The sequence below is a fragment of the Geodermatophilus sp. SYSU D00879 genome (assembly GCF_054050375.1).
The window spans coordinates 1-55,081 of sequence record NZ_JBJGZF010000021.1; the positions used below are offsets into that span (position 1 = coordinate 1).

The following is a 55,081-nucleotide window of genomic DNA, read 5'->3' on the forward strand; positions in this document are numbered from 1 at the left end:
GTCGTGGCGACGACGAGTCGCCACGACGCCCGGCCGCAGCGTCCAGGGAGGGAGGCTGACATGAGGAAGCGGTTGCACCGCGAGCGCGGCGCCAGCGTCGTCGAGTTCGCGCTGATCGTGCCCCTGCTGATGATCCTGGTCCTCGGGATCGTCGAGTTCGGCCACGCCTTCCAGGTCCAGGGCACCCTGTCCGCGGCGGCCCGCGAGGGCGCCCGGGTCATGGCGCTGCAGAGCAACCCGGCCGCCGCCCGCGCCGCCGTCCGCGACGCCGCGCCCACCCTCGACCCGGTGATCACCGACGCCCAGATCGCCATCACGCCCGCCGCGTGCCCGATGACCGCGACGACCACGGCCAACGTGCGGGTGACCATCAGCTACCCCATGCCCTTCCTGACCGGCTTCTTCGGCGCCGACGTCGACCTGACCGGGACGGGGGTCATGCGGTGCAACGGCTGACCCGCCCGCTGCGGGCCCGCCTCCGGCGCCGGCTGACCGGCGAGCGCGGCGCGGTGGCCGTGCTGCTGTCCGTCCTGCTCGTCCCGCTGCTCGGCTTCACCGCGATCGCCGTCGACGTCGGCGCGCTCTACGCCGACAAGGCCCGCCTCCAGGTCGCCGCCGACGCCGCCGCCCTCGCCGTGGCCCGCGACTGCGCCCGCGGCGCCTGCGGCGACATGCAGGCCACCGCCCAGGAGCTGGTCGACGCCAACGACGAGGCCGCCGCCGGCGCCGGCGCGGCCACCGCGGCCCCGCCGCTGCTGCAGAGCGGGCCCACCCGCGTGACGGTCACCGGCAGCGCCCCCCGCGAGCACTGGTTCGCCCCGGTCATCGGCCACGACGCGAGTTCCGTCTCGGCGACGGCGACCGTCACCTGGGGCGCGCCCAGCGGCGGGACGGCCATGCTGCCGCTGATCTTCTCCTGGTGCGAGTGGCAGGCCCAGACCGGCGGCGGCGTGCCCTCGGGCACCACGGAACGCACCATCGTGCTGCCCAAGAAGTCCGACACCGGCTGCACCGGCCCCTCGCGCATGTTCGTGCCCGGCGGCTTCGGATGGCTGCAGTCCGACGGCGGCAACACCTGCAAGGCGACCACGCGGATGGGCAACCGCTTCGACTCCGAGCCGGGCAACAACCCGTCGCAGGGCTGCTCGGTCGGTGACGTCGCGGCCCTGGTCGGCCGGACCGTGCTGCTGCCGATCTTCGACGAGTCCGGCGGCACCGGCAGCGGCGCCTGGTACGAGGTCTACGGCTACGCCGCCTTCACGATCACCGGTTACCACTTCGGCGGGCTCTTCGACTCCGGTGCGCCCTGCAAGGGCGAGGAGCGCTGCATCCGCGGCTACTTCACCCGCTTCGTCGACGCCTCCGGCGCCTTCGACACCAGCACCGACGCCCCGGACCTCGGCGCGTCCATCCTCCGACTGATCCGATAGGGGCCCTTCCGTGAGACGCCGACTGCTCGCCGCCGTCGCGGCGCTGGTCCTCGTGGCCGCCGGCACCGTGGTGCTGCTGGCCTACGTGCGCGGCGCCGACGCCCGCGCCCTCGCGGGGGTGCGCACGGTCGAGGTCCTCGTGGTGGACCAGCCGATCCCCGAGGGCACCCCGGCCGAGGAGGTCGCCGACCTGGTCCGCACCGAGGTGCTGCCCGCCAAGGCGGCGGTCGAGGGGCGGGTGACCGACCTCGACCAGCTCACCGGCCAGGTCGCCACCGCGGACCTCGAGCCCGGCGAGCAGCTGCTGGCCGGCCGGTTCGCCGCACCCGGCGACCTGCAGGCGCCCGGCACCGTGCCGGTGCCGGAGGGGCTGTCGGAGGTGAGCGTGGTCCTCGAGCCGCAGCGCGCGGTCGGGGGCCGGCTGGCCGCCGGCGACGAGATCGGCGTCTACATCTCGATGGAGCTGCAGGGCAACATCGACGCCGACCCCGAGGACGAGCAGATCGGCACGACGCACGCCACCCTGCACGGCGTCCTCGTCACCCAGGTCCAGGGCGCCCCGGCGCCCGCCGGCACCGAGGACGGGGACGTGGAGACCGCCTCGGCCACCAGCGTCGCCCCGACGGGGAACCTGATGGTCACGATGGCCCTGCCGGCCCGCGACGCCGAGCGGGTCGTGTTCGGCATGGAGCACGCGACCGTGTGGCTGGCGCTCGAGCGCGAGGGCACCGACACGTCCGGCACTCGCGTCGTCACCCAGGGCAACGTCTACGGCGACCTGCTCGCCGCGCTCGGCGCCGTGGCCGCGGAGGCCACCGAATGAGCCGCGTCGTGCTCGCCGGCGCCGACGACGACCTCCGGTCCCGGGTCGTGGCCGCCGCGGACGGCGACGTCCAGGTCCTGCCGCCCGGCCGGCTGCCCGGCGACCCGGGCCGGCTGTTCGAGCTGCTCACCGACGGCGAGCTGCCCGACGTCCTGCTCGTCGGCCCGCTGGCGCCGCTGCACGAGGTGCTGAGCCTGGCCGCGCGGCTGGACGTGCAGTGCCCCGGCATCAGCGTCGTCCTCGTCGCCGAGCCCACGCCGGACCTGTGGCAGGCGGCGATGCGGGCCGGCATCCGCGACCTGGTGCCACCGCGCGCCGAGCCGGCCGACCTCGCCGCGGCCGTCGAGCGCGCCGGCGCGGCCGCCGCCGACCGGCGGCGGGTGCTGCGCCCGCTGGAGGAGACCGCCCGGTTCACCGGCCGGGTCATCACCGTCGCCTCGCCCAAGGGCGGCGTCGGCAAGACGACGGTGGCGACCAACCTCGCCGTCGGCCTGGCCACCGCGGCGCCGCAGGGCACCGTGCTCGTCGACCTCGACGTGCAGTTCGGCGACGTCGCCTCCGCGCTCGGCCTGGTGCCCGAGTACACGCTGCCCGACGCCGTCCACGGCCCGGCCAGCCAGGACACCATGGTCCTCAAGACCTTCCTCACCCAGCACCCCAGCGGGCTGTTCGCCGTCTGCGGGTCGGAGTCACCGGCCGCCGGGGATACGGTGACCGCCGAGGACGTGAGCCGACTGCTCCACGCCCTGGCCCGCGAGTTCCGCTACGTCGTCGTCGACACCGCACCGGGGCTGTCGGAGCAGACGCTGGCCGCCATCGACGGGGCCACCGACGTGGTCCTGCTGAGCAGCATGGACGTGCCCGGCGTCCGCGGTCTGCGCAAGGAGGTGCAGGTGCTCGGCGAGCTCGGCATGATCCCGGCCGGGCGGCACGTGGTCATGAACATGGCCGACCCGAAGAACGGGCTGTCGCAGCGCGACGTCGAGTCCGCGATCGGCACCGGGGTCGACGTCGTCGTCCCGCGGTCGCCCGCGGTCCCGGCGTCGACCAACCAGGGCGTGCCGATCCTCGCCAGCCACGGCAAGGACCCGGCGGCCAAGGAGCTGCGCCGGCTGGTCTCCCGGTTCGCCGCCACCCCGCTGGTCAAGCCGGGCCGCTACCGCGCCAAGCACCGGGCGGCGTCGTGAACCTCGCCTCCCGCCTCGCCGCCGCCAAGGGCCGGCCGGCCGAGCCGGCGCCCGCGCCGGTCGCGCTGCAGAAGCCGACGCCCGCGGCGACGCCGCCGGTCGTCCCGGCGCCCCGGCCCGTGACCCCGGTCGCCCCGGCGCCCCCGACCGACGCCCTCACCCGGCTCAAGGACCGCGTCGCCAAGGCGCTGTTCGAGCGCATGGGGGCGCGGCTCAACGACCCGTCGCTGTCGGAGGACGCGCTGCGCGGCATCGTCCTCGGCGAGCTGGACACCGTCGTCGACGAGGAGAAGGTGCCGCTCTCGCCCGACGAGCGGGCCCGGCTGACTGCGGAGCTGGCCGACGACGTGCTCGGTTTCGGCCCGCTGCAGAAGCTGCTCGACGACGCGACGGTCACCGAGATCATGTGCAACGGCCCGGAGATGGTCTACGTCGAGCAGGGCGGCAAGCTGGTGCGCAGCGCCGCCCGGTTCACCTCCGAGGAGCACCTGCGCCGGGTGATCGACCGGATCGTCTCCAAGGTGGGACGCCGGATCGACGAGTCCTCGCCCATGGTGGACGCGCGCCTGGCCGACGGCTCGCGGGTCAACGCGATCATCCCGCCGCTGGCCTTCTCCGGGTCGACGCTGACCATCCGCAAGTTCTCGAAGGACCCCTTCGGCGTCGACGACCTCATCGGCTTCGGCACGCTCAGCCCGGAGATGGCCGAGCTGCTGCACGCCTGCGTAGAGGCCCGGCTCAACATCATCGTCTCGGGCGGTACCGGCACCGGGAAGACGACGCTGCTCAACGTGCTGTCGTCGTTCATCCCGGAGGGCGAGCGGATCGTCACCATCGAGGACGCCGTCGAGCTGCAGCTGCAGCAGGAGCACGTCGTCCGCCTGGAGTCGCGCCCGCCCAACATCGAGGGCAGGGGCGCGATCACCATCCGCGACCTGGTCCGCAACAGCCTGCGGATGCGCCCCGACCGCATCGTGGTCGGGGAGTGCCGCGGCGGTGAGTCGCTGGACATGCTGCAGGCGATGAACACCGGCCACGACGGCTCGCTGTCGACGGTGCACGCCAACTCGCCGCGCGACGCCATCGCGCGCCTGGAGACCCTGGTGCTCATGGCGGGCATGGACCTGCCGCTGCGGGCCATCCGCGAGCAGATCGCCTCGGCCGTCGACGTCGTCGTCCAGCTGACCCGGCTGCGGGACGGCACCCGCCGGGTCACCCACGTGACCGAGGTGCAGGGCATGGAGGGGGAGACGGTCACGCTGCAGGACGCGTTCCTGTTCGACTACTCGGCCGGCGTCGACCCCTCGGGCCGGTTCCTCGGCAAGCCGGTCGCGACCGGCGTCCGGCCGCGGTTCACCGACCGCTTCGAGGAGCTCGGGATCCGGGTCTCCCCGGCGGTGTTCGGCACGCCCGAGCCGGTGCACGCGCGGCGGTGGGCCTGATGTCCCCGGCGCTGCTGCTGCTCGGGCTGGTGCTGGTGACCGGCGGGCTGGCCGTCCTGGCCCTCGGCGTGGTGCCCGCCGGCCCGCGCCGGGTGCCGCTGGCCCGGCTGGACCCGTCGGTCGCGCCGCCGCCGACCCTGCTGTCGAAGGTGGCCGCGCAGGCCTCGGGCGGCGTCGAGCAGGTGATCGCGCGGCGCGGCGGGGTCGCGGCCGGGACGGCCGCCCTGGAGCGGGCCGGCATCGCGATGGGCCTGTCCGAGCTGGTGCTGCTCACCGGCCTGGTCACGCTCGTCGTCGGTGCGCTCGGGTGGCTGCTCGGGGGCGTGCTCGCCGGGCTGCTGCTCGCGCTGCTCGCCCCGGTGGGTGCCCACGTGCTGGTCCGGCTGCGGACCGGCCGGCGGCAGGCCCGGTTCGCCGACCAGCTCGACGACGCGCTGCAGCTGATGGCCAGCAGCCTGCGGGCCGGGCACAGCCTGCTGCGCGCGGTGGACGCGGTGGCCGACCAGGCGCCGGCCCCGATCGGCGAGGAGTTCGCCCGGATCGTCAACGAGACGCGGGTGGGCCGGGACCTCGGCGTCGCGCTCGACGAGGTGGCCGCGCGGGTGGACAGCGACGACTTCCGCTGGACCGCCCAGGCCATCGCCATCCACCGGGAGGTCGGCGGCAACCTGGCCGAGGTGCTCGACACGGTCGGCCACACGATCCGCGAGCGCAACGCCATCCGCCGTCAGGTGAAGGCCCTGTCGGCCGAGGGCCGGCTGTCGGCCTGGGTGCTCATGGCCCTGCCGGTCGGCATCGTCGCCTTCCTGACGGTGACCAACCCGGTCTACCTCTCCGCGTTCACCGAGTCCCTGGCCGGCTGGGTCATGATCGCCGTGTCGGCGGGCCTGCTGGTCGTCGGCGGGCTGTGGCTCAAGAAGACCGTGGCGATCCGGTTCTGATGACCACCGTCCCCGCTCCCGTCCTCGCCGCCACGCTGGCCGTGGCCCTCGGCGTGCCCCTGCTCGGCTGGGCGCTGTTCGCGCGTCCGGAGGACGCCGCCGCCCGGTCCCGCGCCAACCTCACCCGCGGGCTCGACGTGGCCGGCGCCGGCCCGCGGACCGCCCGGACCCGCCCGGGACCGCTCGGCCGGCTGGTCTCGGTGCTGACACCGGCGGGCACGGTGGCCCGGCTGGACCGGATGGCCGGCGCGGCCGGGCGGCCGGCGGCCTGGCCCGTCCCCCGGCTGGTCGCCGCCAAGCTGGTGCTGGCCGCGATCGCCGCGGCGCTCGGGCTGCTGGTGGTGAGCAGCCGTCCGGGACCGCTCACCGTGCTCATGGCCCTCGCCACGACGGCCGTCGCCTACGTCGTCCCGGAGCTGCTGCTGTACAGCCGGGGCCAGGAGCGCCAGCAGGCCATCGGGCTGGAGCTGGCCGACACCCTCGACCAGATGACCATCGCGGTGGAGGCCGGTCTCGGCTTCGAGGCCGCGATGGCCCGGGCCGGGCGGAACGGGCGCGGCCCGCTCGCCGAGGAGCTGGTGCGCACGCTGCAGGACATCGGCGTGGGCCAGCCCCGCCGCGAGGCCTACCTCGCCCTGGCCGAGCGCACCGGCGTGGAGGACCTGCGACGGTTCATCCGGGCCGTCGTGCAGGCCGACGTCTACGGCGTCTCGATCGCCGACGTGCTGCGCACGCAGGCGCAGGAGATGCGGCTCAAGCGCCGGCAGCGGGCCGAGGAGAAGGCCATGCAGATCCCGGTCAAGGTCATCTTCCCGCTGATGCTGTGCATCCTGCCGGTCCTGTTCGTCGTGCTGCTGGGCCCGGCCGCCATGGACATCGTCGACGCCTTCAGCTGAGCGCCGCGGCGGCCGCGCACCCGGTGGGGTGCGCGGCCGCCGTCGGATCGGAGGGAGGTCAGCCGGTCGAGCGGGGCTGGGCCGGGTTGGTCGGGTCGCCCTGCGACGGCGGGTTCATCGCCGGGCCGGTCGTGGCCTCGGACACCTTCGAGCCCGCGGAGGCGTGCACCGGGTCGTCGGCCGCCGGGGACGCCGGGTCGCCGCCGGAGGGCTGGGCGCCCTCGTGCAGCGACCGCAGCCGGTTCTCCATGGCGGTGACCACCTGCAGCCGGTCGGCGTGGGCCCGCTCGTAGTCGAGCACGGTCTGCAGGCCGGTGGCGTCCAGCGTGCGGATGCGCGAGATCAGTCCCTCCACCGGCAGGTGGTCGTAGTCGGGCAGCGGCAGCTGGTCGTGCTCGGTCATGCGGGACCGCCTACCCGCGCCTCCCGGATCCGACACGGTGTGTGGCACTCGGGTCGGTGGGTAGGCGGCGAGCGGAGCGCGTCCCGCAGCGGGCGCCGACCCGCCACCGATCAGCACAGAGGAAGTGGTCCCCACCCCATGGACGTGTCCTTCCTGGCACCGGTCTTCCAGGCCGCAGGTCCCTTCGCCACCGTGACCGCCGACGTCACGCACACCACCGAGAACGCCGACACCGAGCTCGACCTCCGCGTCCGCGCGGTCGCCGAGAGGCTCACCGAGCAGGGCGCGCCGGAGGCGGTCGTCGAGGCGGTCCGCGGCCGGCTGCTGGAGGGCAACGACGGCGGCGAGGCGGGCACCATCCGCGGCCGCGCGGTCGTCGTCGCCGCCGACGGCACCGTCGTCTTCGACTCCCAGCTCGCCGACGTGCCGCGCCAGGAGCTCGCCGAGTGGTCGCCGCAGCCGGACCTGCTGCCGGTGCTGCGCGCGCTGCCCGGACGCGTCCCGCACGTCGTCGTCCTCACCGACCGCACCGGCGCCGACCTCACCGTCGCGAGCCTCCCCGGCCACGCCGAGGAGGAGGAGACGGTGAAGGGCGACACCTTCCAGATCCGCAAGTTCCAGGGCGGCGGCTGGGCCCACCACCGGTACCAGCACAACGCCGAGAACAAGTGGGTGCACAACGCCGACGACGTCGCCGAGCACGTCGCCTCGGTCGTCCGGCGCCACCAGCCGCGGTTCGTGCTGCTCGCCGGCGACATGCGCGCCCGCCAGATCCTCACCGACCGGGCCAGCGGGCTGTGGTCGGACCTGATCGTGTCCATCGACGAGGGCGGCCGGGCCGCCGGCGCCGACCGCGAGCCGGTCGAGCGGAAGGCCGCCGAGCTCGTCGCCGAGCACGAGGCGCGGGACGAGGCCGACGCCGTCGAGAAGATCAGCTCCGCCGGCGCCCACGGCCTGGCCGTCACCGGGACGGCGAACGTCGTCGAGGCGCTGCGCAAGGCGCAGGTGGAGACGCTCGTCCTCGCCGACCCCGCCGACGACGAGCAGCTGCTCGTGGGCGCCTCCCCGCTGGAGCTCGGCATCGACCGGGCCGACATGGACGCCCTCGGCGTGCAGGAGGCGCAGTCGGTCCCCGCCGAGCGCGCGCTGCTGGCCGCCGCCGTGGCGAGCACCGCGGGCGTCGTCGTCGTGCCGCGGGCCGCCGTGCCCGGCGACATCCCGGTCGCGGCGATCCTGCGCTACACCGACGACTCCACCCCGACCCCCCAGTGACGGAGGCTGACCCGATGAGCGACCCGCACCAGGAGGGCACCCCGGCCGGCACCAGCCCGGCCGACGTCGACCGCCGCGCCGCGATCGCCGAGACGCTCGGCAAGGAGGTGTGGCCGGCCGACCGCGACGCGCTCGTGGCCCGCGCCGAGGAGTCCAACGCCGAGGACCGCGTGCTCGCCGACCTGCGCCGGCTCCCCGCCGGGCAGACGTTCGAGAACGTCCAGGACGTCGCCCGCGCGCTGGGCATCGGCACCGAGCAGCAGCGCTTCTGAGGAGGTCCGCGTGACCACGAACAAGGAGCCGAGCCCGGAGGCCCTGGCCAACGTCACCGAGCACAACGTCGAGACCCGCGCCGACCTGCTCCCCGAGGAGGCCGGCATGAAGGGCAGCGGCATGGAGGAGGTGGCCGCCGAGGTGATCCTCGCCGAGTCGGAGGAGCGCACCCTGCACCCCGACCCGGACGACGCCCAGGGCGCCCACCGCCAGTCCGCGGAGACGGCGGACCTGCCCTGAGCGAGCGGCACGAGCACCCGGTCCAGCTGCGCTGGTCCGACACCGACGTCTACGGGCACGTCAACCACGCCCGCGTCCTCGGCCTGCTCGAGGACGCCCGGCTGGCCATGGTCGACCCCACGCCGGGCGGGGGGATCATCCTCGCCCGGCTGGAGGTCGACTACCTGCGGCAGGTGCACTACCGGATCGGGGAGCACCTGACGGTGTCGACGTCGATCACCCGGCTGGGCCGCAGCTCCATCGGCATGTGCCAGGAGCTCACCCAGGACGGGGAGGTGGCCCTGCGCGCGGAGATGGTGCTGGTCAACTTCGACTACGCCGCCGACGCCTCGGCGCCGCTGACCGAGGCGCAGCGGGCGCACTGGTCGCGCTGGCTGGTGGAGCCGCGGGGCGCCGCGGGACGCTGACGCCGGCCGCCCTCCGGCGTAGCGTCCCGCCATGGCCGAGACCGCCGCGCCGCCCTTCGCCCGGGACCACGACGGCGGGGAGCGGCTGGTCTTCTGGGGGACGACGATCGTCGTCCGCGCGTCCGCGGACACCACGGCCGGGGCCTTCACCCTGTTCGAGGAGCAGACGCCGATCCTGGACACCTCCCGGCACGTGCACCGGGACACCGACGAGCTGTACTACGTGATCGAGGGCGAGCACGTCTTCGTGTGCGGCGAGCAGGAGTTCACCGTCGGCCCGGGCGGGACGCTGTTCCTCCCGCGCGGCGTCCCGCACTCCCACCGGCGGGTGGTGCCCGGCGAGGGCCGGCTGCTGTGCATGACGTCCCCGGCCGGCTTCGAGGGCTTCTTCCGCACCCTCGCCGAGGCCAGCGCGACCGGCGGCTCGTTCGACGAGGCCTACCGGCGGGCCTCCCGGGAGCACGGCGTCACCTGGCTCGGCCCCGACGACTGACCGCCCCACCCGCGGGTACCTGCGCCGGCATGCCCAAGACGACGAGGAGCGGGGACGCGAAGGCCGACGAGATCCCCAGCACCCTGCAGCGCTCGGACGAGAAGGCGCAGCGCACCTTCGCCAAGGCCCACGACTCCGCCGTCGAGAACTACGACGGCGACGAGCAGCGGGCCAACCGGGTGGCGTGGGCGGCGGTCAAGCACACCCACGAGAAGGTCGGCGACCACTGGGAGCCCAAGGACCACAAGGGGCCCAGCGACCCCCGGGCCGAGGGCGGCGCGGACACCGACCGGGAGACCAGGGGCGGCGTCGACGCCAACGCCACCAAGGAACACCTGATGGACCTCGCGAAGCGGCTCGACGTCCACGGCCGCTCGTCGATGACCAAGGACGAGCTGGTCGACGCGATCAGGAAGGCCAGCGACCGGGCGACGGCCAAGGCCCGCGAGCACTAGCGCGGGGACGGCGACCGGCCCCGCTGCGGGACGCGCACGGGCCTGACCAGGCACGGAGCGTGCCGACGAGCCGCGGGTCCGAGCCGGTCCAGCACGGCCGGGGATGGCGAGCGCCGTTCCTGGCGCGAGGACGAGCACGCTCTGGCGGCCCTGGCCCGACGAGGCCACCACGCCGTCCCGACGAGGTGATCCGATGAAGCGTCGCCTGTTCGTCCCCCTGGCCGCCGGCGCCTGCGTGTTCGCGGTCGCCACTCCGGCTGCGGCGGTGCCCCCTGAGCGCGTGGAGAACGTGACCTTCGACCCGGCCGTGGTCGAACGGGACGACTTCCTGAGCGATGCCTGCGGTTTCGACGTGACCAGCTCCGCCAAGGGACACTTCCGGCTCACCGTGCACCTCGACCGGAACGGGGAGTTCGTGCGGGCCGTCGGCCATCCCAGCTTCACCAACACCCTCACCGGCCCCGGCGGGACCGTCACGACTGCCGACCGGGGCATGGACCGGATCACGGTCGACCCCGACGGCACGCTGACCGTGTTCGGTACCGGCATCCACCTGAAGATCCACGGTGGCGCCCACGCCATCGGACTGTGGGTGCTCGTCATCGACCCCGAGACCGATGAACTCCTGTCGGCCGAGTACCACGGGCGTTTCGACGTGCTGGAGCCGGAGATCGTCGGCGAGCTCTGCACTGCCCTCGGCCCCTGACCGGGGCCGGCCGCCAGGGGCCGCGAGCGAGCCGGCCCCTGGCGGGGGACCGGAACGCCACGGTCGCCTGCGCTCGCCGGGCCGCGGCGCGAAGACCGTCCTTCTCTGCCATCGCGAACGACGCCGCGGCGAACGCTCTCGTCGCGGCCGCCGAGCAGAGCGCCTCGGGCGGGCCGGCACCTGGGACCCCATCTCAGGTGGGGGCGTCCAGGGAACGACGACGGCCGAGTCCCGCCCGTCACCGAGGTGAACCACCTCGGGCACGTGGCCGCCGCGGAGGCCGCCGTGCCGGTACTCGGGCGCGCACGCCGGCCAGGCGGTGACCCCCAGCTCGCCGAGCCGCGCGGCCCGGGCGGTGCCGCGCCCGGGCGAGCTGCTGCTGCGGGCGCGCCGGCGGTTGCCCCGCCGCTGACTCAGGTCGCGGGGACGACCCACAGCTCGCGCTGCGGGGACCCGAGCGGTGCCGGGCCCGCGGACGTGAGGACGACCTCCTCCTCCAGCGCCAGCCGCAGGCACTGGCCGCCCCACTCCGGCACCGTCACCCGGACGGCGAGCTCCAGGGCGAACACGGTGTCCGGGTGCAGCACGCGGTCGCCCTCGCCGGGCACGCCCCGCTGGTCGTCCCACCTGCCGACGACCGGCCCGGCGCCGTGGCCGTGCACGCCCACCGGGTGGGAGTAGACGTCGGCCTCCAGGCCCTCGGCGGCCAGCGCGGCCCGGGCGGCGGCGAGCACCTCGTTGCCGGTCCGCCCCGGCACCAGCGCCGCGGCGGTGAGCTCCTGCGCGCGGCGCCCCGCCGCCCACGCCCGCCGCAGCCCCGCCGGCGGGCCGTCCTCCCCGGGGCGCAGCAGGTAGGCGCTGCGCTGCAGGTCGGTGGCCAGGCCGAGGCTGCTCAGCCCGGCGTCGCAGGTCACCAGGTCGCCGGGCTCCAGGACGGCGTCCTGCGGCACGGCCGGCAGCTCCACCCCGCCGTCGGCGAGCAGCGGCACGCCGGCCCGCTGCACGGTGACCCCGGGGTGGAACCACGGCGGCACGCCCCGGCCGGCCATGCGCTCGTGCACCTCCCACGCCAGGTCCGCCGCCGTGCTGACACCCGGGACGAGCACGTCGGAGGAGAGGACCTCGGCCAGCACCCGGTCGGTGTACCGGGCCAGGGCGTCGAGGGCGGCGACCTCCTCGGGCAGCCGGGTCTCCAGCCAGCCGACGACGAGGTCCTCCGCGGAGACCAGCCGGCCGGCGAGGTCGCCGAGCGCCGCGGTGAGCCGCCGGTGCTCGGCCACCGACAGCCCGTCGGCCAGCGGGCACCCGGCCGACACGTCGACGCCGATCCGCCGCGGCGCGGCCTGGGCGACGATCCGCCGCACCGCGGCCCACTGCGCGTCCTCGTCGTCGCCACCGTCACCGGCGCCGCCGTCGTCGCCGGGGGCCCAGCCGGGCAGGAACTGGCCGACCGGGTAGCGGGAGACCGCGACCGGCGTGACGCCGTCGTCGCTGCGGTGCAGGACCAGGACGACCAGCCGCCGGGCCGACAGCCAGCTGGCCGGCAGCAGGGTGGGCAGCACGGGGTCCTCGCCGCCCTCGCGGCCGACGACCAGCCACAGGTCGATGCCGGCGCGGTCCATCAGGCCGGGCAGGAGGTCGAGCAGCCGCTGGGTCAGCCACCGGTCGCGGACGTCGGCCTGCTCGCGCCGCGGCAACGGCACCGTCCGCGTCGGGTCCGGGACGACCAGCGTCATGGGGACAGGGAAGCAGAGAACCGCCGCCCGCACCCGGTGGAACGGGAGGTCAGGCCCCGGTGGGCGCCGCGCCGGGCCGCGCGGCCCCCGGGACCGTCGGCGGGTCCAGCCGCTCGCCGGGCGGGGTGGGCCGCGGCAGCGGCGGCGCGACGGTGGCCACCCGGTCCCGGCCGGCCTGCTTGGCCCGGTACATGGCCGCGTCGGCCCGGTCGACCAGCCGCCACAGCGCGCCGGTGGCGTCCTCGCCGTCGGCCGGCCGGGTCAGCGCGACGCCGATCGAGGCGGTCACCGCGTGCCCGTGCCGGTCCCGGGTGGCCCGCACCGCGAGCCGGAGCCGCTCGGCCAGGTGCGCGGCCTCGCCGGGGTCGCCGACCAGGCCGAGGACCACCAGCTCCTCCCCGCCGATGCGGGCGAGCACGTCGCTGGGCCGCACGGTGTCGGCCAGCGCCTCGGCGACGGCCAGCAGCACGGTGTCGCCGGCGGCGTGCCCGTGCCGGTCGTTGACCTGCTTGAAGTGGTCGAGGTCGATGACCATCGCGGCGACCCGCAGCCCCTCGCGGCGGGCCTGCCGCCAGATCCGGGAGGCCTCCTCGACCAGGTGCCGGCGGTTGGCCAGCCCGGTGAGCGGGTCGCGGCGGGACTGCGCCTCGGTGGCCGCCAGCAGCCGCCGCTCCCGGCGGCGCAGCAGGTGCACGCCGACCGCCACGAGGTCGAGCATCCCGGCGGAGACGGCCACCTGGACGGCGAGCCCGACCGTGCTCGCGTAGCTGTGCTGCACCGCCACCGCGACGGCGACCGGCGTGACCGCCATGTGCACGCCGAGCATCCACGGCCGCAGGAACCACGCGGCCACCACCGAGGGGAACAGCAGCATCAGCGGCGTCGCGTAGCGCACCGGGTCCTCGATGCACAGCGCGACGACGGCGTAGACGAGGTCGCCGAGCAGCACCAGGCCGAAGGTCTGCCACAGCCCGACGCGGCGGCGCACGATCAGCGGCACCGCGGCGAGCACGCAGGCGGCCATCGTGGCGCCGTAGGTCACGCCCGTGGCGCCCTCGCGGACGACGCCGTCCAGGGCCAGGTTGACCAGGCCCGTGAGGCCGCCGACGACGAGCAGGACGGCGAGCAGCAGCGCGGCGACCCGGTTCTCGGGACCGCCGGGCCCGAGCACGTCGTCCGACGTCGGGGCGTCGCGGTCGGGCGGCCGGACGGAGGTCACCGGCGCAGGATGCCGCACGGGGCGGCGTCGCGGGAGGTCCGCGGCGCGGCGCCCCACCACCCGGGGGACCGGGCGTGCGGCGCAGGGGCGGCGGCGCGGCGCCGTCGCTGGCAGGCTGCCCGCATGTCGCACCCGGATCCCGGCCTCGTCGACGTCCGCCCGCTGGCCGACCACCCGCTCGCCGAGGCCGGCGCGGCCGCGCTGCGCATGGTCGCGCCGGGCGCGGCCACCGCCGGCCGGTTCGGGCTGGTCGAGTACCGGCTGGGCCCCCGGTCGGCGGGCGCGGCGCCGCACTTCCACCAGACGTTCTCCGAGTCCTTCTACGTGCTCTCCGGCGAGCTGACGCTCTACGCCGGCGGGCGCTGGCAGCCGTGCCGGCCCGGCGACTTCGCGCTGGCCCACGAGCGGGGCGTGCACGGCTTCCGCAACGACTCCGACGAGCCGGCGTCCTTCCTCATCCTGTTCACCCCCGGCATCGCGCGGGAGTCGTTCTTCGCCGAGATGGCGGAGATGCGCCGGAGCGGGCTGCGGCCGTCCCCGGAGGAGATGACCGCCTTCTACGCGCGGCACGACCAGGTGATGGTCGAGGAGTGACGACCGCGGCGAGCGTGGCGACCCCGTTCGGGGGCATGACGTGATCGGGTGTCCCCAGCACGTGGGGACCGGCTGACAGGAGGCGCACGTGGCCGAGGGACCGTGGTTCTACTGCCTGAAGCACCACACCGTGGAGACCCGGGACGGCTGCGCCGAGCGGCACCGCCTCGGGCCCTACGCCACGCGCGAGGAGGCCGAGCACGCGCTGCAGTCGGTGGCCGAGCGCAACGAGCGCCTGGACCAGGAGGACCGGGAGTGGGAGGGCCGCTGACCGGCCCCTGCTGACCGCCCCCTGCTGACCGGGCGCTCCCGACCGGCCCGGCATGATCGGGCCCGGTGTGCCGGACCCGCCGGTGCCCGGGAGGAGGCAGCGTGACCACCGCAGCGGAGAGCCGTCCCGTCGAGGAGCTGGTCGTCGGGGTGCTGGGCGGGACCGGCCCGCAGGGGCGCGGGCTCGCCGTCCGGCTGGCCGCCGTGGGGCAGCGGGTGCTGCTCGGGTCCCGGGACGCCGACCGCGCCCGCGAGGTGGCCGCGCAGGTGGCCGAGCGGGCCGCGGCCGCCGGCGGGGGCGAGGTCTCGGTGCAGGGCGGGTCGAACCTCGACGTCGCGGGTGCGGCCGACCTGGTGATCGTCGCCGTCCCCTACGCCGGGCACGCCGACACGCTCGCGGAGCTGGCGCGCCCGCTGGCCGGGAAGGTCGTCGTCGACTGCGTGGTGCCGATGGGCTTCGACGAGCTGGGCGCCTACGTGCTCGACGTCGAGGAGGGCAGCGTGACCCAGCAGGCGGCGGCGCTGCTGCCCGACTCGCACGTCGTCGGCGCGTTCCACCACCTGTCGGCGGTGCTGCTCGAGGACCTGTCGAGGCCCACCCTCGACGGCGACGTCATGGTCGTCGGCGACGTGCGGGCGGCCACCGACCAGGTGCAGGCGCTGGCCGGGCGGCTGCCCGGGATGCGCGGCATCTACGCCGGCCGGCTGCGCAACGCCCGCCAGGTCGAGGCGCTGACCATCAACCTGGTCTCGGTCAACCGCCGGTACAAGGCGCACGCCGGCATCCGCGTCACCGACGTCTGAGCCCGCTCGCCGCCCCGCCAGCGCCAGCAGGCCCGGGACGACGTCGGCCGGGGCGGGCACCGCGGCGATCCCGGCGGCCACCTCGCGGGCGGCCGCGGCCAGGGCGGGGTCGGCGACCAGCCGCTCCGGCAGCGCCGGGGTGATCCCACCCGGCTCGACGGCGAGGCCGGCGCCCCGCGCGGCCACCGGGTCGGCGTTGGTGCGGCGGTCGCCGGCGCCGCGGACCACGAGCTGCGGCACGCCCGCGGCCAGCGCGGTCAGGACCGTGCCCGCGCCGCCGGCCGTGGCCACGACCACCCCGGCGCCGGCGTCGCGCAGGGCCAGGGCGAGCGGGACCAGCGGCAGGACGTGGCCAGTCAGCGGGGAGGCGACGACCAGCACGCGCACGCGGTCAGGCCGGTCCCGCCCGCCGCCGCGCGGAAGTCGTTCCGCCGCGGCCGGCCGGCGGCGAGGATGGGGCCGTGCTGCTCGCGAGCGCGGTGGCGGTCCTGCACGCGGCCGTCGTCCTGTTCATGCTCACCGGCGCGCTGCTCGCGCTCCGGTGGCCGCGGCTGGTGTGGCTGCACGCCCCGGTGGCGCTCGGCGTCCTGGCGGTCAACCTGGCCGGCGCGCCGTGCCCGCTCACCACGCTGGAGCTCGCGCTGCGGGAGCGGGCCGGCGCCGCGCCCTACGCCGACGGCTTCCTGGGCCACGTGCTGTTCGGCCCGCTCGGCCTGGACGTGCGCTCGGCCGGCGTCCAGGTGGGCGTCTACACCGTCGCGCTGGGCCTCAACGCCGTCGGCTACGGGCTGCTCCTGGCGCGGGCCCGGCGCACGGTCGGCGGCCGCCGGGCCTGATCAGTCGAAGGAGTGCTCCGGGCCGGGGAAGACGCCGCTGTGCACCTCGTCGGCGTACTCGCGGGCCGCGCGCAGCAGCTCGGCCCGCAGGTCGGCGTACTTCTTCACGAACTTCGGCACCCGGCCGCCGTTGAGCCCGGCCATGTCCGGCCACACCAGCACCTGGGCGTCGCAGTCGGGCCCGGCGCCGATGCCGATCGTCGGGATGGACAGCTCCTTCGTCACCTGGGCGGCGATCGCGGCGGGCACCATCTCCAGGACGACGGCGAACGCGCCGGCCTCCTGCACGGCGTGCGCGTCGGCCAGCAGCTGCTCGGCGCCCGCGCCCCGGCCCTGCACCCGGAACCCGCCCAGGGCGTGCTCGCTCTGCGGCGTGAAGCCGACGTGCGCCATCACCGGGATGCCGTTCTCGGTGAGCATCCGGATCTGCGGCGCGACCCGCACCCCGCCCTCGAGCTTGACCGCCTGCGCGCCGCCCTCCTTCATCATCCGCACGGAGGTGGCGAACGCCTGCTGTGGCGAGGCCTCGTAGGAGCCGAAGGGCAGGTCGGCCACGATCAGCGCCCGCTTCGTCGAGCGGGTGACCGCCTTGGTCATCAGCAGCAGGTCCTCGACGGTGACCGGCACGGTCGAGGAGTGGCCGAGCACGACGTTGCCGGCCGAGTCGCCGACCAGCATCACCGGGATGCCGGCCTCCTCGAACACCTGCGCGCTGTAGGTGTCGTAGGCGGTGAGCATGGCCCACCGCTCGCCGCGCTCCTTCGCCTGCTGCAGGTGGTGGATCCGCACCCGGGCGGTCGACGTCCCGCCGTAGAGGACCGACTCGCTCATGCCTGGGCTCCTTCGCGGACGCTGGGCAGGCTCTCCCGCCAGCGGTTGGTGATGGGCAGCCGCCGGTCGCGGCCGAACGCCTTGAGGCTGATCTTCGTCCCGGGCGCGGACTGGCGGCGCTTGAACTCCGCGACGTCGACCAGCCGCAGCACCCGCGCCACGACCTCCGGGTCGTGGCCGCGGTCGAGCAGCTCGGCCATCCCGAGGTCGCGGTCGACGTAGTCGGCGATGACGGCGTCGAGCTCCTCGTAGGAGGGCAGCGAGTCGCTGTCCTTCTGGCCGGGCGCCAGCTCCGCCGACGGCGGCTTGTCGATCGAGTTCTGCGGGATCGGCTCGGTCTCGCCGCGGTCGCGGGCGTGCGCGTTGCGCCAGCGGGCCAGCTCCCACACCAGGGTCTTGGGCACGTCCTTGATCGGGGCGAACCCGCCGGCGGCGTCGCCGTAGAGCGTCGAGTAGCCGACGGCGACCTCGCTCTTGTTGCTGGTGGCGAGCAGCAGGTGGCCGTGCTGGTTGGACAGCCCCATGAGCAGCGTGCCGCGGATGCGCGCCTGCAGGTTCTCCGCCGCCGTCCCGGACAGCTCGACCTGTGACTCGAAGGCGTCGACCATCGGCGCGATCGGCACGGTGGAGAAGTGCAGGCCCAGCCGCCGGGCGCTGTCCTCGGCGTCGGCCAGCGAGTGCTCCGTGGACCACCGCGAGGGCAGCGCGACGGCGTGCACCCGGTCGGCGCCGAGCGCGTCCACCGACAGCGCGGCCACCAGCGCCGAGTCGATGCCGCCGGACAGGCCGAAGACCACCGACGGGAAGCCGTTCTTGTCGATGAAGTCGCGCAGGCCCAGCACCAGCGCCCGCCAGACCTCCTCGCAGTCGGAGAGCGGCTCGGCGACGGAGCCGGGCCGCGGCGCGAAGGCCGGCACCGGCTCCTCGGAGAGGACGGTGCGGGTGACCGTCATCGGCCCGACCCGGCCCTCCCGCCGCTCGGGCACCCGGGCCGGGTCGAGGTCGAGGTCGACGCAGAGCAGGTGCTCGACGAACTGCGGCGCGCGGGCGAGCAGCTCGCCGTCGGCGGAGACGGCCAGCGAGTCGCCGTCGAAGACCAGCTCGTCCTGCCCGCCGACCTGGTTGCAGTAGACGATCGGCGCGTTGGCCTCGGCGGCGCGGCGGCGGACCAGGGGCAGCCGCAGGTCGTCCTTGGCGCGCTCGTAGGGGGAGGCGTTGGGGGAGACGACGAGGTCGACGCCGGCCCGCCCGGCCACGCCGCACGGCCCGCCCTCGACCCAGAGGTCCTCGCAGATGGTCAGCGCGACGTCGACGCCGCGGAAGCGCACCACCGCGAGCTCCGAGCCCGGCACGAAGTAGCGGGCCTCGTCGAAGACCCCGTAGTTGGGCAGGTGCCGCTTGGCGTAGCGGGCCACCACCCGCCCGCCGTGCAGCAGCGCGGCGGCGTTGCGGGGCTGGATGCGGCGCGGGTTGGCGTCGCCGGGCCGCTCCTCGTCGAGGGTCTCCTCGTCGCTCGGCGCGGTGTCGATCGAGGCCGGGCCCTCGGTGTGCGCCAGGTACCCGACGACGACGGCGAGCTCGCCCAGTCCCTGCCGGTCCAGCGTGGCGGCGAGGTCGGTGAGCGCCTGCTCGCTGGCGCGGGCGAAGGACTCGCGCAGCACGAGGTCCTCGGCGGGGTAGCCGGTGAGCGTCATCTCCGGGAAGACGACGAGGTGCGCGCCGTCGCCGGCGGCCCTCCGCGCCCACTCGACGACGAGCGCGGCGTTGCCCTCCAGGTCGCCGACGCGGGTGTCGACCTGGGCCATCGCGACTCTCAGCTGCACCGTCACGGTCCCATCCAACAACCGGCCCCCGGGACCGGCCAGACCGGGCACGGGGAGGTGGACTCCGCCCGGGGACCGGCCTAGCGTGACCGCCGTGGCCGAGTGGCTCACCGTCGAGGTGCTCGACGGGGGAGAGCCGGCGTCGACCTGGCGCCGGGCGCACGAGGACGGCCTCGTCGAGGCCGCGGTCACCGGCGGCGCCGTGTACTGGGAGTGGCACGACACCCGCTGGGGCGTGGTGCTGGAGGTCGCCTTCCCCGACGACGAGCGGCTGGAGCGGTTCCGGGCGCTGCCCGCCGTCCGCGCCGCGCTGGACGCCGTCCCCGACCCGGTCGCCGGCCTGCTGGTCTACCGCGGGCGCGGCGGCGGGGCCGGCGTGTCCGTCCCGCGCCGCCCGCGGCCCCGCCCGGCCGCGGGCGCGGCCGCGCTGCCGCAGCCGGGACCGGAGCACGTCGCCCGGCTGGGCGCCGACCCGCCGGCGCGGGACGACGACCCGGACGGCCTCCGTGCGGACCGCGCCGCGCCGTTCCCCGGCTGAGCCTCAGCGACCGTCGGGGGGCACGACCGCGCCGTTCGACGGCCGCGGCGAGGGCACCTCCGCGGGGGCCGGTGGTGGCGCCGCGCGCTCCAGGAAGCGCAGCAGCTCCACCGGGAACGGCAGGACGACGGTGGAGTTCTTCTCCGCGGCCACCTCGACCATCGTCTGGAGCAGGCGCAGCTGCAGCGCGGCCGGTTGCGCGGCCATCACCCCGGCGGCCTGCGCCAGCTTCTGCGAGGCCTGCAGCTCGCCCTCGGCGGTGATCACCCGCGACCGGCGCTCGCGCTCGGCCTCCGCCTGGCGGGACATCGACCGCTTCATCGACTCCGGCAGCGCGACGTCCTTGATGTCGACGCGGTCGATGTGCACGCCCCAGTCGACGGCGGGGGAGTCCAGCATCAGCTCCAGGCCCTGGTTGAGCCGCTCCCGGTTGGAGAGCAGGTCGTCGAGGTCGCTCTTGCCGATGATCGACCGCAGCGACGCCTGGGCGACCTGGGCGATCGCCGCCTGGTAGTTCTGCACGTCGACGACGACCCGCACCGGGTCGAACACCCGGTAGTAGACGACCGCGTCGACCTTGACCGTCACGTTGTCCCGGGTGATGCCCTCCTGGGCGGGGACCGGCAGGGTGACCACCTGCACGTTCACCTTGTGCAGCCGGTCGACGCCGGGCCGGATGAGGGTCAGGCCGGGCGGCCGGGGCTCGCCGAGCAGCCGCCCCAGCCGGAGCACCACCCCGCGCTCGTACTGCGTCACCACCCGCACGCTGCCGGCCGCCAGGACCAGCAGGAGCGCGAGCGCGACCAGGGCGATCACGAGAACGACGTCCATCGCGTCCTCCACCGTCGGCGTCCGGGCGGGGCGCGCGGGTCGCGCCCGTGGCCGGGACCTCCGCCGAGCGGTGCCCTCATTGAACCGCTGCGGCATCGCCCCGGAGCCGGATCCGTTCCGCGGTCCGCCACCACGCTCGAGCCTGTTCCGACAACGTTCGTTGGTCCTAGAATCGGGCCATGACGGACCGGGACGCCGCGGTCTCCGCGGTCGCGGCCCTGGCGGAGCCGACCCGGCGCCGGCTGTACGAGCACGTCGTCCGCGCCGCGCACCCCCTGAGCCGCGACGACGTGGCCGGCGCCGCGGGCGTCCCCCGGCCGACCGCGGCCTTCCACCTGGACCGGCTCGTCGCCGACGGCCTGCTCGACGTCCACTACGAGCGGCGGTCCGGCCGCAGCGGCCCGGGTGCCGGGCGCCCCGCCAAGCTCTACCGGCGGGCGGAGTCCCCGGTGTCGGTGTCCCTCCCGGAGCGGCGCTACGACCTGGCCGGCGACCTGCTCGCCGCGGCGGTGGCCGAGGCGGAGCGGTCGGGGGAGCGGCCGGCCGCGGTGCTGGGCCGGCGGGCGTCCCGTCGCGGCCGGGAGCTGGCCGCGGAGGCCGGGGGCTCCGGTCCGGGCGCCGCGCTGCGCGTGCTCGAGGAGCACGGTTTCGAGCCGCGGGCCGACGGCGGGGAGGTCGCGCTGGCCAACTGCCCGTTCCACGCCCTCGCCCAGCGGCACACCGACCTGGTGTGCGGCATGAACCTGCGGTTGGTCGAGGGGGTCCTGGAGGGCGTCCCGGACGCGGGCCTGGTCGCGTCCCTGCGCCCCGCTCCGGGCGCCTGCTGCGTGCGGCTGGAGTCCGCCGCCCGCGACGCCGGGGGCGATTGACAGGGGTGTGGGGCAGGTCTCTACTTCTAACTGTCGTTGTCTTTAGAAGGAGAGCGCCATGACCCTCCAGACGAGCCGCTCCCGCACCGCGTCTCCCGACGGCGGCCCGCTCGCCGGCGCCGCCACCACCACCGCGGGCGAACGGCCGGTGCCGCTCCGGGTGGTCCGCGAGCGGGGCGCCGTCGACGTGCCGGCGGCCGAGCGGGCGGTGGCCGACCTGCTCGCCGCCCTGGGCCGCGACCCGCGGTCGCCGCACCTGGCCGAGACCCCGCGCCGGGTCGTGGACTCCTTCGCCGAGATGCTGACCGGTCCCCAGTTCGACCTGACGACCTTCCCGAACGACGAGGGGTACGACGAGCTCGTCCTCGCGACCGCGCTGCCCGTCCGCTCGCTGTGCGAGCACCACCTGCTGCCCTTCACCGGGGTGGCCCACGTCGGCTACGTGCCCGGCGACCGGATCCTCGGGCTGTCCAAGCTCGCCCGGGTGCTCGACCTCTTCGCCCGCGACCTGCAGGTGCAGGAGCGGCTGACCCAGCAGGTGGCCGACTGGCTGCAGGAGCACCTGGCCCCCCGCGGCGTCGGGGTGGTCATCGAGGCGGAGCACCTGTGCATGTCGCTGCGGGGCGTGCGGGCGGCGGGCGCGCGCACGACCACCTCGGCGCTGCACGGCGTGCTGCGCGACGACGCCCGGTCCCGTGGGGAGTTCTTCTCCCTCGCGCGGACCGGCAGCCCGGCGTGATCGGTCCGGACCGGATGCGGAGGAGCTGAGGACCATGGAGACGTTCGTCCTGGTCGGTGGCGGCCTGGCCGGTGCCAGGGCGGCCGAGACCCTGCGCGCGGAGGGCTTCGAGGGCCGCGTCGTGCTGGTCGCGGCCGAGCCCGAGGTCCCCTACGAGCGGCCGCCGCTGTCGAAGGGCTACCTGCTCGGCACCGCACCCCGCGAGGCGGCGCAGGTGCTCCCGCCCGGCTGGTACGAGGAGCACGACGTCGACCTGCGGCCCGGCGTGCGCGCCGTCGCGCTCGACCCCGCCGGGCACCGGCTGACCCTGGACACCGGCGAGGAGCTCACCTGGGCGCGGCTGCTGCTGGCCACCGGCGCGCAGGCCCGGCGGCTGCCCGTCCCGGGCGCGGACCTCGACGGGGTCCGGTACCTGCGGACGCTGGCCGACGCCGACCGCCTGACCGCCGACCTGACCGGCGGCGGACGGCAGGTCGTGGTCGTGGGCGCCGGGTGGATCGGGCTGGAGGTGGCGGCTGCCGCCCGCTCCCACGGCAACGCGGTGACCGTCGTCGAGCCGCAGCCCACGCCGCTGCACGCGGTGCTGGGGCAGCGGATGGGGGAGGTCTTCGCCCGCCTGCACCGGCGGCACGGCGTCGACCTGCTCACCGAGACGACCGTGCGCGAGATCCGGGGAGCCGGCGGCCGGGTCACCTCGGTGGTGACCGACCGGGACGTGGGACTGTCCGCGGACCTGGTCGTCGTCGGCATCGGTGTCGTGCCGGACACGCACCTGGCGGCGGCCGCGGGCCTCGAGGTCGACAACGGGGTGGTCACCGACCACGCGCTGCGGGCCTCCGCGCCCGACGTGTTCGCCGCCGGCGACGTCGCGTCGTCGTTCCACCCCTTCTACGGCCGGTACGTCCGCGTGGAGCACTGGGCCAACGCGCTCCACCAGGGCCCGGCCGCCGCGCGGTCGATGCTCGGCCAGGACGTCAGCTACGACCGCGTGCCCTACTTCTTCACCGACCAGTACGACCTCGGGATGGAGTACTCCGGGCTGGGCGCGCCCGGGGACACGGTGGTCTGCCGCGGCGATCCGGAGGACGGGGGGTTCATCGCCTTCTGGACGTCGGACGGTCGCGTCACCGCGGCGATGAACGTGGACGTCTGGGACGTCACCGGGCCCCTCCAGGCGCTGATCCGGAGCCGCCAGCGGGTGCCGGCCGCCGCGCTCACCGACCCGGACGCGCCGCTGGAGTCGCTCGTCGTCGGACCGCCGGCCTAGCCGCCGGCGACACGGGGCGACGGGGGGCGCCCCACCGGTGTGCCCGGCGCCCGGACCGGGCAGGCTGTGCACGGACGACACGGCGACGAAACGAGCGGACCCGATCATGGCCAGCATGGACCGACAGCAGGAGTTCGTCCTGCGCACCCTGGAGGAACGCGACATCCGCTTCGTGCGGCTGTGGTTCACCGACGTCTCGGGCTACCTCAAGGCGGTCGCCGTGGCGCCGGCGGAGATCGAGGCGGCCTTCGCCGAGGGGATCGGCTTCGACGGCTCGGCGATCGAGGGCTTCGCGCGCGTCTACGAGTCGGACATGCTCGCCAAGCCCGACCCGGGCACGTTCCAGGTGATGCCCGCGACCAAGGGCCAGCCCAGCGACACCGCGCGCATGTTCTGCGACATCACGCTGCCCGACGGGTCGCCGTCGTGGGCCGACCCGCGGCACGTGCTGCGCCGGGCGCTGTCGAAGGCCGCCGACATGGGCTTCACCTTCTACACCCACCCCGAGGTCGAGTTCTTCCTGCTCAAGGACCTGCCCACCGACGGGCGGCCGCCGGAGCCGGCCGACACCGGCGGCTACTTCGACCTGTCCACGCACAACGTGGCGCACGACTTCCGCCGCGAGGCGGTCTTCGCGCTCGAGGCGATGGGCATCTCGGTGGAGTTCAGCCACCACGAGGTCGCCCCCGGCCAGCAGGAGATCGACCTGCGCTACGCCGACGCCCTGTCGATGGCCGACAACGTGATGACGCTGCGGCACGTCGTCCGGGAGGTCGCGCTGGCCCAGGGCGTGCACGCGACGTTCATGCCCAAGCCGTTCACCGACCTGGCGGGCTCGGCGATGCACACCCACGTGTCGCTGTTCGAGGGCGACCGCAACGCCTTCCACGACCCGTCGGACCCGATCCGGCTGTCGGCCACCGGGCGCCAGTTCATCGCGGGCCTGCTCACCCACGCCCGCGAGTACACCGCCGTCACCAACCAGACGGTCAACTCCTACCGGCGGCTGCTGGCCGGCACCGAGGCGCCGACGGCGGCCACGTGGGGCCGGGCCAACCGCTCGGCGCTGGTGCGGCTGCCCTCCTACAAGCCCAACAAGGGCCAGTCGGCGCGGATCGAGGTCCGCTCGCCGGACTCCGCGTGCAACCCGTACCTGACCTTCGCGGTGCTGCTGGCCGCCGGGCTGCGCGGCATCGAGAAGGGCTACGAGCTGCCGCCGGAGGCCGAGGACGACGTCTGGTCGCTGACCGACACCGAGCGCCGCGCCGCCGGCTACGAGGACCTGCCGGTCTCCCTCGGCGAGGCGCTCACCGCGATGCAGGGCAGCGAGCTGGTCGCGGAGACCCTCGGCGAGCACGTCTTCGAGTTCTTCCTGCGCAACAAGTGGGAGGAGTTCAACTCCTACCGGCAGAACGTGACGCCCTTCGAGCTCAAGCGCTACCTGCCGGGTCTGTGACCCGCTTGGAACGGCCTCGTCGCAGGGGCCCGTGCCGAGCGGGCGAGGCGCGGGGGGCGACGAGGTCCGTCAACTAACCTCGGCACCGTGCCGGAGACCCCCGCCCGCCTGCTCGTCGTCGTCCCCAGCGACACCGCCCCGCCCGCGCGGCTGGGGGACTGGCTGCGCGCCGCCGGCCTCGAGCTCGAGGAGCGGCACCTCGACGCCGGTGACGAGGTGCCGGCCGACCTGACCGGCTTCGACGGGCTGCTGGTCACCGGCGGCCCGCAGTCGAGCCTCGACGACGACGCCACCAGCGGGCTGGGCCCGGTCCGCGACCTGCTGGCCCGCGCGCTGGCCGCCGACGTCCCGACGCTGGCCGTCTGCCTGGGCGCCCAGCTGCTGGCGCAGGCCGGCGGCGGGCGGGTGCGCGTGGGGATCGAGGGGCCGGAGGTCGGGGCGCTGCTCGTGGCCAAGCGGGACGCCGCGGCCGGGGACCCGGTGTTCGGCCCGCTCCCGCTCTCGCCCGACGTCATCCAGTTCCACCACGACGAGATCAGCGAGCTGCCGGCCGGCGCCACCCTGCTGGCGAGCAGCCCCGTCTACGCGAACCAGGCCTTCCGGGTGGGCCGGCACGTCTACGGGCTGCAGTTCCACGTCGAGACGACGCCGGAGATCGTCCGCGAGTGGGCCGACCGGGACACCGTCGGCGTCGCGGCGAGCCCGTACGACCGCGAGACGCTCTGCCGGCTGACCGACGCCGTGCACCCCGACCTCGAGGAGGTCTGGGCGCCGTTCGCGGCCCGCTTCGCCGACCTCGTGCGCGCGGGCCGCGGCGCCGCGGTCTGAGCCGGTGACCGCATCCCGGGAGGTGCCCCGCCGCGCGGTCGTGCGGCTGGCCCGCTTCGGCTTCGAGGACGGCGAGAAGGCCGCGCTGCTGCTGTCCCACCCGGCCCTGGGGCTGTGGGACCTCGACCGCAACGAGCCCGCCGACCCCGAGGCCGGTTCGGTCGTCTCCGCGCTGGCCCGCGCCGGCGACCCGGACCTCGCCGTCCGCTCGCTGGCCCGGCTGGTGGAGGCCCTGGACGCCGCCGACGAGACCGGCGGGGCGGCCGCCGGCCTGCTCGCCCGGCTGCGCGGCTCGGGCGCGCTGCGCAGCCGGCTGCTGGCGGTGCTCGGCGCCAGCGCGGGCCTGGCCGACCACCTCGCCGCCCACCCCCACGACTGGACCGTCCTCGACTCCGACGGCCGCGGCGCGGTGCGCCCCGCCGCGTACGCCCTGGAGCGGCAGATGCTCGCCGCCGTCGGCGCCGACCCCGACGACCCGCCGTGGGGCGTCCGGCTCGGGAAGGCCGCGCCGGACGCCTCGCCGCAGCGGGTCGCCGCGCTGCGGCTGGCCTACCGGCGGGCGGTGCTGGACCTCGCCGGCCGCGACCTGGGGGAGGGGCTGTCGGCCGAGGACGTCGCCGCCGAGCTCGCCGACGTCGCCGCCGCGGTGCTCACCGCCGGCCTCGCGCTCGCCGTCGCCGAGCAGCCCGAGGGTGCGGCGGCCTGCCGGCTGGCGGTCGTCGCGCTCGGCAAGACCGGCGGGCGGGAGCTCAACTACGTCAGCGACGTCGACGTGGTGTTCGTCGCCGAGCCGGTCGACCCCAGCGGGCGGGCGGGGGACGGTGAGGCGCCGGCCCTGCAGAGCGCCACCCGGGTGGCCGCCGCGCTCATGCGGATCTGCCACGAGGCGGCCTGGGAGGTCGACGCCGCGCTGCGCCCGGAGGGCAAGGCCGGCGCCCTGGTCCGCACCCTGGCCGGCCACACCGCCTACTACCGGCAGTGGGCGAGCACGTGGGAGTTCCAGGCGCTGCTGAAGATGCGCCCGGTGGCCGGCGACCCCGACCTCGGCCGCGGCTACGTCGAGGCGCTGTTCCCGATGGTGTGGGAGGCCGGCGACCGCCCCGGCTTCGTCGCCGAGGTGCAGGCCATGCGGCGGCGGGTGGAGGACAACATCCCGCCGGCCCAGGCCGACCGGGAGATCAAGCTCGGCCGCGGCGGCCTGCGCGACGTCGAGTTCGCCGTCCAGCTGCTGCAGCTGGTGCACGGCCGGGTCGACGTCCGGCTGCGGGTCGGCGGCACGCTGCCGGCGCTGCACGCGCTGCGGGCCGGCGGCTACGTCGGCCGCGACGACGCCGACACCCTCATCGCCTCCTACCGTTTCCTGCGCACCGTCGAGCACCGGCTGCAGCTGCTGCGGCTGCGGCGCACCCACCTGCTGCCCACCGACGAGCAGCAGCTGCGCTGGCTGGCCCGCTCGCTGGGCTACAAGCCCGACGCCCGCGGCACCGCCGTCGACGTGCTGCGCGCGGAGATGGCGCTGCACACCCGCGAGGTGCGCCGGCTGCACGAGAAGCTCTTCTACCGGCCGCTGCTGTCGGCGGTGGCGCGGGTGCCGGCCGAGGCCGCGCAGCTGGGCAGCAAGGCCGCCGGCGACTGGCTGCGCGCGCTCGGGTTCGCCGACCCGCAGGGCGCGCTGCGGCACATGGGCGCGCTCACCGGCGGGGTGTCCCGGTCGGCGTCGATGCAGAAGTACCTGCTGCCGGTGGTGCTGCAGACGCTCGCCGACTGCGCCGACCCCGACGCCGGGCTGCTGGCCTACCGCCAGGTCAGCGAGGCCCTCGGCGGCAACCAGTGGTACCTGCGGCTGCTGCGCGACGAGGGCCAGGTGGCCGAGCGGCTGGCCCGGCTGCTGGGGTCGAGCCGGTACGTGGCCGCGCTGATCACCCGCACCCCCGAGGCGCTGCGCATCCTCGCCGACGACGACGAGCTCGAGCCGCGGAGCGCCGCCTCGCTGGCCGGGGCCTGGCGCGCCGCCGCCGGCCGCGCCGCCGACCCGCAGGCCGGCATCACCGTGCTGCGCGGGCTGCGCCGGCAGGAGCTGCTGCGGATCGCCTCGGCCGACCTGCTCGGCCTGCTCGACGTCGTCCGGGTCGGGCAGGCGCTCACCGACGTCGCCGTCGCCACGCTGCAGGCCGGGCTGGACGTCGCCGTGCGCGCGTGGGCCCGCGAGGCCGGCATCGACCCGGCCGACGTGCCGATGGAGCTCGCCGTCATCGGCATGGGCCGGCTCGGCGGCGGCGAGATGGGCTACGGCTCCGACGCCGACGTGCTGTTCGTCCACCGCCCGCGGGCCGTCGGGGACGGTGGGTCGGGGGACAGCAGAGCGGAGGAGGCGAGGGCGACCCAGGCGGCCAACGCGGTCGCGCACACGCTGCGCCGGCTGCTCGGCGAGCCCGCGCCCGACCCGGCTTTCGAGGTCGACGCCGACCTGCGCCCCGAGGGCCGCCAGGGCGCGCTGGTGCGCAGCCTGGACGCCTTCCGCGAGTACTACGAGCGCTGGGTGTCGGTGTGGGAGGTGCAGGCGCTGCTGCGCGCGACGCCGGTGGCCGGCAGCCCGGAGCTGGGCGCGGCCTTCGTGGAGCTGGTCGACCCGCTGCGCTACCCGGAGGGCGGGCTGTCGGCCGAGCAGGTGGCCGAGATCCGCCGGATCAAGGCGCGCGTGGAGCGGGAGCGGCTGCCGCGCGGCGCCGACCCGGCCACGCACACCAAGCTCGGCCGCGGCGGCCTGGCCGACGTCGAGTGGACCGTCCAGCTGCTTCAGCTGCAGCACGCCGCGGCGGTCCCCGGGCTGCGGGTGCCCTCGACGGTCGGGGCGCTGGCCGAGCTGTCGGGGAACGGGCTGCTGACCGTCGAGCAGGCCGGGTCGCTGCGCGACGCGTGGGAGCTGGCCAGCCGGGCGCGCAACGCCGTCTTCCTCGTCCGCGGCCGGCCCGGCGACCAGCTGCCGCGGCCCGGGCTGGAGCTGGCCGGTGTGGCGCGGGCCAGCGGGTACGGCCCCGACGTCGACCCGGGGCAGTTCCTCGACGACTACCGGCGCACCGCCCGGCACGCCCGCGCCGTGGTCGAGCGGGCCTTCTACGGTCAGTCGCCGGGGGACTGACCGGTCGCGTCGCCGTCCGGCGGCTCGGGCACCAGGCCGACGCGGCGGCTCTCGGCCTGTACGACCTCGTAGCAGTCGCACGCGGCCTCGTGCAGGCGCTCGGGGTCGACCACCGTGATCCGCCCCCGGGTGTACCGGATCAGGCCGGCCTGCTGCAGCAGCCCGGCCACCAGCGAGACGGTGCCGCGGCGCACGCCGAGCATCTGGCCCAGGAAGTCCTGGGTGAGCTGGAACTCGTCGGCGCCGACGCGGTCGCGGGTCTGCAGCAGCCAGCGGGCGCAGCGCTCCTCGGTGCTGTGCAGCCGGTTGCAGGCCACGTTCTGCGACAGCTGGACGACCATCGCCTGCGTGTAGCGGTGCAGCAGGTCGTGCAGGGCGCCGTCGCCGGCGAGGAACCGGCGGAGGTCGGCCGTGGCGATGCACAGCGCGTCGCCGGCCACCTGGCAGAAGCAGTCGTGGGGGCTGGTCGGCGTCCCCAGGAACACCGCCAGGCCGGAGACGCCCTCGTAGCCGATGGTGGCAACCTCGACGGCCGGCTCGCCCTCGATCGTCGCGACCACGGACAGCACGCTGTCGAGGGGGAAGTAGACCGCGTCGATGTCGCCGCCGCGGCGGTAGACCTGGTCGCGGACCTGCAGGGTCACCGGCTGGAGGGCCGGCAGCAGGCGCTCGTACTCGTCGTCGGGCAGGGCCCGCAGGATGAGGTTGCGCCGCGGGTCCTGCGCGGCGGTCCGCTGCGGGCCGGACGGGGCCCGGTCGCGGGCGTGGTCGGGAGGGGCCACGGCGCACCTCCGGTACCGGGTGGGGCTCCCCGCGGGCTCGGGGGACGTCAGGCGGGCAGGGCGCCGGCACCCAGCCGCGCCCACGGCGGCAACGGTACGGCGAGCAGCTCGGCGGCGCCCGGCGCCATGGCGTAGGCGACCAGCGCCGGGGCGACCAGCCGCAGCGGCAGGACGTGCTCCACGCAGCCGGTGGCCAGGGCCGCGCTGGGCATCCCCGGCGCCTCGGCGTCGGCCGGGTCCTGGGCGAGCACCCGGCCGCCGGCGCGGCGGACCGCGCGGACGCCGGCCGCGCCGTCGTCGAGCCGGCCGGTGAGGACGGCCGCCAGCACCCGCGGGCCGTACGCGCCGGCGGCGCTGGTCATGAGCCGGTCGGCCGCGCCCAGGGTGGGGTGCTCGACCAGGGTCAAGTCCCCGTCCGGCTGCAGGGCGCCGGTGGCGCCGGCCGGGAGCACCGAGACGCCGGCGCGGAGCGGGCCGGCGGCCGCCGCCCGGACGGGGAGGTCCGCGGCGGCGCGCAGCAGGGGGACCAGCAGGTCGGTCGTGCCCGCCGCGCGGTGCTGCACCACGAGCACCGGGGTGGGGAAGTCGCGCGGGAGGCCGGCGAGGACCGTGCGCAGCGCCCGGACGCCCCCCGCGGAGGCGGCCAGCACCACGACGCCGAACGGCGCCGGCGCGTCGATCTCGACCGGGCCCGGCACGCGGTCGAGGGTACGCGTGTGTACGGCACCTGACACAGGATCGCGCCGGGTGTGCCGCACCCGGCGGCGGGGCACGCTGTCGGGGTGAGCTCAGCCCTGCCCGCGGACGACCTGCCCGACGAGGACCTCCCCGACGACGACCGGCCCGCCGAGGGCGCCGCCACGATCACGCCCTACCGCGACGGCCCGCTCATCGTGCGCGGGGACTTCCGGCTGGTCGACCAGGACGGCGCCGAGATCGACCCGGGCCGGAGGACGGTGGCGCTGTGCCGGTGCGGCAAGTCCGGCATCAAGCCGTTCTGCGACGGCAGCCACAAGCGGTCGGGCTTCTCCGCCCCGAGCGCGCCGAGCCGCCCCCGGCCGGCCGCGGCGATCCTGCGCCAGGCGCGGGTGCCGGAGGGCCGGCCCGACTGAGGGGTGCGGGCCGGCCCCCGTGCCCGGCCCGCACCCCGGCTCAGGTGGCCGACTCGATCGCGCGGGCCATCCGGACCTGCTCCTCGAGCACGTCGGTGATCCGCGCCTGCACCGCGTCGAGCTGACCGATGACCTCGCTGGTCGCGTGGATGCCCGCGGTGACCTGGTCGCTGCTGGTCTGGATGCCGGCGATCTGGTCCGACACCCGCTGCGTGGCCGCCGCGGTCTCCCGGGCCAGGTCCTTGACCTCGCTGGCGACGACGGCGAAGCCGCGGCCGAGCTCCCCGGCGCGCGCGGCCTCGATGGTGGCGTTGAGCGCGAGCAGGTTGGTCTGGTCGGCGATGCCGGAGATGATCCGGATGACCTCGCCGATCGACGTCGACGCCTCGGTGAGGGCCGCGACCTCGGCGGTCATGGCCGACGCCTGGGACACGGCCTTCTCGGCGACCTGCCCGGCCGCGGCGGCGGCCTCGCGCAGCCGGTCGACGCTGTCGAGCAGCTCGCGGGAGCGCTGCGCGTCGGCCTCGGCCCGGCGCAGCGTGTCCAGCCGCTGGCTGACCAGCTGCTGCACGTTGCGCAGGGCGTCGGCCCGCGACTCGGACAGCTCGATGGTCTCGGTGACGAAGAAGTCCATCGTCCCGATCACCCGGCCCCCGGCGGTGACGGGGAAGCAGACGCCGGACTTCACGCCGGCGCGCAGGGCGGCGGGCCGGCGCACGCAGTCGGTCACCTCCGCGAGGTCGCGGACGAAGACCAGGTCGCGCCGCTTCCAGGCGCGGCCGGACAGGCCCACGCCCTCGGCGAAGCTGGCGGCCAGGGTGACCTTGCGGAACTCCTCGCCGGCCGAGCCGGACTCGAGCTGGAAGCGCAGCACGCCCTCCGCCTCGTCCAGCGCCCAGAAGGAGCCGTAGGCCCAGCCGAAGGAGGTGCGCACGCTCTCCAGCGCCGTCCGCAGGGCCGAGGCCTCGTCGGTGGCCTCGCCGACCCGGGTGACCACGGTGGTGACGGCGGCGCGGTCGTCGAGGGTCTCGCGCAGCGCGGAGGTGGCCAGGGCGGCCCGCCGGGCGTGGCCGAGCAGCCGGGTGATGGCCCGCCACTTCTCCCGGCGGACGCCGAAGAAGGGCAGCGGCGTCGCGCTGTGGAACTCCAGCACGGCGGTGACCGCGCCGTCGTCGACGGCGGGGAGGAAGCAGCCCTCCCGTGCGCCGGCGGCCCAGGCGGTCTCCCAGCGCACGCACTGGCCGCGCCCGGCCGGTGCGCTGGTCAGGTGCACCGTCTGCCGCTCGCGCAGCGCCTTCCCGCCCATCCCGGCGGACTCGGTCAGCCGGCCGTCGCGCGGCCAGGCGGCGGACATGGCCGCGGTGAGCGGGCCGCCCTCCCAGGCGAGCGCGAACGCGCCGGTGGCGTCGGGCAGCCAGACCGCGCCGTACCCGAGGCCGCAGGTCTCCACGATGGTGCGGACGACGGCGACGTGGGCGTCGAGCACCGTCGTCACGCCGGAGTCGAGGGCCTCGATCACCTTCTCGAGGGTCTCCACGTCCCGCGGCATCGCCGTGGTCTCCGGCGTGCCGGACGGGGCCGGGTCGGTGCGCCGCCACATGGTCGTCCTCCGGGGTCGGGGACCCCGGGCCGGGGGGTCCTGCGCCGAGAGGTTCGGCAGCGCCGTCGCCGACTGCAGCCGGATCGGAGCCGTATCCGGTCCCGAGACCGGATCGCGACTCAGGCGGCGAGCGCGGGCTGGGTGTACAGCGCCGAGCGCCCGGCCTCCCAGGCGCCGAGCAGGTGCCGGGCGGCGAGCCCGTCGAGGGCGAGGGAGCAGGCCGCGCCGAACAGCACGTCGCCTAGGAGCGAGGGGTCCTCGGCCACCAGGGAGCCGCACATGTCCACCGAGGCGATCTGCTCGTGCACGGCGTCGGCCTCGACGTGCTCGTCGTAGAAGACGGTGGTCGTCGCGTCGTGGCCGAGCCGGCGCAGCCCCGCGGAGTAGCGGCGGCTGGGCTCGGAGGAGGTCATCTCCACGCAGGCCAGGTGGCCGAGCGCCGCCCCGCGCCAGCGGCGGTGCAGGCCGAACAGCGACATGGTGTTGACCGAGGTGAACGCGACGGCGGGGGCGTCGTCCCACAGGGCGCCGTACCCGGCGTCCAGGCCCAGGTCGCGCATCATCCCGGCGAACAGCTCGCTGTGCATGCGCTCGGGGGCGCCGCCGCCGTACTCGTCGGCCTGGATCTCCACCATCGCGGCCTTGGCCCGTCCCGACAGGCGCGGGACGGCGAAGGTGTGCGGGTCGGCCTCCTTGAGGTGGTAGACCGACCGCAGGGTCAGGTACTCGCGCCACTGCTCGGCGGTGCCGCGCTTGGCCATGAACGACGACAGCGACGGGCCGTCGTCGGCGGCGATCAGCGCGGTCAGCTGCCGGTCGACCGGCTCGCCGGTGGGGGAGGGCGGACCGGTCAGCTCGCGCAGCGCGGCCAGGTGCCGGCGCTCGAGGCGGGCGCGCAGCGCGATCAGGCCGGGGTCCCACTCGAGGGTGTCGTCGACGCCGTCCAGGCCCCGGTAGTGCAGCTCGTAGCACAGCGCCAGCGCCAGCTGCAGGTCGTCGTCGTGCAGGGGGTCGGTCGTGGCCGCGGCGGTCGTGCGGGCGAGCTCGGCGGTGGCGGGGGAGACCGACCCGGCGAGCAGGTCGTCGCGGAGGGCCGCGGACAGGGGGCCCCGGGCGTGAGGCAGGCGCATGGTCCCGCCCATGCCCAGACCCGCGCCGTTCGATGCACCGCGCGCGATGGGATGCCGCACACCCCTCGCCGCTCCACCGGCGGGGTGACCAGCGGGGTTGGTTGCGTCAACCGATGTTCAACGGGGTAGTGGGGCGTCCGGTTCCCGAACTGGAGGTGCTCGATGACGAGTGTGTCCAAGCCGGCAGAAGCGCCCGGCGCCATCCGCAGTCTCATCCCCGCACGGATCGACCGGCTGCCCTGGTCGCCGTTCCACACCCGCATGGTGGTGGCGCTGGGGACGGCCTGGATCCTCGACGGGCTGGAGATCACCGTCGCCGGCGCCGTCGTCGACCGGCTCACCGAGCCCGAGACGCTCGGGCTCTCGGGGACCCAGGTCGGGCTGATCGCGACCGTCTACCTCCTCGGGGAGGTCGCCGGGGCGCTGTTCTTCGGCCGGCTGTCGGACAAGCTCGGCCGGCGCAACCTCTTCATGATCACGCTCGCCGTCTACCTGATCGGCAGCGGGCTGACCGCCTTCACCCTGGGCAACGGGGTCGGCTGGGTCGGCTACCTCTACGTCACCCGGTTCATCGCCGGCATGGGCATCGGCGGCGAGTACGCGGCGATCAACTCCGCGATCGACGAGCTGATCCCCGCGAAGTACCGCGGCCGGGTCGACATCATGGTCAACGGGACCTACTGGGCCGGCGCGATCCTCGGGACCCTGGGGACGTTCATCCTGCTCAACGCGATGGAGCCCAGCGTGGGCTGGCGCATCGCCTTCCTCCTCGGCCCGGTGCTGGGCCTGGTCATCCTCGTCGTCCGGCGCCACCTGCCGGAGAGCCCGCGCTGGCAGGTCATGCACGGCCGCGAGCGCGAGGCGGAGGAGTCCATCTCCTTCATCGAGCGGGAGGTCGAGCAGGGCGGCCGGACGCTGCCCCGCGTCGACGAGAGCCAGGCCATCGAGCTCAAGCCGTCGCAGGACATCGGCTACGCGGCGCTCACCCGGGTGCTGTTCAGGGAGTACCCGTCCCGCGCGATCTACGGCGCGACGCTGATGATCACCCAGTCGTTCCTCTACAACGCGATCTTCTTCACCTACGTGCTGGTGCTCGGCACCTACTACGACGTCGACTCCGGCGACGCGCCGCTGTTCCTCATCGCCTTCGCCGTCGGCAACCTCGCCGGGCCGTTCCTGCTCGGGGACCTGTTCGACACCGTGGGCCGCAAGAAGATGATCGCGGGCACGTACGTCCTGTCCGGGGTGCTGCTGGCGATCACCGCGTTCCTGTTCAACGCCGGTGCGCTCAACGCCTTCACCCAGACGATCGCCTGGTCGGTCATCTTCTTCTTCGCCTCGGCCGGCGCGAGCTCGGCGTACCTGACCGTCAGCGAGATCTTCCCGCTGGAGGTCCGGGCCAAGGCCATCGCGGTCTTCTTCGCGATCGCGCAGTGCTTCGGCGCCCTCGGCCCGGTCGTCTACGGGTCGCTCATCGGCGACGGCTCCGAGCCCGTCCGGCTGTTCTGGGGCTACATCCTCGGCGCCGCCGTCATGGTGCTCGGCGGCATCGTCGCGGCGGTCCTCGGCGTCTCCGCCGAGGGCAAGTCCCTCGAGGACATCGCCACCCCGTTCGCGGCGCGCCAGCCGGGCACCCGCGCGGAGGGGTCGGCCCGGCCGCGGTACTGACGGCCCGGTACTGACGGCTCCCGCGAGCGGACGCGGCGGGCGGGGAGGAGGGTGCGGACGTGCCCTTCGACCCGCCCGCGGGCGTGCTCAGCACCGCCGGAGCCGGCGGCTGGACGCTCGTCAAGCCGCTCACCTACCACGGCGACCGTGACACCTTCGTCGTCCCGGCGGGCTTCCGCACCGACCTCGCGTCCGTGCCGCGGCCGGTGCGGTGGCTGGTCCCGGAGTCCGGGCGGTACACGCTGGCCGCGGTGCTGCACGACTGGCTGTGCCACGAGGGCATCGCCACCGGCGCGGTCACCGCGCGGCAGGCCGACGGTGTCTTCCGCCGGGCGATGCGCGAGGCCGGCGTCCCGGTGCTGCTGCGCTGGCTCATGTGGACCGGCGTGCGCTGGGGCGCGCTGACCGATCCGCAGCGGCGGCGCGGCTGGCCGGTCAGCGCCCCGGGCGTGCTGGCGATCACGGCGCCGGCGGCGCCGCTGGTGCTGCCGCCGTCGCTGCTGGCCGTGCCGGCCCTGCTCGTCTACGCCGCCGCGGAACGGCTGGTGTCCGGCGACTCCGGGGTCCGCCCGTGGAGCCGCCGGCGTCACTGATCGTTCAGAGATGCAGGGTTCCGGAATCGGTGCCGCTCGGCCAGACTCCGGGCGGGACGCGGGCGGACCGCCTGTGTCCGTCCCCGGTGACCACAGGAGATCCTGCATGTCCCTGCCCGTCCTGCGCCGCGCGACGGTGGCCGCGGCCGTGACGACGACGATGACCGGCCTGGTCGTCGCCGCCGCACTCGCACCGGCCAGCGCCGCGCCCCGCGCTCCCGGCGTCAACGACCGGCAGGCGCCGGTCGACGTCCAACTGCTGGCCCTCAACGACTTCCACGGCGCGCTGGAGGCCCCGTCGGGGTCCGGCGGCCGCGTGCAGACCGGCCCCGACCCCGACGGCAGCGGCCCGCTCGCCGCTCCCACGGTCAACGCCGGCGGCGTCGAGTACCTCGCCACCCAGCTCCAGCAGCTGGCCGCTGCGCAGCGGCAGGGGAACACGGTCACGGTCGCGGCCGGCGACCTCATCGGCGCCTCGCCGCTGCTGTCGGCCGCCTTCCACGACGAGCCGACCATCGAGGCCCTCAACCTGGCCGGCCTGGACTACGCCAGCGTCGGCAACCACGAGTTCGACGAGGGCTCGGCCGAGCTGCTGCGCATCCAGAACGGCGGCTGCCACCCGGTCGACGGCTGCGCCGACGGGACCCCCTACGAGGGTGCGGACTTCCAGTACCTGTCGGCCAACGCCTTCGTGACCGCGACCGGGCAGCCGCTGCTGGAGCCGTACGCGGTCCACGAGGTCGGCGGCGTCCGCATCGGCTTCATCGGCATGACCCTCGAGGGCACCGAGCAGATCGTCAGCCAGCAGGGCGTCGCGGGCCTGGACTTCGCCGACGAGGTGGAGACCGCCAACCGCTACGCCGCCGAGCTGCAGCGCCAGGGCGTCAAGTCGATCGTCGTGCTCCTCCACGAGGGCGGTACCCAGAGTGGCCCGGACGCGTGGAACGTCGACCAGTGCAACGGCCTGACCGGCCCGATCGTCGACATCGCCAACGGCATGTCCGACGACATCGACGTCGTCGTCAGCGGCCACACCCACCAGGCCTACAACTGCCTCATCGACGGCAAGGTCGTCACCAGCGCGGGCAGCAACGGCCGGCTGGTCACCGACATCGACCTGCAGATCAACTCGCGCAGCGGCGACGTCATGCGCGACCGGACGCGGGTCGACAACGTCATCGTGCAGCGGACCGTCGCGGCCGACCCGGCGCAGACCGCGCTCATCCAGCGCTACCGCACCGCCCTCGGACCCATCGCCACGCGGGTCGTCGGCACCGCCGCCACGGACATCACCCGGGCGCCCGACGCCCAGGGCGAGACCCCGCTGGGCAACCTGATCGCCGACTCGCAGCTGGCCGACACCCGGGACGAGGGCGCCGTCGCGGCGTTCATGAACCCCGGCGGTGTCCGCGCCGACCTGGGGGCCGGGGACATCACCTACGAGGAGGCGTTCACGGTGCAGCCGTTCGCCAACAACCTCGTGACGCTGGACCTCACCGGCGCCCAGCTCGACTGCGTCCTCGAGCAGCAGTACGCCCGCACCGGCAACCCGGTCGTGCTGCAGCCGTCGTCGACGGTGAACTACGTCGTCGACCCGGCGGCACCGGCGGGCTCGGCCACGGACCCGTGCAGCGGGTCCCGGGTGAACGCGCTGGCGATCGGCGGTGTCGCCGTCGTCCCCACCCAGGTCTACCGGGTCACGGTGAACAACTTCCTGGCCGGCGGTGGTGACGGGTTCACCCAGCTCACCAACGGCACGAACGCCGTCACCACCTCGATCGACCTGGACGCGTTCACGGCCTTCCTCACGGCGAACCGGCCCGTGACCGCACCGGCGACCGACCGGATCGACCCGGTCGCCTGATCCCCGCACCACCCCGTCCCGGCGGCGGTCCCCACCCGTGGGGCCGCCGCCGGCGCGCGTCCGGGGCCGTCCTGCGCCAGGCTCGCGGCATGACCGACACCTCCGGCCCGCCGTTCCGCGCCGACCACGTCGGGAGCCTGCTGCGCCCCGCGTCGCTGCTCGAGGCCCGCGCCCGGCACGCCGCCGGGGAGATCGACGACGCCGAGCTGCGCGGGATCGAGGACGAGGCGATCGCCGACGTCGTCCGGCTGCAGCGCGACGTCGGCCTGCGCACCGCCACCGACGGCGAGTTCCGCCGCGCCTCGTGGCACATGGACTTCATCTACGCCATCGGCGGCATCAGCAAGGTGACCGGCGAGGACATCGTCGTCCACTTCAAGAACGCCGACGGGACGATCGACTTCACCCCGGCGGGGCTGCACGTCGACGGCCCGCTGTCGATCGGGGAGCCGATCTTCGGCCGCGACTTCGCCTACCTGCAGAGCCAGGTGTCCGAGGGGCAGACGGCGAAGCTGACGATCCCCTCGCCGTCGATGGTCCACTACCGCGGCGGCGCGGCCGCGATCGACCCGGCGGTCTACCCCGACGAGGACGCGTTCTGGGACGCCCTGTCGGCGGCGTACACGCAGCAGGTGCGCGGGGTGGCCGCGCTGGGTTGCCGCTACCTGCAGCTCGACGACACAAGCCTGGCCTACCTCAACGACCCCGCCCAGCGCGCCGAGCTCGCCGCCCAGGGCCGGGACGCCGAGCACCAGCACGAGCGCTACATCCGGCAGATCAACGCCGCGCTGGCCGACCGGCCCGAGGGCCTCACGGTCACCACCCACATGTGCCGGGGCAACTTCCGCTCCTCCTGGGTGGCCGAGGGCGGCTACGACTTCGTCGCCGAGGCGCTGTTCGGCGGCCTGGAGGTCGACGGCTTCTTCCTCGAGTACGACGACGCCCGCTCCGGCGGCTTCGAGCCGCTGCGGTTCGTCCCGCCGGGCAAGCGGGTCGTCCTGGGCCTGGTGACGACGAAGCGGCCGGAGCTGGAGAGCAGGGACGCGCTCAGGCGGCGGATCGACGAGGCCGCGCGGTACGTGCCGCTGGAGCAGCTGGCGCTCTCGCCGCAGTGCGGCTTCTCCTCGACCGTCGAGGGCAACGCGCTGACCCGCGACGAGCAGGTGGCCAAGCTGGCACTGGTCGTCGAGGTCGCCCAGGAGGTCTGGGGCTACGCCTGAGCCGGCACCGGGTCGCTGCCGCCGGCGCCCGGGCGGCAGCGGCGCAGCCGGTCGAGGGTCAGCCACAGCCCGCGCAGCGCGCCGTGCGTCCGCAGCGCCTCCAGCCCGTAGGTCGAGCAGGTCGGCGTGAAGGGGCACACCGGTGGGCGGGTGGGGCTGACCCGCTCGCGGTAGGCGACGACGAGCCGGACCGGCCAGCGCGCCGCCCACGGCGTCCCGGCCGGCGCCGGGGTGACCAGCGCCGCGGGCAGCGCCAGCCAGAGCAGGGTGAACAGGCCGATCGCGTCGCAGCCGTCCGAGCAGCCGTCCCAGCCGTCGCAGGAGTTGCGGGACGAACGGGCGGAGCGGCGGCGACGGCGGGTGCACCCCGGGCGGCTGGTCACGGCGGGGCATCGTGCAGGCCGCCGCCGGACCGGGGAACGGGTTGCTGCACGGGTCGGGCACGCAACGTCTCGTCCCGCGCGTCCCACCCGTCCGCGCCGCCCCATGCGTGGTCCGGTGCCGCGCCCGGGTTGCCGACCCTGGGGACAGGCCCCACGCCCGCGGGGCCCGTCCGACAGGAGGCCCCGATGTCCGACCCGCAGCCCGCGCCGTCACCCGGCCGCCGCTCCCGCCGGCTCACCGAGCTGCGTGCCGGGATGTCGGTCCTGGGCAGCGCGGCCGCCGACCTCGGCGTCGGCAGCCAGCCCGACGTCCGCGTGCTGCCCGACGGGCGGCTGTGGCTCGACGAGCTCGAGATGGCCGTGTCCGCCGCCGACGTCTACCAGGCCGCCCGCGGGCTGGTCGCCGCCCAGCTCGACGCCATCGCGCACGTCTCCGGCCGCCCGGTCGAGGACCACGCGCTGGCCTGGCTGGTCACGCTGCAGACCAACGAGGTCATGGTGGCGATGGAGGACGAGCCCGCCGTCGACGACGCCGCCTGACACCCACCCGCGCGGCGCCCCGGTCAGCGCAGCGCCCGCGCGACCGCCTCCTCCGCCCGCCGCCGGGCCGAGCCGTCCCCCTCGACCAGCGCCGACAGCACGGACCCGTCGACGAGGGTGACCAGGGTCCCGACGTCGGCGCCCGGGCGCCCGCACCGGTCCAGCAGGTCGGTCAGGGCGGCGTCGGTCCGGGCGCGCGCGTCCCGCAGGAGCGGGCGCAGCGCGGGGTGCCGGCCGCAGGCGAGGAAGCGCTCGTAGAGGGACAGCAGCTCCTCGTCGTCGTCCCGGCCGGCGCCCAGGACGACGTCGACGACGTGCCGGGCCGTCGCGGACGCCGACCGCGGACGGCGGGGGAGTGCCGCGACCAGCTCCTCCGCCCGGCCGGTCTCCTCGGCCAGCAGGGCCCCGACCGCCGCCGCCCGCAGCTCGTCGAGCGCGCCGAAGTGGTAGGTGATCGTGCCCAGCGGGATGCCCGACACCGCGGCCACGGCCCGGTGGGTCAGCGCGTCGGGGCCCCCGTCGGCCACCACCCGCGCCGCCGCCGCGGCGATGGCCGCGCGCCGGGCCGCGCCCCGGGCGGTCGGGGAGGCCATCAGTGCGCCGCCGACGGCGCCAGCTGCAGGGCGACGACGCCACCGAGGATCAGCAGGATCGCGACGATCCGCACGGTGGTGACCGGGTCGCCGAGCAGCCACATGCCGACCACCGCGGTGCCGCCCGCGCCGATCCCGGTCCAGACCGCGTAGGCCGTGCCGACGGGCAGCGTCCGCAGGGCCGCGGAGAGCAGCAGGAAGCTCGCCGCGGCGCAGGCCACGAAGGCGATCGACCACCACAGCCGGGTGAAGTTCTCCGACTGCTTGAGCGAGACGGCGAAGGCGGTCTCGAACAGGCCGGCGACGACCAGCAGGACCCAGGCCACGGCGCTCTCCAGGAGTGGTACGGACGTACGGGAGAAACCGTACGCCCGTACGGGATCTGGTGCTCTCGCCGTGAGCCTCCGCACAGCCGGGATGCGGCGCGGCCGCGTCCGCATTGCTCCCAGACGTGCCGAACCCCTGGGGACTCACGCGCCGGCGTGAGCTGGACAACTGCCGGATGACGACCGCGGGCTGTTGACGCCGCACCCGCCCGCCGTCCCCTCCCGAAGAACCCCGAAAGGCACCTCAGTGCTCGCACGTCTCCGCCGCGTCCCGTTCGCGGCGCAGGTCCTCCTCGCCCTCGTGGTGGGCGTCGCGCTCGGCCTCGTGGCCCGCGACCTCGGCCCCGTCGCCGACGGGACGCCGAACTGGCTCACCAGCACCCTGCAGACCGTCGGCCAGACCTTCGTCACGCTGCTCAAGGTCCTGGTCCCGCCGCTCGTCGTCACCGCGGTCATCGTCAGCATCGCCAACCTCCGCCAGGTCTCCAACGCCGCCCGGCTGGCCGGCCAGACCCTGCTGTGGTTCGCGATCACCGCACTGATCGCCGTGTCCATCGGCATCGGCCTGGGCCTGCTCACCCAGCCCGGCCGCAACAGCAGCGTCGACGCCGCCGCCCAGGCCGCGCCCGAGACCACCGGCTCCTGGTGGGACTTCCTCACCGGCCTGGTGCCGGGCAACGTCCTCGGCCTGCAGGCCTCGGCGGGCGACGACGGCTCGATCGGCCTGTCGTTCAACGTCCTGCAGCTGATCGTGCTGTCGGTGGCGATCGGCGTCGCGATCCTCAAGGTCGGCGAGCCGGCCGAGCCGTTCCTCGGCCTGGTCCGCTCCGCCCTGGCCGTCGTCCAGAAGCTCCTGTGGTGGGTCGTCCTGCTGGCCCCGATCGGCACCGTCGGCCTGATCGGCAACGCCGTGGCCACCTACGGGTGGGACTCGCTCGGCTCCCTCGGCGTCTTCGCCGGATCCGTCTACGCGGGCCTGGCGCTGGTGCTGTTCGTCGTCTACCCGGTGCTCCTCCGCCTGCACGGCCTCTCGCCGCTGCGGTGGTTCGCCGGCGCCTGGCCGGCCATCCAGCTCGCCTTCGTCTCCCGGTCGTCGATCGGCACGCTGCCGGTGACCGAGCGGGTCACCGAGCAGAACCTGGGCGTGCCGCGGTCCTACGCCTCCTTCGCCGTCCCGCTCGGGGCGACGACGAAGATGGACGGCTGCGCCGCGATCTACCCGGCGCTGGCAGCGATCTTCGTGGCGCAGTTCTTCGACGTGCCGCTGTCGCTCACCGACTACCTGCTCATCGCGCTGGTGTCGGTGGTCGGCTCGGCCGCCACCGCCGGCGTCACCGGCGCGGTGGTCATGCTGACGCTCACGCTGTCCACGCTGGGCCTGCCGCTGGCCGGCGTCGGCCTGCTGCTGGCGATCGACCCGATCCTCGACATGGGCCGCACCGCGGTGAACGTCGCCGGCCAGGCGCTGGTCCCGACGATCGTCGCCCGGCGCGAGGGCATCCTCGACCTCGAGCGGTTCCGCACCGGCGCGGCGTCCGTCCCGGTCGCCGCCGAGACCGGTGGCGTCGACGCCGACCTGCGGCAGCCCGCCACCGCCTGACCCGACCGGTCCTCCGACGGGCCGGGACCCCGCACGCGGGGTCCCGGCCCGTCGCCGTCGTCGGGGTCCCGTGACACGATCCGGTGATGGAGGACCTGCTGCGGAGACCGGGCGTCCTCATGACCCGGCGCGGGGTCGACGCCGCGCGGGCCTTCGAGATCCTGCGCGAGGCCTCCGTGCGTTGCAACCGCGAGCTCCGCGACATCGCCGACGGCATCGTCGAGTCGGTGCAGACACCCCGGCAGTAGGCGGTGCCGGTGCCCGCCCGCCGCTCCGACGTCCGCCGGGCCGCCGGCCTGGCCGTGCTGCTCGCGGCCTGGAACGACCTCCTCGTGCCGCGGCTGCCGCAGCAGGCGTACGCGCCGGTGAACGCCGCGGCCACCGCCGCGCTGCTGGTGGCCGCCCGCGCGGGCGGGGTGTCCTCGGCCGAGCTCGGCCTGGACCCGCGGCGGCTGCGGTCCGGTGCCCGGTGGGGCGGGGCCTGCGCCGCGGTGGTCGGCGCCGGCTACGCCACCGGTCTCGCCGTCCCCGCCCTGCGGCCGCTGCTCGTGGACGCCCGCGTGGCGGGGCTGGGCGCGCGGGGACTGGCCGCCCGGGTGCTGGTGCGCATCCCGGTCGGCACCGTGCTGTGGGAGGAGGTCGCCTTCCGCGGCGTGCTGCCCCCGGTGCTGCGGCGGGTGCTGCCCCCGGGGCGCGCGACCGGCGCGGCGGCGGCCCTGTTCGGCCTGTGGCACGTGGCGCCGACCCTGGAGGGGCTCACGCTCAACGGGCGGGGCGCGGACCCGGTGCGCAGGGCCGGCGCGGTCGCCGCGGCCTGCCTCGGCACGGCGGGCGCGGGCGCGCTGTTCACCTGGCTGCGCGAGCGCAGCGGCAGCCTGCTGGCGCCCGCGCTGCTGCACCTGGCCGCCAACGACCTCGGGGTGCTCGCGGCCGCGGCGGCGGGCCGTCGCTGAGACGGCGGTCGGCGGCGACCGGGCCCACCGGCATCACCGTCCCGATCCGGAACGGCCCGGTGTGGTCCCCCCCTCGGTCCGGGTACGGGGTCGGCGCCCTGAGCCACGGGGCGACCCACCTCCCTCCGGAGGACCCGTGCCCGTGCCGCCCTCCCTCCGTCCCGCCGGTCCCGCTCCGCGACGGGTCTGGACCGACGTGCCCGCCCTCGGCACCCGGGTGCACGCCCGGACGTGGCGCTCCGGCGAGGACGCGGGCCGGACCCCGGTCGTGCTGCTGCACGGGCTGGGGCTGTCCAGCCGCTACCTCGTGCCGCTGGGGCGGCGCCTGGCCGCGCTGGGCCACGACGTCGTGGCGCCCGACCTGCCGGGCTTCGGCCGCTCGCCCCGGGACCCGCGGCTGCGCCGGCCCGGCGGGCCCGACGTCGCCACGCAGACCGGGCACCTGCTCGCCTGGCTGGACGCGGTCGGCATCGCCCGGGCGCACGTCGTCGGCAACTCGATCGGCGCGCAGGTCGGCGTCGAGCTCGCCGCCCGTCACCCGGAGCGCGTGGCGCGGCTCGTGCTGTCCGGCCCCACCCCGGACCCGCGGTACCGCCGGCCGTGGCAGCAGTACCCGCAGGTGCTGCGCAACCAAGTCTTCGAGGTGCCCACGCTGCAGCCGGTGATGCAGGTCGAGTACCTGTCCACGGGCGTGGCCCGGATGGTGCAGCAGCTGGTCCGCAGCTCCGGCGACCCGGTCGAGCGGCGGCTGCCCGACGTCGTCGCCCCGACCCTGGTGGTGCGCGGCCGGCACGACCGGACGCTGACCCAGGCGTGGGCCGAGCAGGTCACCCGGTTGCTGCCCGACGGCCGGCTGGTCGTGGTCGAGGGCGCGGCGCACAACGCCCACTGGTCGGCGCCGGACGTGACCGCCCGGCTGGTGGAGGTCTTCCTCTCCGGGGAGCTGGACCGCCGCGAGCCGATCGACGACGACGTGGTGATCCCGCGCTCCCGGCCCGGTGACCCGCTCGCCCCGGCCCGGCCGCTGCCGCCCCGGGCGCACGCCGTCCTCGACGTGGTGAGCACGCTGGCGCTGCTCGTCGTGCCCTGGACCCGGCCCTGGGGGCCGCGGACGCGGGCGCTGCTGGCCGCCTCCGGCGCGGCGGGGCTGGCCGACACGCTGCTCACCGACCACCCGGGCGGGCTGCTGCGCGTGCTGCCGCTGCCGGTCCACCTCAACCTCGAGGCGGCGGCCGGCCAGCAGTTGCTGCTCGCCGCCGCCACCTGGCTGCGCGGCGAACCGGTGGCCGGCCGGTGGGCCGCCGCCGTCCAGGGGACCTACGACCTGCTGCGGGCCGCGACGGCGCAGGCGCCCGCGGGGCCGGCCCGGCTGGTCCCGGCCGGGCGCTGACCGGACCCCGGTCGTTCCGGGTCGGGCTCGTCCGGGACGGGAGGGGCGGCACGGCCGGGTGCGGCCCGGCTCCTCCCCGGGACCCGCGGCCGCGGACGCCGGGCGGGTGCCGCGGCGTCACCGGGTCGCGGGCGCGCCCCCGCCGGTCAGGACCTCGGACAGACCGGTGAGGTCGAGCAGCCGCCGGGCCGACCCGCCGGGCGGCAGCACGACCTCGAGGTGGCCGCCCGCCGTCCGGGCGGCCTCGAGCAGCAGGCCGGCGCCGACGCTCGCGACGAAGCCCAGCCGGGTGAGGTCCAGCAGGAGCGGCCGGCCGTCGGTGACCTCGGCGAGCAGCGCCGTCCGGACCTCCGTGACGCCGGCGAGGTCCAGGTCGCCGGCCAGCTCCAGCCGGCGGCCGTAGGGCTCGTCCTCGGCCCGCAGGACCGCGGGGGCGCCCGCCGCCGCGACGGACCCCGGGGCCGGCGGCGGCACCGGGCCCGGTGGCGCCAGCCGGAACCGCAGTGCGGTGCCACCCGGGCCGGGGAGGACGTCGACACCGCCGGCGAGCGCCGCGATCATGTCCAGCCCGCGGCCGCGGAAGCCGCGGTCGGCGGCCGCGGGCTGCCAGGTGCCGCCGTCGGTGACGGTGGCCGCCACCCCGCCGTCGGGGTCGGCGACGAGCTCGACCAGCACGCGGCCCGGCTCGGTCGCGTCGCGGTAGGCGTGCTCGACGGCGTTGGCCGCGGCCTCCCCGACCGCCAGCTGCAGGTCCCCGGTGGCGTCGGGGGACAGCGCGGCCTCGCCCGCCCACCGGGACACCTCCCGCCGCAGCCGCGCCAGCTGCAGGGGGTCGGCGGGCAGCTCGAGGCGCAGCGGAGCGGGGTGCAGCCGGGCGGCGAGCACGGCGACGTCGTCGTCGGCGCCGTGGCCGCCGCCGAGCAGGTCGGTGAGCACGCCGTCGACCAGCGCCGGCAGCGGCGCCGTCGCCCGCGCCCCGGCCGCCGCCGCCAGCCGCGCGAGGCCCTCGTCGAGCAGGCTGCCGCGCCGCTCGACCAGCCCGTCGGTGTAGAGCAGCAGGGTGGCGCCGGCGGGCAGGACGCTGACCGTCTCCGGCCGCCGGCCGGTGCCGGCCACGCCGAGCGCCGGACCGTGCCCGCCGTCGAGCAGGACGGCCGACCCGTCGGGGGCGACCAGCAGCGGCGGGGGGTGGCCGGCGGTGCTGGCGGTGAGCCGGCCGGTGGCCGGGTCCAGGACCAGGCAGGCGACGGTGGCCAGCGCGGCGCCGTCGATCCGCCCGGCGAAGCCGTCGAGCAGCTCCAGCGCCCGCGCCGGCCCCTCCCCGGTGAGCAGCACGCCGGACAGCGCGCTGGACAGGCGGCCCATCACCGCCGCCGCCGAGGCGCCGTGCCCCACCACGTCGCCCACGACCAGCGCCGTCCGCTCGCCGGGCACGGGCACCACCTCGTGCCAGTCGCCGCCGGCGGACGTGCCGGTGACCGCCGGCAGGTAACGGGCGGTCACGGTCAGCCGGTCGGAGGTGGGCAGGCGGGCGGGCAGCAGGCTGCGCTGGAGCGTGTCGGCCATCTCCCGGCGCACGTCGGCCAGCGCGGCCCGCTCCAGCGCCCCGGCGACCTGCCCGGCGACGGTGAGCAGGAACGCGCGCTCGGCGGCGTCGAAGGCCCGCGGCCGGTCGAACACCACCGCCACCGCGCCGACCAGGCGGGGACCGGCCAGCAGCGGCAGCGACGCCGTCGCCTGGGTCCCCGGCCGCAGGAACGGCTCCATCTCCGGGTAGCCGGCCACCAGCGCCTCGCGGTCGGGCAGCCACACCGGGCGGCGGGTGCGGGCGGCCTCGGCCAGCGGGGCCGGCGCGGACAGCCGGATGGTGCTGAACCCGGCGGTCCACCCGGGGGAGTCGCCGTGGACGTCGACGGTGTGCAGCAGGCCGTCCTCGCCGAGGGCGCACACCGCGACCACCGCCGCGCCCAGCGACTCGTGCAGGCGCGCGGTGAGCTCGGCGCCGGCCTCCGCGGCGGTGCCGGCGGCGGCCAGGGCCACGGCGAGGTCGTGCAGCTGGCGCTGCCGCTCGGCGAGCCGCTCGGCGGCCACCGTCGTCGCGACCAGCCGGCCGAGGTCGCCGGCGAGCGCCCGGTCCGCGTCGTCGAAGCGGCGGCCGGGGTCCGCGACGGCCAGGGACAGCAGCCCGACCCGCTCCCCGCCGGTCACCAGCGGCACCACCAGGCGGGGGCCGACCGGGAGCGGGTCGGTGGGCAGCCGGGCCGGCGCGCGGCCGGTGGCCTCGTCCCGCAGCGCCTCGGTCACGGTGCCGACGACGAACGGCTGCCCGGCCTCCACGGACGGGCGCAGCTCCTCGGGGACGACGAGCAGGGGCACGCCCGTGAGGCCCGGGGCCGCGTCGGCGGGGGCGGCCGCGACGATGCTGTGGCGGTCGTCGTCGCCGCGCAGCCACACCAGGGCCCGGTCGGCGAGCTCCTCGACGGCGAGGGCGGCCACCGCGGCCAGCCGGTCCTCCACCGCCCCCGGGGCGGCCAGCGCCGCGGCGGCGGCGGCCAGCAGCTCCGCGGCCCGCTCCCGGCGCCGGGCCTCGGTGACGTCGAACAGGACCGCGTGCAGCGTGCGGGCGGTGCCGTCCTCGTCGCGGGCGACGTGGCCGAGGTGCTGCAGCCACACCCACCGGCCGTCGGCGCTGCACACCCGGTAGGTCAGCGTGAAGTCCACGGCGCCGGCGTCCACCTCGCGGCGCACCCGGTCCAGCACCTCGTCGCGGTCGTCGGGGTGCAGGATCCGCGACCACAGCCCCTCGTCGGCCAGCCACCGCGAGGCCGGGTAGCCGAGCAGCTCCTCGGCCCGCTCGTTGACGAAGGTGAGCCGCAGCGTGGCCGGGTCGCGCTCCCACACGATCGCGTTGAGGCCCGCGACGGTGGCCTGCAGCCGGGCCACGCTCGCCTCCGCGGCCCGCCGGGCGATCTGTTCCGCGATCCGGCGGGCGGCCTGCGCGGCGAGGGCGGTCTCGGTGGCGCGCCGCTCGGTGACGTCCAGGAGGCTGCCGCGGACCAGCCGCCGCTCGGGGTCGGGCAGCCGCAGCAGGGTGACCTCGCACGGGACGTCGGTGCCGTCGGCGCGGCGGTGGGTCCAGTCGAAGCGGGGCCGCTCGCCGGCCAGCGCCCGCTCCAGCTGCGCCGCCGACGCCTCCCGCGAGGACCGCCCGTCGGGCTGCTCCGGCGGGCTGACCTCGGCCGGCCCGACCTGCAGCAGCTCGGCCCGGCTCATGCCGAACAGCTCCTCGGCGGCCCGGTTGACCGTGACGAACCGGCCCGTGTCGAGGTCGAGGATCACGACGGCGTCGGGGGCGTACTCCACCAGCGCCCGGTACCGCCGCAGCTCCGCGCGGTCGTCGTCGGCGCCGCCAGTGTCGGTCGGGGCCCTGCCGGGCCCGGTGCCCGGCGCGTCCCGCGGTTGCGGGGTGTCCCCGTCCGGCGGCTCCACCGTCCGGCCCGGCTCGTGCCCGTCCATCGTCGACGCGTCCACCACGTCTCCCGTTCCCCCGGGGGTCGTCCCGTGGCTCGAGTCGGCCGACGGCATTGTCCCGCCGTCGACGTCATCTGCGAAGCCCCGGGTGGGACCCGCCGTCCGCCCCCACCATCGGCGGCCGCGGGTGCGGACCGGTCCGGTCCGTGGGCGACGGGGACGCCGCGCTCCCGGCGGTCGACGGGCCCCGACTGGCGGAGCTGGGGGCCGGGCGTAGCGTTCATCGGGACATCCCGTAGGGGCGCTCGTCGTCGCCGAGGCCAGCAGGTGGACCTCGCCCCTCCTACCGAAGTGTCAGAGTGTCCGGACGGATGTCGGAGCAGCCGGCGCAGCCGGACGCCGCCCAGAAGTGAGCGTTCCTCCGCCCGCGATTGCCCGCACCGCGCTGCCCCCAGAGCCTGCCGGAAAGGTCCATCGCACCTCCGCCACGGCGACAGGAACCGTGATGACAACCCCACGACAGGCAGAGCCCGCCCTCGACCGGCGGTCGCTGCGCAAGCTCATGGCCGCAGGGCTCATCGGGAGCTCGATCGAGTGGTACGACTTCTTCATCTACGCCACTGCGGCGGCGTTGGTGTTCGGTGAGCTGTTCTTCCCCGACGCTTCTCCGCTCGTCGGCACGTTGCTGGCCTTCAGCACCTTCTGGGCCGGCTTCATCGCCCGACCCATCGGTGGCCTGGTCTTCGGCCACTTCGGGGACAAGGTCGGCCGCAAGCCGGCCCTCGTCACGTGCCTGATCTTGATGGGATCGGCGACCTTCCTCATCGGCCTGCTGCCGACGGCCGACTCGATCGGCATGCTCGCGCCGATCGCGCTCGTCGTGCTGCGCTTCCTGCAGGGCATCGCGGTCGGCGGACAGTGGGGCGGGGTCATCCTCCTGCTCACCGAGAACGCCGGGCGGGACCGCCAGGGGCGCGCGGGCACCTTCGGGCAGATGGGCGTCCCCATCGGCGTCATCCTGGGCAACGTCGTCTTCCTGGCGGTGAGCGCCGCGGTGAGCCCCGAGGCCTTCATCTCCTGGGGCTGGCGCATCCCCTTCCTGGCCAGCGCCGTGCTGCTCCCCGTGGTCATGTTCATCCAGCTGCGGGTCGAGGACACCCCGGTCTTCCGTCAGCTGCAGGAGCACCACGACCGCGCAGGTCACACCGAGGTGGCGCAGGCACCGCTCACGGAGGTGGTGCGCAAGCACCGCCGGCCGGTGCTGCTCGGGGCGGGACTGCTGTTCGGCACCAACGCGATCTTCTACATCAGCATCGCCGGAGTCCTGGACTACGCCACCCGCGACCTCGGCATCGAGCGCGACGACCTGCTCACCATCACGCTCCTCGCCTCGGCGCTCTCCGTGTTCGTCATCTACTTCAGCGGGAGCGTGTCGGACCGGATCGGCCGCCGGCCTCCCATCCTGCTGGGCGCGGCGATCATCGCCCTGTGGGCGTTCCCGTTCTTCTGGCTCATCGACACCGGGTCGCTGCCACTGATCTTCCTGGCGCTCGTCGGCGGGCTGATCGGGTCCTCCCTCACCTACGGTCCCCTGGCCGCCTTCCTGGCCGAGTTGTTCGAGCCGCGGATCCGCTACTCGGGGGCCTCGTTGGCCTATCAGCTGGCCGCCATCCTGGTGAGCGGGGCCACACCGTTCCTCATGACCGCGCTCCTGGCGGCCACGGGCTCGTCGGCCTCGGTGTCGGCCTACATCTTCCTCATGGGCGTGATCACGTTCGTCTCAGCGCTCGTCCTGCGCGAGACCCGCACCAAGGACGAGATCCGCGGCAGGACCGGCACCCGGGGGACGGCGTTCAGGACCGAGAACGCCCCGCGGCCCCGCAGCTGACGGTGACTGCGGTGACGCCGTGCGGCCGACCGTGATGGGTTGCCGCCCGTTGCGGAGGCCGCCGGCCCCGGCCGGACGGTGAGACACCTGCGGAACCTCCCGGTCCCACAGCCCGCCGTCACGGCGTGACGGCCGTCCCCGGGGACAGGTCACGAGCGACGCCGGACACCGTCGGGGCGGTGCTGCAGTCACGCTGCCAGCACGGTGATCGTCCGCGCTGGGAGCAGATCGAGCGCACGAGAAGGGCCGGTGACCTGTCCGTGCAGGTCACCGGCCCCTCGGGCGCAGCGGGTGGATCAGATGTCGTAGTACATGGCGAACTCGTGCGGGTGCGGGCGGAGGCGGATCGGGTCGATCTCGTTCTCCCGCTTGTACTCGATCCACGTCTCGATCAGGTCGGGCGTGAAGACGCCGCCGTCGATCAGGTACTCGTGGTCGACCTCGAGCCGGTCGAGGACGGCGTCCAGCGACGCCGGGACCTTCTCGATGCCCAGGGCCTCCTCGGGCGGCAGCTCGTAGAGGTCCTTGTCCACCGGCGCCGGCGGCTCGATCTTGTTCTTGATGCCGTCGAGGCCGGCCATGAGCATCGCCGAGAAGGCGAGGTAGGGGTTGGCCGACGGGTCGGGCACGCGGAACTCGATGCGCTTGGCCTTCGGGTTGTCGCCGGAGATCGGGATGCGGCAGCAGGCCGAGCGGTTGCGGGCCGAGTAGACGAGGTTGATCGGGGCCTCGTAGCCCGGCACCAGGCGGTGGTAGCTGTTCACCGTCGGGTTGGTGAAGGCCAGCAGCGACGGGGCGTGGGCCAGCAGGCCGCCGATGTAGTGGCGGGCGGTGTCGGACAGGCCCGCGTAGCCGGTCTCGGCGTGGAAGAGCGGCTCGCCGTCCTTCCAGAGGCTCTGGTGGCAGTGCATGCCCGAGCCGTTGTCGCCGAACAGCGGCTTGGGCATGAAGGTGACGGTCTTGCCCGCCTGCCAGGCCGTGTTCTTGATGACGTACTTGAACAGCATCAGGCTGTCGGCGGCGCGCAGCAGGGTGTCGAACTTGTAGTTGATCTCCGCCTGGCCCGCGGTGCCGACCTCGTGGTGGCCGCGCTCGAGCTCCAGCCCGACGTTGGTCAGGTTGGTCATCATGTCGGCGCGCAGGTCGCTGTAGTGGTCGTAGGGCTCGACCGGGAAGTAGCCGCCCTTGGCGCGGGTCTTGTAGCCGAGGTTCGGGCCGACGCCGTTCTCCCCGGTGGCGGAGCCGGAGTTCCAGGCGCCCTCGACCGAGTCGATGTGGTAGTAGCCCTCGTTGATCCCCGTGTTGTGGCGGATCGAGTCGAAGATGTAGAACTCCGCCTCCGGGCCGAAGTAGGCGGTGTCGGCGATCCCGCTGCTGGCGAGGTACGCCTCGGCCTTCTTCGCCACGTTGCGCGGGTCGCGGCTGTAGGCCTCGCGCGTGATCGGGTCGTGGATGAAGAAGTTGACGTTCAGCGTCCTGCTCTTGCGGAACGGGTCGAGGAAGGCGCTGTTGGCGTCGGGCAGCAGCAGCATGTCCGACTCGTTGATCGCCTGGAACCCGCGGATCGACGACCCGTCGAAGCCGAGGCCGTCGGAGAAGGTGTCCTCACCGAACGCCGACGCCGGGATGGTGAAGTGCTGCATGACGCCGGGCAGGTCGCAGAAGCGCACGTCGACGTACTCGACGTCGTTGTCGCGGATGTAGGCGGCGACCTCGTCGGGACTGGTGAACATCGATCCTCCGGTATGGGGCGGACAGCCGACTCGCAAGCTATGGCCGGGGAGTTGCCCCGGGGTGTCCCGCCTGTTTCAGGGCGGTAACAACGGCTCCGGCGTGTCGCACCGGGCGCCGTCGCGCGCGAGCGGCCGGGCGTGCGGCGGGCGGGTCCTACGCTGGTGGGCATGGTCAGGGACGCACAGCCACCCTCTCAGGAGCGTCGGCGGGGTGCGTCGCTGGGCCTGCCGGAGAGCGGGCCCGGGTCGCTGGCGCCCTTCGGCACCCGGGTGCTGGCGTTCCTGGTCGACGCCTTCCTCTCCGCCGTCGTCGCGGGGCTGTTCACCGCCCCCGACCTGCCGGGCAACTGGAGCCTGCTGTCGTTCGCGGTGGTCTACGTCGTGTTCCTCGTGGCGGTCGGGCAGACGCCGGGGATGCGGCTGCTGGGCCTGCGGCTGGCGCACCCGCGCCCCGCGTCCCGGCTGGCGCTCTGGCGCGCCGTCGTCCGCACCGGGCTGCTGATGCTGCTGGTGCCCGCGCTGGTGGTCGACGCCGACGGCCGGGGGATGCACGACCGGCTCACCGACACCGCCGTCGTCCTCGACCGGTGATCGTCCGCCGCGAGCGGCCGGCCGACGCCGCCGCCGTCGACGCGGTGCACCGGGCGGCGTTCCCCACCGACGTCGAGGCCCGGCTGGTGGGGGAGCTGCGCGCGGACGCGGGCTTCCTGCCGCACCTGTCGCTGGTCGCCGTCGACGGGGACGACGTCGTCGGGCACGTGCTCGCCACCCGCGGGTGGATCGAGCCCCTCGGCGCCCCGGTCCTCGGGCTGGGCCCGCTCGGCGTGCGTCCCGACCGGCAGGGGAGGGGCGTCGGGACGGTGCTCGTGCACGCACTGGTCGCCGTCGCCGAGGCCGCGGGGGAGCGCCTCGTGGCGCTGCTCGGCGACCCGGGCTTCTACGCGCGGGCCGGCTTCGGGCGCGCCTCGGACCTGGGCGTCGAGCCGCCGGACCCCGCGTGGGGCGCACACTTCCGGGCCCGCCGGCTGGCCGGCCCCGAGCAGCGCGGCACCTTCCGCTACGCGGAGCCCTTCGGCCGGCTGTGACGGACTCCCTGCACGGGGCCGCCGCGAGCGTGCGAGCGGTGAGGGGCAGGGAGGTCCTTCCTCAGCGGCGGCGGACCTGCCGCTGGCTGACCGTCATCTGCCGGCCGCCGGGCAGCGGGCCGCCGGGGACGGGCGGGCGCGCGCCGCCGAGCGCGGCCAGCCGCCGGCCGAGGGTGTTGACCTCACCGGCGGACAGGTTGCGGGGCAGCTTCATCACGTGGGCGCTGAGCTTGCGGAGGGGGACCTGCCCCTCCTCCTCGCCGACGGTGACGTCGTAGATGGGGGTGTCGCCGACGACGCGGGCGATGCGCTTCTTCTCCTGCGCCAGCAGGCCGCGGACGCGGACCGGCGAGCCCTCGCCGACCAGGACGACGCCCGGGCGGCCGAGCACCCGGTGCACCGCGTCGAGCTGGGCGGTGCCGGCGACCCCGGCGGAGACCCGCCAGTCACCGCGCATGCCCTCGAGCACCCACGCGGCGGCGCCGGGCTGGCCCTCCACCTGGCGGTAGGCCGAGCCCTGCGCGCGGCGGCCGAAGACGATCATCGCCGCGAGCACGCCCAGGACGACCGCGATCGGCAGGAACAGGAACGGCGCCCCGAACAGGATGGCCACCAGCTCGACCACACCGGCCACCGCCACGAAGGCGATGAGCATGTACCACGGCAGCTTGGGGTCGTTCTTGCGCGTCAGCGAGTAGGCCTGCTTGATCATGCGGACCTGGTTGCCGACCTTCTTCAGCCGGCCGACCTTCGGCTCGCCGTCCTTGCCGGTCTTGGCGGGCTTGCCCGCCTTCCCCGCCGCGGTGGCACCGCCCGTCGACCGGCCGCGCCCCGCGGCGGGGCCCCGGCCGGCGTTGCCGGCGGGAGCGGGGGAGTCTGTGGGCTTGCTGCGTGCCATGTCCCCAGGATAGGGGCGTCGCGCCACGGTCCCGGGGAGCCCGCGGGGCGGTCAGCCCCGAGTGGTGAGACCGCGGGCCTCGACGGCCTGCTGATAGAGCCGCCCGGCCCGGTAGGAGCTGCGCACCAGCGGCCCGGCGAGCACGCCCGGGAAGCCGATCTCCTCCGCCTGCTGCTGGAAGCCGACGAACTCGTCGGGCTTGACCCAGCGGACGACGGGGTGGTGCCGCGGCGAGGGCCGCAGGTACTGCGTGATCGTCAGCAGGTCGCAGCCGGCCTCGTGCAGCGCGCGCATGGTCTCGACCACCTCGCCGGGCTCCTCGCCCATGCCGAGGATGAGGTTGGACTTGGTGACCAGCCCGGCCTCGCGGGCGGCGGTGATCACCGCGAGGGACCGCTCGAAGCGGAAGCCGGGGCGGATGCGCTTGAAGATCCGCGGCACCGTCTCGACGTTGTGCGCCAGCACCTCCGGCCGGGAGGAGAACACCTCGGCCAGCTGGTCGGGGTCGGCGTTGAAGTCGGGGATGAGCAGCTCGACGCCGCAGCCGGGGACGGCGGCGTGGATCTGGCGGACGGTCTCGGCGTAGAGCCACGCGCCGCCGTCGGGCAGGTCGTCGCGGGCGACGCCGGTGACGGTGGCGTACCGGAGCTGCATCGTCGCGACGCTCTCGGCGACGCGGCGGGGCTCGTCGGCATCGAACTCGGCCGGCTTGCCGGTGTCGATCTGGCAGAAGTCGCAGCGCCGGGTGCACTGGTCGCCACCGATGAGGAAGGTGGCCTCCCGGTCCTCCCAGCATTCGTAGATGTTGGGGCAGCCGGCCTCTTCGCAGACGGTGTGCAGGCCCTCGCGGCGGACCAGCGACTTGAGCTCGGTGTACTCCGGGCCGGTCTTCAGCCGGGTCTTGATCCACTCCGGCTTGCGCTCGATCGGGACCTGGCTGTTGCGCACCTCCAGGCGCAGCAGCTTGCGGCCCGAGGGACCGATCCGGGACGGCTCGGAGGTACTGGTCGCCACCGTCTCGCTCATGATCCCCACCGTACTCCCGGACGGCGATCGCCCCCGCCGCCTCGAGGGCAGCGGGGGCGATCGGGGTGCGAGTGCCGGGCCGTCAGGCCTGGCCGGCGGCGGGCCCGGCGGTCGGGCCCTCGTCCGCCCCGCCGCCGCTGGTGAACGGCTCGGGCGCGGTCTGGGTCGGGTCGGTGGCGCCGGCGTCGTCGTCGCCGGCGACGTTCTGGGCATCGCGGATGCCCATGTCGGACTCGGGCGGCGCCGAGTCACCGGCGACGAACATCGCGTCGGAGACGGTCTTGCCGGACTCGTCGTTGCTCGGGGAGCTGGGCACGGGGTCCTCTCGGTAGCTCGGCACGGGCCCGTCGCCGGCGGGCGCCGGCGTCCACGGGTCCTCGGTCTTGCGGCGCAGGAACGAGAACGCCGCCGCGCCGACCGCCAGCGCGAGGAGCACCCACGGCCAGCGGCGCGGCCCGGAGTCCGTACCCACCTTCCG

At 75.6% G+C, this 55,081-nt stretch carries 56 protein-coding genes and 1 pseudogene (1 of these 57 cut by a window edge); 38 read left to right on the plus strand and 19 right to left on the minus strand.

Annotated features, from left to right (window positions below):
• Window positions 1–60 precede the first annotated feature (60 nt).
• From ACI79B_RS20415 to ACI79B_RS20445, 7 genes are read left to right on the plus strand one after another with little or no spacing between them, the layout of a single operon-like run.
• Window positions 61–456 (plus strand): TadE/TadG family type IV pilus assembly protein, encoded by a 396-nt coding sequence (locus ACI79B_RS20415; RefSeq protein WP_456930473.1) that lies wholly within the window; start codon window positions 61–63, stop codon window positions 454–456.
• Window positions 444–1,430: a pilus assembly protein TadG-related protein gene (locus ACI79B_RS20420; protein WP_456930474.1), complete on the plus strand. Its 987-nt coding sequence runs from the start codon at window positions 444–446 to the stop codon at window positions 1,428–1,430. The genes ACI79B_RS20415 and ACI79B_RS20420 overlap by 13 nt, the downstream gene beginning before the upstream one ends.
• Before the next feature lie 10 nt (window positions 1,431–1,440).
• Window positions 1,441–2,253, plus strand: a complete 813-nt coding sequence (gene cpaB, locus ACI79B_RS20425) for a Flp pilus assembly protein CpaB (protein WP_456930475.1) — start codon at window positions 1,441–1,443, stop codon at window positions 2,251–2,253.
• Entirely contained in the window at window positions 2,250–3,440 is a 1,191-nt protein-coding gene (locus ACI79B_RS20430; RefSeq protein ID WP_456930476.1) for an AAA family ATPase, read from the plus strand. The genes cpaB and ACI79B_RS20430 overlap by 4 nt, the downstream gene beginning before the upstream one ends.
• A complete protein-coding gene (locus ACI79B_RS20435; protein WP_456930477.1) occupies window positions 3,437–4,882 on the plus strand; it encodes a CpaF family protein in 1,446 nt (481 codons plus the stop codon). Before ACI79B_RS20430 ends, ACI79B_RS20435 begins: the two co-directional genes overlap by 4 nt.
• Complete coding sequence (locus tag ACI79B_RS20440) at window positions 4,882–5,823, plus strand: type II secretion system F family protein (protein ID WP_456930478.1); 942 nt, start codon at window positions 4,882–4,884, stop codon at window positions 5,821–5,823. Before ACI79B_RS20435 ends, ACI79B_RS20440 begins: the two co-directional genes overlap by 1 nt.
• Window positions 5,823–6,719 (plus strand): type II secretion system F family protein, encoded by an 897-nt coding sequence (locus ACI79B_RS20445; protein WP_456930479.1) that lies wholly within the window; start codon window positions 5,823–5,825, stop codon window positions 6,717–6,719. Before ACI79B_RS20440 ends, ACI79B_RS20445 begins: the two co-directional genes overlap by 1 nt.
• A 58-nt stretch (window positions 6,720–6,777) precedes the next feature.
• On the opposite strand, the gene ACI79B_RS20450 is transcribed toward ACI79B_RS20445, so the two are convergent.
• Window positions 6,778–7,122 (minus strand): hypothetical protein, encoded by a 345-nt coding sequence (locus tag ACI79B_RS20450; RefSeq protein ID WP_456930360.1) that lies wholly within the window; start codon window positions 7,120–7,122, stop codon window positions 6,778–6,780.
• A 138-nt stretch (window positions 7,123–7,260) separates the two neighbouring features.
• Here ACI79B_RS20450 and ACI79B_RS20455 point away from each other — a divergent pair, with 138 nt between their 5' ends.
• The 7 genes from ACI79B_RS20455 (at window position 7,261) to ACI79B_RS20485 (ending at window position 10,968) form a co-directional block, all read left to right on the plus strand.
• On the plus strand, window positions 7,261–8,394 hold the full coding sequence (locus ACI79B_RS20455) for a baeRF2 domain-containing protein (protein WP_456930361.1): 1,134 nt from the start codon (window positions 7,261–7,263) through the stop codon (window positions 8,392–8,394).
• Window positions 8,395–8,408: 14 nt separating this feature from the next.
• On the plus strand, window positions 8,409–8,666 hold the full coding sequence (locus tag ACI79B_RS20460; protein WP_456930362.1) for a DUF2795 domain-containing protein: 258 nt from the start codon (window positions 8,409–8,411) through the stop codon (window positions 8,664–8,666).
• A 10-nt stretch (window positions 8,667–8,676) separates the two neighbouring features.
• Window positions 8,677–8,907 carry a hypothetical protein gene (locus ACI79B_RS20465; protein ID WP_456930363.1) on the plus strand — a complete coding sequence of 77 codons (231 nt, stop codon included), beginning with the start codon at window positions 8,677–8,679 and terminating at the stop codon, window positions 8,905–8,907.
• Between the two features lie 26 nt (window positions 8,908–8,933).
• Entirely contained in the window at window positions 8,934–9,314 is a 381-nt protein-coding gene (locus tag ACI79B_RS20470) for an acyl-CoA thioesterase (RefSeq protein ID WP_456930385.1), read from the plus strand.
• A gap of 31 nt (window positions 9,315–9,345) precedes the next feature.
• A complete protein-coding gene (locus ACI79B_RS20475; protein ID WP_456930364.1) occupies window positions 9,346–9,807 on the plus strand; it encodes a cupin domain-containing protein in 462 nt (153 codons plus the stop codon).
• A gap of 29 nt (window positions 9,808–9,836) precedes the next feature.
• Window positions 9,837–10,262 (plus strand): ChaB family protein, encoded by a 426-nt coding sequence (locus ACI79B_RS20480; protein ID WP_456930365.1) that lies wholly within the window; start codon window positions 9,837–9,839, stop codon window positions 10,260–10,262.
• Window positions 10,263–10,455: 193 nt separating this feature from the next.
• Entirely contained in the window at window positions 10,456–10,968 is a 513-nt protein-coding gene (locus ACI79B_RS20485) for a hypothetical protein (protein WP_456930366.1), read from the plus strand.
• Window positions 10,969–11,381: 413 nt separating this feature from the next.
• Here ACI79B_RS20485 and ACI79B_RS20490 read toward each other — a convergent pair whose 3' ends face one another.
• Window positions 11,382–12,704 (minus strand): M24 family metallopeptidase, encoded by a 1,323-nt coding sequence (locus ACI79B_RS20490; RefSeq protein WP_456930367.1) that lies wholly within the window; start codon window positions 12,702–12,704, stop codon window positions 11,382–11,384.
• A gap of 49 nt (window positions 12,705–12,753) precedes the next feature.
• Window positions 12,754–13,923 carry a diguanylate cyclase gene (locus ACI79B_RS20495; protein WP_456930368.1) on the minus strand — a complete coding sequence of 390 codons (1,170 nt, stop codon included), beginning with the start codon at window positions 13,921–13,923 and terminating at the stop codon, window positions 12,754–12,756.
• Between the two features lie 123 nt (window positions 13,924–14,046).
• On the opposite strand from ACI79B_RS20495, the gene ACI79B_RS20500 reads away from it, so the two are divergent.
• The 3 genes from ACI79B_RS20500 to npdG all read left to right on the plus strand — a co-directional run bounded on the left by ACI79B_RS20500 (window position 14,047) and on the right by npdG (window position 15,591).
• Window positions 14,047–14,517, plus strand: a complete 471-nt coding sequence (locus ACI79B_RS20500) for a cupin domain-containing protein (protein ID WP_456930369.1) — start codon at window positions 14,047–14,049, stop codon at window positions 14,515–14,517.
• Window positions 14,518–14,605: 88 nt separating this feature from the next.
• Entirely contained in the window at window positions 14,606–14,788 is a 183-nt protein-coding gene (locus ACI79B_RS20505) for a hypothetical protein (protein ID WP_387989058.1), read from the plus strand.
• A 101-nt stretch (window positions 14,789–14,889) separates the two neighbouring features.
• Window positions 14,890–15,591, plus strand: a complete 702-nt coding sequence (npdG, locus tag ACI79B_RS20510) for an NADPH-dependent F420 reductase (protein ID WP_456930370.1) — start codon at window positions 14,890–14,892, stop codon at window positions 15,589–15,591.
• 30 nt (window positions 15,592–15,621) lie between these two features.
• Here npdG and ACI79B_RS20515 read toward each other — a convergent pair.
• A pseudogene (locus ACI79B_RS20515) lies at window positions 15,622–15,978 on the minus strand (nucleotide disphospho-sugar-binding domain-containing protein); the annotation flags it as partial.
• Window positions 15,979–16,052: 74 nt separating this feature from the next.
• On the opposite strand from ACI79B_RS20515, the gene ACI79B_RS20520 reads away from it, so the two are divergent.
• On the plus strand, window positions 16,053–16,427 hold the full coding sequence (locus tag ACI79B_RS20520; RefSeq protein WP_456930371.1) for a DUF2784 domain-containing protein: 375 nt from the start codon (window positions 16,053–16,055) through the stop codon (window positions 16,425–16,427).
• Here the strand turns inward: ACI79B_RS20520 and panB are convergent, their stop codons facing one another.
• Together panB and ACI79B_RS20530 are read right to left on the minus strand one after the other, a co-directional pair.
• The gene (panB, locus tag ACI79B_RS20525) at window positions 16,428–17,258 is read right to left on the minus strand and encodes a 3-methyl-2-oxobutanoate hydroxymethyltransferase (protein WP_456930372.1); all 831 of its coding nucleotides are present in this window, start codon (window positions 17,256–17,258) and stop codon (window positions 16,428–16,430) included.
• Window positions 17,255–19,087: an NAD+ synthase gene (locus tag ACI79B_RS20530; RefSeq protein ID WP_456930373.1), complete on the minus strand. Its 1,833-nt coding sequence runs from the start codon at window positions 19,085–19,087 to the stop codon at window positions 17,255–17,257. Before ACI79B_RS20530 ends, panB begins: the two co-directional genes overlap by 4 nt.
• Before the next feature lie 88 nt (window positions 19,088–19,175).
• On the opposite strand from ACI79B_RS20530, the gene ACI79B_RS20535 reads away from it, so the two are divergent.
• Window positions 19,176–19,619: a hypothetical protein gene (locus ACI79B_RS20535; protein WP_456930374.1), complete on the plus strand. Its 444-nt coding sequence runs from the start codon at window positions 19,176–19,178 to the stop codon at window positions 19,617–19,619.
• 3 nt (window positions 19,620–19,622) lie between these two features.
• On the opposite strand, the gene ACI79B_RS20540 is transcribed toward ACI79B_RS20535, so the two are convergent.
• Entirely contained in the window at window positions 19,623–20,450 is an 828-nt protein-coding gene (locus ACI79B_RS20540) for a slipin family protein (RefSeq protein WP_456930375.1), read from the minus strand.
• A gap of 179 nt (window positions 20,451–20,629) precedes the next feature.
• Between ACI79B_RS20540 and ACI79B_RS20545 the strand changes: the two genes are divergently transcribed.
• From ACI79B_RS20545 to ACI79B_RS20570, 6 genes are all read left to right on the plus strand, one after another.
• Window positions 20,630–21,319 carry a helix-turn-helix transcriptional regulator gene (locus ACI79B_RS20545; protein ID WP_456930376.1) on the plus strand — a complete coding sequence of 230 codons (690 nt, stop codon included), beginning with the start codon at window positions 20,630–20,632 and terminating at the stop codon, window positions 21,317–21,319.
• A gap of 58 nt (window positions 21,320–21,377) precedes the next feature.
• Entirely contained in the window at window positions 21,378–22,058 is a 681-nt protein-coding gene (gene folE / locus ACI79B_RS20550; protein WP_456930377.1) for a GTP cyclohydrolase I FolE, read from the plus strand.
• A 34-nt stretch (window positions 22,059–22,092) separates the two neighbouring features.
• Window positions 22,093–23,325, plus strand: a complete 1,233-nt coding sequence (locus ACI79B_RS20555; RefSeq protein WP_456930378.1) for an NAD(P)/FAD-dependent oxidoreductase — start codon at window positions 22,093–22,095, stop codon at window positions 23,323–23,325.
• A gap of 115 nt (window positions 23,326–23,440) precedes the next feature.
• Window positions 23,441–24,781, plus strand: coding sequence for a type I glutamate--ammonia ligase (gene glnA / locus ACI79B_RS20560; RefSeq protein ID WP_456930379.1), 1,341 nt, complete (start codon window positions 23,441–23,443; stop codon window positions 24,779–24,781).
• An 87-nt stretch (window positions 24,782–24,868) separates the two neighbouring features.
• On the plus strand, window positions 24,869–25,609 hold the full coding sequence (locus ACI79B_RS20565) for a type 1 glutamine amidotransferase (protein WP_456930380.1): 741 nt from the start codon (window positions 24,869–24,871) through the stop codon (window positions 25,607–25,609).
• 4 nt (window positions 25,610–25,613) lie between these two features.
• Window positions 25,614–28,748 carry a bifunctional [glutamine synthetase] adenylyltransferase/[glutamine synthetase]-adenylyl-L-tyrosine phosphorylase gene (locus ACI79B_RS20570; protein ID WP_456930381.1) on the plus strand — a complete coding sequence of 1,045 codons (3,135 nt, stop codon included), beginning with the start codon at window positions 25,614–25,616 and terminating at the stop codon, window positions 28,746–28,748.
• Here ACI79B_RS20570 and ACI79B_RS20575 read toward each other — a convergent pair.
• Both ACI79B_RS20575 and ACI79B_RS20580 read right to left on the minus strand, forming a co-directional pair.
• Complete coding sequence (locus ACI79B_RS20575) at window positions 28,730–29,530, minus strand: Crp/Fnr family transcriptional regulator (protein WP_456930382.1); 801 nt, start codon at window positions 29,528–29,530, stop codon at window positions 28,730–28,732. The genes ACI79B_RS20570 and ACI79B_RS20575 overlap by 19 nt on opposite strands.
• Window positions 29,531–29,577: 47 nt before the next feature.
• Window positions 29,578–30,228 carry a chemotaxis protein CheB gene (locus tag ACI79B_RS20580; protein ID WP_456930383.1) on the minus strand — a complete coding sequence of 217 codons (651 nt, stop codon included), beginning with the start codon at window positions 30,226–30,228 and terminating at the stop codon, window positions 29,578–29,580.
• 84 nt (window positions 30,229–30,312) lie between these two features.
• On the opposite strand from ACI79B_RS20580, the gene ACI79B_RS20585 reads away from it, so the two are divergent.
• Window positions 30,313–30,642 (plus strand): CDGSH iron-sulfur domain-containing protein, encoded by a 330-nt coding sequence (locus tag ACI79B_RS20585; protein ID WP_456930384.1) that lies wholly within the window; start codon window positions 30,313–30,315, stop codon window positions 30,640–30,642.
• A gap of 40 nt (window positions 30,643–30,682) precedes the next feature.
• On the opposite strand, the gene ACI79B_RS20590 is transcribed toward ACI79B_RS20585, so the two are convergent.
• The gene (locus ACI79B_RS20590) at window positions 30,683–32,242 is read right to left on the minus strand and encodes a methyl-accepting chemotaxis protein (RefSeq protein ID WP_456930315.1); all 1,560 of its coding nucleotides are present in this window, start codon (window positions 32,240–32,242) and stop codon (window positions 30,683–30,685) included.
• A 119-nt stretch (window positions 32,243–32,361) separates the two neighbouring features.
• Entirely contained in the window at window positions 32,362–33,372 is a 1,011-nt protein-coding gene (locus ACI79B_RS20595; RefSeq protein ID WP_456930314.1) for an iron-containing redox enzyme family protein, read from the minus strand.
• Window positions 33,373–33,534: 162 nt separating this feature from the next.
• Here ACI79B_RS20595 and ACI79B_RS20600 point away from each other — a divergent pair, with 162 nt between their 5' ends.
• From ACI79B_RS20600 to ACI79B_RS20615, 4 genes are all read left to right on the plus strand, one after another.
• On the plus strand, window positions 33,535–35,040 hold the full coding sequence (locus ACI79B_RS20600; RefSeq protein WP_456930313.1) for an MFS transporter: 1,506 nt from the start codon (window positions 33,535–33,537) through the stop codon (window positions 35,038–35,040).
• A gap of 59 nt (window positions 35,041–35,099) precedes the next feature.
• A complete protein-coding gene (locus ACI79B_RS20605) occupies window positions 35,100–35,633 on the plus strand; it encodes a DUF1353 domain-containing protein (protein ID WP_456930312.1) in 534 nt (177 codons plus the stop codon).
• A 106-nt stretch (window positions 35,634–35,739) separates the two neighbouring features.
• The gene (locus ACI79B_RS20610; protein WP_456930311.1) at window positions 35,740–37,497 is read left to right on the plus strand and encodes a bifunctional metallophosphatase/5'-nucleotidase; all 1,758 of its coding nucleotides are present in this window, start codon (window positions 35,740–35,742) and stop codon (window positions 37,495–37,497) included.
• 89 nt (window positions 37,498–37,586) lie between these two features.
• Window positions 37,587–38,717, plus strand: a complete 1,131-nt coding sequence (locus tag ACI79B_RS20615) for a 5-methyltetrahydropteroyltriglutamate--homocysteine S-methyltransferase (protein ID WP_456930310.1) — start codon at window positions 37,587–37,589, stop codon at window positions 38,715–38,717.
• On the opposite strand, the gene yidD is transcribed toward ACI79B_RS20615, so the two are convergent.
• A complete protein-coding gene (yidD, locus tag ACI79B_RS20620; RefSeq protein ID WP_456930309.1) occupies window positions 38,708–39,100 on the minus strand; it encodes a membrane protein insertion efficiency factor YidD in 393 nt (130 codons plus the stop codon). The genes ACI79B_RS20615 and yidD overlap by 10 nt on opposite strands.
• A gap of 186 nt (window positions 39,101–39,286) precedes the next feature.
• On the opposite strand from yidD, the gene ACI79B_RS20625 reads away from it, so the two are divergent.
• Window positions 39,287–39,640: a hypothetical protein gene (locus tag ACI79B_RS20625; RefSeq protein ID WP_456930308.1), complete on the plus strand. Its 354-nt coding sequence runs from the start codon at window positions 39,287–39,289 to the stop codon at window positions 39,638–39,640.
• Between the two features lie 23 nt (window positions 39,641–39,663).
• Here the strand turns inward: ACI79B_RS20625 and ACI79B_RS20630 are convergent, their stop codons facing one another.
• Together ACI79B_RS20630 and ACI79B_RS20635 are read right to left on the minus strand one after the other, a co-directional pair.
• Window positions 39,664–40,233 carry a TetR/AcrR family transcriptional regulator gene (locus ACI79B_RS20630; protein ID WP_456930307.1) on the minus strand — a complete coding sequence of 190 codons (570 nt, stop codon included), beginning with the start codon at window positions 40,231–40,233 and terminating at the stop codon, window positions 39,664–39,666.
• Window positions 40,233–40,559, minus strand: a complete 327-nt coding sequence (locus ACI79B_RS20635) for a DMT family transporter (RefSeq protein ID WP_456930306.1) — start codon at window positions 40,557–40,559, stop codon at window positions 40,233–40,235. The genes ACI79B_RS20630 and ACI79B_RS20635 overlap by 1 nt, the downstream gene beginning before the upstream one ends.
• Before the next feature lie 247 nt (window positions 40,560–40,806).
• Between ACI79B_RS20635 and ACI79B_RS20640 the strand changes: the two genes are divergently transcribed.
• The 4 genes from ACI79B_RS20640 (at window position 40,807) to ACI79B_RS20655 (ending at window position 44,502) form a co-directional block, all read left to right on the plus strand.
• The gene (locus ACI79B_RS20640; protein WP_456930305.1) at window positions 40,807–42,159 is read left to right on the plus strand and encodes a dicarboxylate/amino acid:cation symporter; all 1,353 of its coding nucleotides are present in this window, start codon (window positions 40,807–40,809) and stop codon (window positions 42,157–42,159) included.
• Between the two features lie 86 nt (window positions 42,160–42,245).
• Window positions 42,246–42,407, plus strand: a complete 162-nt coding sequence (locus ACI79B_RS20645) for an ANTAR domain-containing protein (protein ID WP_456930304.1) — start codon at window positions 42,246–42,248, stop codon at window positions 42,405–42,407.
• A gap of 9 nt (window positions 42,408–42,416) precedes the next feature.
• A complete protein-coding gene (locus ACI79B_RS20650) occupies window positions 42,417–43,112 on the plus strand; it encodes a CPBP family intramembrane glutamic endopeptidase (RefSeq protein ID WP_456930303.1) in 696 nt (231 codons plus the stop codon).
• Between the two features lie 196 nt (window positions 43,113–43,308).
• Complete coding sequence (locus ACI79B_RS20655) at window positions 43,309–44,502, plus strand: alpha/beta fold hydrolase (RefSeq protein WP_456930302.1); 1,194 nt, start codon at window positions 43,309–43,311, stop codon at window positions 44,500–44,502.
• A 117-nt stretch (window positions 44,503–44,619) separates the two neighbouring features.
• Here the strand turns inward: ACI79B_RS20655 and ACI79B_RS20660 are convergent, their stop codons facing one another.
• Window positions 44,620–48,033, minus strand: a complete 3,414-nt coding sequence (locus tag ACI79B_RS20660; RefSeq protein WP_456930301.1) for a SpoIIE family protein phosphatase — start codon at window positions 48,031–48,033, stop codon at window positions 44,620–44,622.
• Between the two features lie 445 nt (window positions 48,034–48,478).
• Between ACI79B_RS20660 and ACI79B_RS20665 the strand changes: the two genes are divergently transcribed.
• The gene (locus ACI79B_RS20665; protein ID WP_456930300.1) at window positions 48,479–49,861 is read left to right on the plus strand and encodes an MFS transporter; all 1,383 of its coding nucleotides are present in this window, start codon (window positions 48,479–48,481) and stop codon (window positions 49,859–49,861) included.
• 296 nt (window positions 49,862–50,157) lie between these two features.
• Here the strand turns inward: ACI79B_RS20665 and glnA (ACI79B_RS20670) are convergent, their stop codons facing one another.
• Entirely contained in the window at window positions 50,158–51,594 is a 1,437-nt protein-coding gene (glnA, locus tag ACI79B_RS20670) for a type I glutamate--ammonia ligase (RefSeq protein WP_456930299.1), read from the minus strand.
• 168 nt (window positions 51,595–51,762) lie between these two features.
• Here glnA (ACI79B_RS20670) and ACI79B_RS20675 point away from each other — a divergent pair, with 168 nt between their 5' ends.
• Together ACI79B_RS20675 and ACI79B_RS20680 are read left to right on the plus strand one after the other, a co-directional pair.
• A complete protein-coding gene (locus ACI79B_RS20675) occupies window positions 51,763–52,185 on the plus strand; it encodes an RDD family protein (RefSeq protein ID WP_456930298.1) in 423 nt (140 codons plus the stop codon).
• A complete protein-coding gene (locus tag ACI79B_RS20680; RefSeq protein ID WP_456930297.1) occupies window positions 52,182–52,679 on the plus strand; it encodes a GNAT family N-acetyltransferase in 498 nt (165 codons plus the stop codon). The genes ACI79B_RS20675 and ACI79B_RS20680 overlap by 4 nt, the downstream gene beginning before the upstream one ends.
• Before the next feature lie 61 nt (window positions 52,680–52,740).
• Here the strand turns inward: ACI79B_RS20680 and ACI79B_RS20685 are convergent, their stop codons facing one another.
• The 3 genes from ACI79B_RS20685 to ACI79B_RS20695 form a co-directional block, all read right to left on the minus strand.
• Window positions 52,741–53,577, minus strand: a complete 837-nt coding sequence (locus ACI79B_RS20685; protein WP_456930296.1) for a DUF4191 domain-containing protein — start codon at window positions 53,575–53,577, stop codon at window positions 52,741–52,743.
• A 51-nt stretch (window positions 53,578–53,628) separates the two neighbouring features.
• Window positions 53,629–54,603, minus strand: a complete 975-nt coding sequence (lipA, locus tag ACI79B_RS20690) for a lipoyl synthase (protein WP_456930295.1) — start codon at window positions 54,601–54,603, stop codon at window positions 53,629–53,631.
• 82 nt (window positions 54,604–54,685) lie between these two features.
• Window positions 54,686–55,081 carry the final stretch of a hypothetical protein gene (locus ACI79B_RS20695; RefSeq protein WP_456930294.1) on the minus strand. 762 nt of this gene lie beyond the right edge of the window, so 396 of the gene's 1,158 nt are visible here — the last part of the coding sequence; the start codon falls outside the window, past its right edge; its stop codon occupies window positions 54,686–54,688.

What these genes read in the sequence shown, in the direction of transcription:
- ACI79B_RS20415 (WP_456930473.1), top strand. Translation starts at nt 61, where the DNA reads ATGAGGAAGCGGTTGCACCGCGAGCGCGGCGCCAGCGTCGTCGAGTTC.
- ACI79B_RS20430 (WP_456930476.1), top strand. Translation starts at nt 2,250, where the DNA reads ATGAGCCGCGTCGTGCTCGCCGGCGCCGACGACGACCTCCGGTCCCGG.
- ACI79B_RS20440 (WP_456930478.1), top strand. Translation starts at nt 4,882, where the DNA reads ATGTCCCCGGCGCTGCTGCTGCTCGGGCTGGTGCTGGTGACCGGCGGG.
- ACI79B_RS20445 (WP_456930479.1), top strand. Translation starts at nt 5,823, where the DNA reads ATGACCACCGTCCCCGCTCCCGTCCTCGCCGCCACGCTGGCCGTGGCC.
- ACI79B_RS20450 (WP_456930360.1), bottom strand. Translation starts at nt 7,122, where the DNA reads ATGACCGAGCACGACCAGCTGCCGCTGCCCGACTACGACCACCTGCCG.
- ACI79B_RS20455 (WP_456930361.1), top strand. Translation starts at nt 7,261, where the DNA reads ATGGACGTGTCCTTCCTGGCACCGGTCTTCCAGGCCGCAGGTCCCTTC.
- ACI79B_RS20460 (WP_456930362.1), top strand. Translation starts at nt 8,409, where the DNA reads ATGAGCGACCCGCACCAGGAGGGCACCCCGGCCGGCACCAGCCCGGCC.
- ACI79B_RS20475 (WP_456930364.1), top strand. Translation starts at nt 9,346, where the DNA reads ATGGCCGAGACCGCCGCGCCGCCCTTCGCCCGGGACCACGACGGCGGG.
- ACI79B_RS20480 (WP_456930365.1), top strand. Translation starts at nt 9,837, where the DNA reads ATGCCCAAGACGACGAGGAGCGGGGACGCGAAGGCCGACGAGATCCCC.
- ACI79B_RS20485 (WP_456930366.1), top strand. Translation starts at nt 10,456, where the DNA reads ATGAAGCGTCGCCTGTTCGTCCCCCTGGCCGCCGGCGCCTGCGTGTTC.
- ACI79B_RS20490 (WP_456930367.1), bottom strand. Translation starts at nt 12,704, where the DNA reads ATGACGCTGGTCGTCCCGGACCCGACGCGGACGGTGCCGTTGCCGCGG.
- ACI79B_RS20500 (WP_456930369.1), top strand. Translation starts at nt 14,047, where the DNA reads ATGTCGCACCCGGATCCCGGCCTCGTCGACGTCCGCCCGCTGGCCGAC.
- panB (WP_456930372.1), bottom strand. Translation starts at nt 17,258, where the DNA reads ATGAGCGAGTCGGTCCTCTACGGCGGGACGTCGACCGCCCGGGTGCGG.
- ACI79B_RS20540 (WP_456930375.1), bottom strand. Translation starts at nt 20,450, where the DNA reads ATGGACGTCGTTCTCGTGATCGCCCTGGTCGCGCTCGCGCTCCTGCTG.
- ACI79B_RS20545 (WP_456930376.1), top strand. Translation starts at nt 20,630, where the DNA reads ATGACGGACCGGGACGCCGCGGTCTCCGCGGTCGCGGCCCTGGCGGAG.
- folE (WP_456930377.1), top strand. Translation starts at nt 21,378, where the DNA reads ATGACCCTCCAGACGAGCCGCTCCCGCACCGCGTCTCCCGACGGCGGC.
- ACI79B_RS20555 (WP_456930378.1), top strand. Translation starts at nt 22,093, where the DNA reads ATGGAGACGTTCGTCCTGGTCGGTGGCGGCCTGGCCGGTGCCAGGGCG.
- glnA (WP_456930379.1), top strand. Translation starts at nt 23,441, where the DNA reads ATGGACCGACAGCAGGAGTTCGTCCTGCGCACCCTGGAGGAACGCGAC.
- ACI79B_RS20590 (WP_456930315.1), bottom strand. Translation starts at nt 32,242, where the DNA reads ATGTGGCGGCGCACCGACCCGGCCCCGTCCGGCACGCCGGAGACCACG.
- ACI79B_RS20595 (WP_456930314.1), bottom strand. Translation starts at nt 33,372, where the DNA reads ATGCGCCTGCCTCACGCCCGGGGCCCCCTGTCCGCGGCCCTCCGCGAC.
- ACI79B_RS20600 (WP_456930313.1), top strand. Translation starts at nt 33,535, where the DNA reads ATGACGAGTGTGTCCAAGCCGGCAGAAGCGCCCGGCGCCATCCGCAGT.
- ACI79B_RS20610 (WP_456930311.1), top strand. Translation starts at nt 35,740, where the DNA reads ATGTCCCTGCCCGTCCTGCGCCGCGCGACGGTGGCCGCGGCCGTGACG.
- ACI79B_RS20615 (WP_456930310.1), top strand. Translation starts at nt 37,587, where the DNA reads ATGACCGACACCTCCGGCCCGCCGTTCCGCGCCGACCACGTCGGGAGC.
- ACI79B_RS20625 (WP_456930308.1), top strand. Translation starts at nt 39,287, where the DNA reads ATGTCCGACCCGCAGCCCGCGCCGTCACCCGGCCGCCGCTCCCGCCGG.
- ACI79B_RS20630 (WP_456930307.1), bottom strand. Translation starts at nt 40,233, where the DNA reads ATGGCCTCCCCGACCGCCCGGGGCGCGGCCCGGCGCGCGGCCATCGCC.
- ACI79B_RS20645 (WP_456930304.1), top strand. Translation starts at nt 42,246, where the DNA reads ATGGAGGACCTGCTGCGGAGACCGGGCGTCCTCATGACCCGGCGCGGG.
- ACI79B_RS20665 (WP_456930300.1), top strand. Translation starts at nt 48,479, where the DNA reads ATGACAACCCCACGACAGGCAGAGCCCGCCCTCGACCGGCGGTCGCTG.
- glnA (WP_456930299.1), bottom strand. Translation starts at nt 51,594, where the DNA reads ATGTTCACCAGTCCCGACGAGGTCGCCGCCTACATCCGCGACAACGAC.
- ACI79B_RS20675 (WP_456930298.1), top strand. Translation starts at nt 51,763, where the DNA reads ATGGTCAGGGACGCACAGCCACCCTCTCAGGAGCGTCGGCGGGGTGCG.
- ACI79B_RS20685 (WP_456930296.1), bottom strand. Translation starts at nt 53,577, where the DNA reads ATGGCACGCAGCAAGCCCACAGACTCCCCCGCTCCCGCCGGCAACGCC.
- lipA (WP_456930295.1), bottom strand. Translation starts at nt 54,603, where the DNA reads ATGAGCGAGACGGTGGCGACCAGTACCTCCGAGCCGTCCCGGATCGGT.